50 protein-coding genes are annotated in these 52,084 nt (G+C 71.2%); 23 read left to right on the top strand and 27 right to left on the bottom strand.

The genetic code is table 11. The features are described from left to right. Window positions 1-1,796: type I polyketide synthase (locus tag TR48_RS25985; RefSeq protein ID WP_042371547.1), on the bottom strand; the 1,796-nt coding region annotated here is incomplete at its 3' end. 352 nt (window positions 1,797-2,148) lie between these two features. On the opposite strand from TR48_RS25985, the gene TR48_RS25980 reads away from it, so the two are divergent. Both TR48_RS25980 and TR48_RS25975 read left to right on the top strand, forming a co-directional pair. Next, window positions 2,149-3,267 (top strand): agmatinase family protein, encoded by a 1,119-nt coding sequence (locus TR48_RS25980; RefSeq protein ID WP_236652336.1) that lies wholly within the window; start codon window positions 2,149-2,151, stop codon window positions 3,265-3,267. A 176-nt stretch (window positions 3,268-3,443) separates the two neighbouring features. Further along, window positions 3,444-4,439, top strand: coding sequence for a YdcF family protein (locus TR48_RS25975; protein WP_042371595.1), 996 nt, complete (start codon window positions 3,444-3,446; stop codon window positions 4,437-4,439). A gap of 389 nt (window positions 4,440-4,828) precedes the next feature. Here the strand turns inward: TR48_RS25975 and TR48_RS25970 are convergent, their stop codons facing one another. Beyond that, window positions 4,829-5,188, bottom strand: coding sequence for an ATP-binding protein (locus TR48_RS25970; protein WP_161789910.1), 360 nt, complete (start codon window positions 5,186-5,188; stop codon window positions 4,829-4,831). A gap of 86 nt (window positions 5,189-5,274) precedes the next feature. Then, window positions 5,275-5,655, bottom strand: coding sequence for an STAS domain-containing protein (locus TR48_RS25965; protein WP_052443027.1), 381 nt, complete (start codon window positions 5,653-5,655; stop codon window positions 5,275-5,277). 228 nt (window positions 5,656-5,883) lie between these two features. On the opposite strand from TR48_RS25965, the gene TR48_RS45785 reads away from it, so the two are divergent. The 4 genes from TR48_RS45785 to TR48_RS25945 all read left to right on the top strand — a co-directional run bounded on the left by TR48_RS45785 (window position 5,884) and on the right by TR48_RS25945 (window position 9,527). Next, complete coding sequence (locus TR48_RS45785; RefSeq protein ID WP_042371543.1) at window positions 5,884-6,162, top strand: hypothetical protein; 279 nt, start codon at window positions 5,884-5,886, stop codon at window positions 6,160-6,162. Window positions 6,163-6,238: 76 nt separating this feature from the next. Beyond that, window positions 6,239-7,453 (top strand): PP2C family protein-serine/threonine phosphatase, encoded by a 1,215-nt coding sequence (locus TR48_RS25955; RefSeq protein ID WP_161789909.1) that lies wholly within the window; start codon window positions 6,239-6,241, stop codon window positions 7,451-7,453. 98 nt (window positions 7,454-7,551) lie between these two features. Next, window positions 7,552-9,081: a sensor histidine kinase gene (locus TR48_RS25950; protein WP_236652340.1), complete on the top strand. Its 1,530-nt coding sequence runs from the start codon at window positions 7,552-7,554 to the stop codon at window positions 9,079-9,081. After that, a complete protein-coding gene (locus tag TR48_RS25945) occupies window positions 9,078-9,527 on the top strand; it encodes a response regulator (protein ID WP_042371538.1) in 450 nt (149 codons plus the stop codon). Before TR48_RS25950 ends, TR48_RS25945 begins: the two co-directional genes overlap by 4 nt. A gap of 21 nt (window positions 9,528-9,548) precedes the next feature. Here TR48_RS25945 and glgX read toward each other — a convergent pair whose 3' ends face one another. After that, the gene (glgX, locus tag TR48_RS25940) at window positions 9,549-11,690 is read right to left on the bottom strand and encodes a glycogen debranching protein GlgX (protein WP_042371536.1); all 2,142 of its coding nucleotides are present in this window, start codon (window positions 11,688-11,690) and stop codon (window positions 9,549-9,551) included. Window positions 11,691-11,727: 37 nt separating this feature from the next. On the opposite strand from glgX, the gene TR48_RS25935 reads away from it, so the two are divergent. Further along, a complete protein-coding gene (locus TR48_RS25935) occupies window positions 11,728-12,396 on the top strand; it encodes a MarR family winged helix-turn-helix transcriptional regulator (protein ID WP_236652335.1) in 669 nt (222 codons plus the stop codon). Window positions 12,397-12,522: 126 nt separating this feature from the next. On the opposite strand, the gene TR48_RS25930 is transcribed toward TR48_RS25935, so the two are convergent. The 6 genes from TR48_RS25930 to TR48_RS25905 all read right to left on the bottom strand — a co-directional run bounded on the left by TR48_RS25930 (window position 12,523) and on the right by TR48_RS25905 (window position 18,328). After that, entirely contained in the window at window positions 12,523-14,127 is a 1,605-nt protein-coding gene (locus TR48_RS25930; protein WP_236652334.1) for a PP2C family protein-serine/threonine phosphatase, read from the bottom strand. A 53-nt stretch (window positions 14,128-14,180) separates the two neighbouring features. After that, on the bottom strand, window positions 14,181-15,245 hold the full coding sequence (locus TR48_RS25925; RefSeq protein WP_042371581.1) for an ATP-binding SpoIIE family protein phosphatase: 1,065 nt from the start codon (window positions 15,243-15,245) through the stop codon (window positions 14,181-14,183). Continuing rightward, window positions 15,245-15,637, bottom strand: coding sequence for an anti-sigma regulatory factor (locus TR48_RS25920; RefSeq protein ID WP_236652333.1), 393 nt, complete (start codon window positions 15,635-15,637; stop codon window positions 15,245-15,247). The genes TR48_RS25925 and TR48_RS25920 overlap by 1 nt, the downstream gene beginning before the upstream one ends. Before the next feature lie 43 nt (window positions 15,638-15,680). Next, complete coding sequence (locus tag TR48_RS25915; protein WP_042371532.1) at window positions 15,681-16,115, bottom strand: STAS domain-containing protein; 435 nt, start codon at window positions 16,113-16,115, stop codon at window positions 15,681-15,683. Beyond that, window positions 16,112-17,008 (bottom strand): STAS domain-containing protein, encoded by an 897-nt coding sequence (locus TR48_RS25910; RefSeq protein ID WP_042371530.1) that lies wholly within the window; start codon window positions 17,006-17,008, stop codon window positions 16,112-16,114. Before TR48_RS25910 ends, TR48_RS25915 begins: the two co-directional genes overlap by 4 nt. A 159-nt stretch (window positions 17,009-17,167) precedes the next feature. Beyond that, window positions 17,168-18,328, bottom strand: a complete 1,161-nt coding sequence (locus TR48_RS25905; protein ID WP_042371528.1) for a PP2C family protein-serine/threonine phosphatase — start codon at window positions 18,326-18,328, stop codon at window positions 17,168-17,170. 99 nt (window positions 18,329-18,427) lie between these two features. On the opposite strand from TR48_RS25905, the gene TR48_RS25900 reads away from it, so the two are divergent. Then, window positions 18,428-18,907 carry a MarR family winged helix-turn-helix transcriptional regulator gene (locus TR48_RS25900; protein WP_236652331.1) on the top strand — a complete coding sequence of 160 codons (480 nt, stop codon included), beginning with the start codon at window positions 18,428-18,430 and terminating at the stop codon, window positions 18,905-18,907. A gap of 136 nt (window positions 18,908-19,043) precedes the next feature. On the opposite strand, the gene TR48_RS25895 is transcribed toward TR48_RS25900, so the two are convergent. Together TR48_RS25895 and TR48_RS25890 are read right to left on the bottom strand one after the other, a co-directional pair. Next, window positions 19,044-19,367 (bottom strand): STAS domain-containing protein, encoded by a 324-nt coding sequence (locus TR48_RS25895; RefSeq protein ID WP_042371527.1) that lies wholly within the window; start codon window positions 19,365-19,367, stop codon window positions 19,044-19,046. Beyond that, entirely contained in the window at window positions 19,364-23,593 is a 4,230-nt protein-coding gene (locus TR48_RS25890) for a SpoIIE family protein phosphatase (RefSeq protein ID WP_042371525.1), read from the bottom strand. Before TR48_RS25890 ends, TR48_RS25895 begins: the two co-directional genes overlap by 4 nt. Window positions 23,594-23,913: 320 nt before the next feature. Here TR48_RS25890 and TR48_RS25885 point away from each other — a divergent pair, with 320 nt between their 5' ends. The 3 genes from TR48_RS25885 to TR48_RS25870 all read left to right on the top strand — a co-directional run bounded on the left by TR48_RS25885 (window position 23,914) and on the right by TR48_RS25870 (window position 26,207). Further along, window positions 23,914-24,282: an STAS domain-containing protein gene (locus tag TR48_RS25885; RefSeq protein ID WP_042371523.1), complete on the top strand. Its 369-nt coding sequence runs from the start codon at window positions 23,914-23,916 to the stop codon at window positions 24,280-24,282. An 82-nt stretch (window positions 24,283-24,364) separates the two neighbouring features. Then, the gene (locus tag TR48_RS25880; RefSeq protein ID WP_052443024.1) at window positions 24,365-25,525 is read left to right on the top strand and encodes a glycosyl hydrolase family 18 protein; all 1,161 of its coding nucleotides are present in this window, start codon (window positions 24,365-24,367) and stop codon (window positions 25,523-25,525) included. Between the two features lie 334 nt (window positions 25,526-25,859). After that, window positions 25,860-26,207 (top strand): MmcQ/YjbR family DNA-binding protein, encoded by a 348-nt coding sequence (locus tag TR48_RS25870; RefSeq protein WP_042371520.1) that lies wholly within the window; start codon window positions 25,860-25,862, stop codon window positions 26,205-26,207. Window positions 26,208-26,556: 349 nt separating this feature from the next. Here the strand turns inward: TR48_RS25870 and TR48_RS25865 are convergent, their stop codons facing one another. Beyond that, entirely contained in the window at window positions 26,557-27,714 is a 1,158-nt protein-coding gene (locus tag TR48_RS25865; protein ID WP_052443022.1) for an FG-GAP-like repeat-containing protein, read from the bottom strand. 175 nt (window positions 27,715-27,889) lie between these two features. Beyond that, a complete protein-coding gene (locus TR48_RS25860; protein WP_236652330.1) occupies window positions 27,890-29,008 on the bottom strand; it encodes an NHL repeat-containing protein in 1,119 nt (372 codons plus the stop codon). A gap of 567 nt (window positions 29,009-29,575) precedes the next feature. Here TR48_RS25860 and TR48_RS25855 point away from each other — a divergent pair. Beyond that, window positions 29,576-29,983, top strand: a complete 408-nt coding sequence (locus tag TR48_RS25855) for a nuclear transport factor 2 family protein (protein ID WP_042371517.1) — start codon at window positions 29,576-29,578, stop codon at window positions 29,981-29,983. A 1,347-nt stretch (window positions 29,984-31,330) separates the two neighbouring features. Here the strand turns inward: TR48_RS25855 and TR48_RS25850 are convergent. The 4 genes from TR48_RS25850 to TR48_RS43600 form a co-directional block, all read right to left on the bottom strand. Beyond that, on the bottom strand, window positions 31,331-32,557 hold the full coding sequence (locus tag TR48_RS25850; RefSeq protein WP_042371573.1) for a PP2C family protein-serine/threonine phosphatase: 1,227 nt from the start codon (window positions 32,555-32,557) through the stop codon (window positions 31,331-31,333). A gap of 477 nt (window positions 32,558-33,034) precedes the next feature. After that, the gene (locus TR48_RS39300; protein ID WP_052443020.1) at window positions 33,035-33,283 is read right to left on the bottom strand and encodes a helix-turn-helix domain-containing protein; all 249 of its coding nucleotides are present in this window, start codon (window positions 33,281-33,283) and stop codon (window positions 33,035-33,037) included. Between the two features lie 11 nt (window positions 33,284-33,294). After that, window positions 33,295-33,489: a helix-turn-helix domain-containing protein gene (locus TR48_RS43605; RefSeq protein WP_052443018.1), complete on the bottom strand. Its 195-nt coding sequence runs from the start codon at window positions 33,487-33,489 to the stop codon at window positions 33,295-33,297. After that, window positions 33,483-33,923 (bottom strand): hypothetical protein, encoded by a 441-nt coding sequence (locus TR48_RS43600; protein WP_161789908.1) that lies wholly within the window; start codon window positions 33,921-33,923, stop codon window positions 33,483-33,485. Before TR48_RS43600 ends, TR48_RS43605 begins: the two co-directional genes overlap by 7 nt. 18 nt (window positions 33,924-33,941) lie before the next feature. On the opposite strand from TR48_RS43600, the gene TR48_RS25840 reads away from it, so the two are divergent. The 5 genes from TR48_RS25840 (at window position 33,942) to aspA (ending at window position 39,179) form a co-directional block, all read left to right on the top strand. Continuing rightward, window positions 33,942-34,343 (top strand): integrase core domain-containing protein, encoded by a 402-nt coding sequence (locus TR48_RS25840; protein WP_052443015.1) that lies wholly within the window; start codon window positions 33,942-33,944, stop codon window positions 34,341-34,343. A 124-nt stretch (window positions 34,344-34,467) separates the two neighbouring features. Then, entirely contained in the window at window positions 34,468-35,148 is a 681-nt protein-coding gene (locus TR48_RS25835; RefSeq protein ID WP_042371515.1) for a FadR/GntR family transcriptional regulator, read from the top strand. A 44-nt stretch (window positions 35,149-35,192) separates the two neighbouring features. After that, entirely contained in the window at window positions 35,193-36,620 is a 1,428-nt protein-coding gene (locus TR48_RS25830) for an amino acid permease (RefSeq protein ID WP_236652339.1), read from the top strand. 41 nt (window positions 36,621-36,661) lie between these two features. Beyond that, complete coding sequence (locus TR48_RS25825; protein ID WP_170183563.1) at window positions 36,662-37,666, top strand: asparaginase; 1,005 nt, start codon at window positions 36,662-36,664, stop codon at window positions 37,664-37,666. 106 nt (window positions 37,667-37,772) lie between these two features. After that, window positions 37,773-39,179 carry an aspartate ammonia-lyase gene (gene aspA, locus TR48_RS25820; protein ID WP_042371514.1) on the top strand — a complete coding sequence of 469 codons (1,407 nt, stop codon included), beginning with the start codon at window positions 37,773-37,775 and terminating at the stop codon, window positions 39,177-39,179. Window positions 39,180-39,310: 131 nt separating this feature from the next. On the opposite strand, the gene TR48_RS46655 is transcribed toward aspA, so the two are convergent. Then, a complete protein-coding gene (locus TR48_RS46655; RefSeq protein WP_369405614.1) occupies window positions 39,311-39,658 on the bottom strand; it encodes a transposase in 348 nt (115 codons plus the stop codon). 191 nt (window positions 39,659-39,849) lie between these two features. Between TR48_RS46655 and TR48_RS42310 the strand changes: the two genes are divergently transcribed. Further along, window positions 39,850-39,990: a Tn3 family transposase gene (locus TR48_RS42310; protein WP_174501739.1), complete on the top strand. Its 141-nt coding sequence runs from the start codon at window positions 39,850-39,852 to the stop codon at window positions 39,988-39,990. Window positions 39,991-40,075: 85 nt separating this feature from the next. Further along, window positions 40,076-40,648, top strand: a complete 573-nt coding sequence (locus tag TR48_RS39285; protein WP_052443012.1) for a hypothetical protein — start codon at window positions 40,076-40,078, stop codon at window positions 40,646-40,648. Between the two features lie 65 nt (window positions 40,649-40,713). On the opposite strand, the gene TR48_RS25810 is transcribed toward TR48_RS39285, so the two are convergent. Next, window positions 40,714-41,232: a DUF6193 family natural product biosynthesis protein gene (locus tag TR48_RS25810; RefSeq protein ID WP_152628188.1), complete on the bottom strand. Its 519-nt coding sequence runs from the start codon at window positions 41,230-41,232 to the stop codon at window positions 40,714-40,716. An 862-nt stretch (window positions 41,233-42,094) separates the two neighbouring features. Between TR48_RS25810 and adh the strand changes: the two genes are divergently transcribed. Both adh and TR48_RS25795 read left to right on the top strand, forming a co-directional pair. Continuing rightward, complete coding sequence (gene adh / locus TR48_RS25800; protein WP_042371510.1) at window positions 42,095-43,612, top strand: aldehyde dehydrogenase; 1,518 nt, start codon at window positions 42,095-42,097, stop codon at window positions 43,610-43,612. Continuing rightward, window positions 43,612-44,022 (top strand): DUF779 domain-containing protein, encoded by a 411-nt coding sequence (locus tag TR48_RS25795; protein WP_042371508.1) that lies wholly within the window; start codon window positions 43,612-43,614, stop codon window positions 44,020-44,022. Before adh ends, TR48_RS25795 begins: the two co-directional genes overlap by 1 nt. Before the next feature lie 269 nt (window positions 44,023-44,291). Here TR48_RS25795 and TR48_RS25790 read toward each other — a convergent pair whose 3' ends face one another. Beyond that, complete coding sequence (locus tag TR48_RS25790; RefSeq protein ID WP_042371507.1) at window positions 44,292-44,522, bottom strand: hypothetical protein; 231 nt, start codon at window positions 44,520-44,522, stop codon at window positions 44,292-44,294. Between the two features lie 593 nt (window positions 44,523-45,115). On the opposite strand from TR48_RS25790, the gene TR48_RS45780 reads away from it, so the two are divergent. Continuing rightward, window positions 45,116-45,241 (top strand): winged helix-turn-helix transcriptional regulator, encoded by a 126-nt coding sequence (locus tag TR48_RS45780; RefSeq protein WP_236652329.1) that lies wholly within the window; start codon window positions 45,116-45,118, stop codon window positions 45,239-45,241. Window positions 45,242-45,497: 256 nt separating this feature from the next. On the opposite strand, the gene TR48_RS25780 is transcribed toward TR48_RS45780, so the two are convergent. From TR48_RS25780 to TR48_RS25770, 3 genes are all read right to left on the bottom strand, one after another. Next, window positions 45,498-46,163, bottom strand: coding sequence for a response regulator (locus TR48_RS25780; RefSeq protein WP_042371505.1), 666 nt, complete (start codon window positions 46,161-46,163; stop codon window positions 45,498-45,500). A 20-nt stretch (window positions 46,164-46,183) separates the two neighbouring features. Next, window positions 46,184-47,362, bottom strand: a complete 1,179-nt coding sequence (locus TR48_RS39280) for a sensor histidine kinase (protein ID WP_052443008.1) — start codon at window positions 47,360-47,362, stop codon at window positions 46,184-46,186. 122 nt (window positions 47,363-47,484) lie between these two features. Further along, window positions 47,485-48,231, bottom strand: a complete 747-nt coding sequence (locus TR48_RS25770) for a hypothetical protein (RefSeq protein ID WP_152628186.1) — start codon at window positions 48,229-48,231, stop codon at window positions 47,485-47,487. A gap of 262 nt (window positions 48,232-48,493) precedes the next feature. On the opposite strand from TR48_RS25770, the gene TR48_RS39275 reads away from it, so the two are divergent. Continuing rightward, window positions 48,494-49,012 (top strand): hypothetical protein, encoded by a 519-nt coding sequence (locus TR48_RS39275; protein ID WP_152628185.1) that lies wholly within the window; start codon window positions 48,494-48,496, stop codon window positions 49,010-49,012. A 99-nt stretch (window positions 49,013-49,111) separates the two neighbouring features. On the opposite strand, the gene TR48_RS25760 is transcribed toward TR48_RS39275, so the two are convergent. From TR48_RS25760 to TR48_RS25750, 3 genes are all read right to left on the bottom strand, one after another. Further along, complete coding sequence (locus TR48_RS25760) at window positions 49,112-50,122, bottom strand: L,D-transpeptidase (RefSeq protein ID WP_042371501.1); 1,011 nt, start codon at window positions 50,120-50,122, stop codon at window positions 49,112-49,114. 218 nt (window positions 50,123-50,340) lie between these two features. Further along, window positions 50,341-51,324, bottom strand: a complete 984-nt coding sequence (locus tag TR48_RS25755; RefSeq protein ID WP_084729764.1) for a pyridoxamine 5'-phosphate oxidase family protein — start codon at window positions 51,322-51,324, stop codon at window positions 50,341-50,343. Continuing rightward, a partial coding sequence (locus TR48_RS25750) for a hemerythrin domain-containing protein (protein WP_369405613.1) occupies window positions 51,321-52,084 on the bottom strand: 764 nt, incomplete at its 5' end. The genes TR48_RS25750 and TR48_RS25755, both read right to left, overlap by 4 nt.

Raw genomic sequence — 52,084 nt, 5'->3', positions numbered from 1 at the left:
ACCTCCGCGCACACCGCGTCGAACGCCGCCGCGAACACCGGGAACGCCTCATACAACTCCCGGCCCATCCCGGCACGCTGACTGCCCTGGCCGGTGAACAGGAACGCCGTCCGGCCCTCCACCACCGAGCCGCGGACGACACTCGCGTCCGGCTCCCCCGCCGCCAGGGCAGCGAGCCCGTGCAGGAACTCCTCGCGGTCAGCGGCCACCAGCACGGCCCGGCGCTCCAGCGCGGCACGACCGGTCGCCAACGAGTGGCCCACGTCGAGCGGTTCGAGCCCGGGCTCGCCCTCCAGCCGATCCCTCAGCCGGGACGCCTGGGCGCGCAGCGCGTCCTCGCTGCGCCCGGCCAGCGGCCAGGGCAGCACGGCGGGCGCCGGGATCACCGGCTCGGTAGCGGTCTCCGCGTCCTCGACGACGGGCGGCTGCTCGATGATGGTGTGCGCGTTGGTGCCGCTCATGCCGAACGAGGAGATGCCGACGCGCCGCGGCCGCCCGGTCTCCGGCCAGTCCCGCGCCTCGGTCAGCAGCTCCACCGAGCCCGCCGACCAGTCCACGTTCCGGGTCGGCTCGTCCACGTGCAGCGTCTTCGGCAGCACGCCGTGGCGGATCGCCATCACCGCCTTGATCACACCGCCGACGCCCGCGGCAGCCTGGGTGTGCCCGATGTTGGACTTCAACGAGCCCAGCCACAGCGGGCGTTCACGGTCCTGACCGTAAGTCGCCAGCAGCGCCTGCGCCTCGATCGGGTCGCCGAGCCGGGTGCCCGTGCCGTGCGCCTCGACGGCGTCGACCTCGTCGGGCGTCAGCCGGGCGCTGGCCAGGGCCTGAAGGATGACCCGCTGCTGCGAGGGGCCGTTCGGCGCGGTCAGACCGTTGCTCGCGCCGTCCTGGTTGACCGCGCTGCCGCGCACGATCGCCAGCACCGGGTGACCGTTGCGCCGCGCGTCCGAGAGCCGCTCCACCAGGAGCATGCCCGCGCCCTCGGCCCAGCCGGTGCCGTCGGCGGCGTCAGCGAAGGACTTGCAGCGGCCGTTGGCCGCCAGCCCGCGCTGACGGCTGAAGTCGATGAAGGTGCCCGGGGTGTTCATCACCGTGACACCCCCGGCCAGGGCCAGCGAGCACTCGCCGTTGCGCAGCGCCTGAACCGCGAGGTGGAGCGCCACGAGTGAGGACGAGCAGGCGGTGTCGACCGTCACCGCCGGGCCCTCAAGGCCCAGGCTGTAGGCGATCCGGCCGGAGACGACGCTGGCCGCGTTGCCGGTGCCGAGGTAGCCCTCGACGTCGTCCGTGGAGTTCATCAGCACGGCCAGGTAGTCCTGACCGCTGGTCCCCGCGAAGACGCCGACCCGGCTGCCGTGCACCGACAGCGGATCGATGCCGGCCCGCTCGAACGCCTCCCAGGACGTCTCCAGCAGCAGCCGCTGCTGCGGGTCCATCGCCAGAGCTTCGCGCGGCGAGATGCCGAAGACGGTCGGGTCGAAGTGCGCGAGGTCGTGCAGGAAGCCGCCCTCGCGGGTGTACGAGGTGCCGGGGTGGTCCGGGTCCGGATGGTAGAGGTTCTCCACGTCCCAGCCGCGGTCGGCCGGGAACTCGGACATCGCGTCCTCGCCGGCGGCCACCAGCTGCCACAGCTCCTCGGGCGAGGAGGCCCCGCCCGGGAACCGGCAACTCATCGCGACGATGGCGATGGGTTCCTGGTCCTTGGCCTCCACCTCGCGCAGCCGCAGCCGGGTTTGGTGCAGATCGGCCGTCACCCGCTTGAGATAGCCGCGGAGTGTCTCTTCATTCGCCATTTAACGTGACCTCATTACGGCGTTCCGGCTGCCGACCTGCGGTGGGGCCGCTTGTGATCGAGTCAATATCCGGCGTCACGCTAGGGCGACCCCCGCAGGCCGCCAACCCCTAGCCAACCCCTAGGTGACGTCGGGTGATTCGTCGTGCGGCGAGCGCATCGCCGGTCGCCGCGAATAGGGGTGAACCCAGCTCCGAACAGGGGTCGAAGGGGTCGATCAGGAGGCCGTCCGGGGTTCGGCGGATTTCTCGCGCTGCCTAGGCTGGCACACCAGCAAGGTATGCGAACCAGTCCGTGAACCGGCTGCACGAATCGCATGTGGAATGCGACGCGAGATCCATCGGGGAGATGTGTTGAACGACAAGCCTCAGACGCCCGAGCATCGCCTGGAGATCGACCGGTCGGCGGCTCCCGGCCGGGAGCCGGGGCCGATCGACCTCCGCCGGTACTACGCGCACCCGGCCTACTCGGGCATCGCCACGTTCATGGGTGTCCCGTACTGCCTCAACCAGGAGGACCTGCGGGCCGGGAACGTCGACGTGGCCGTGCTGGGCATCCCGCTGGACGCCTCGGTCGGCCACCGTGGCGCCTCCTACGGCCCCCGCATGATCCGGTCCGACGAGCGCTACGTCTTCAACACGCCCGAGGCGATGATCAACGCCAGCACCCGGATCAACCCGTTCGACGTACTGAAGGTCGTCGACTACGGCGACGCGGCCGTGGACCCCTTCAGCACCGCGAACTCGATCGGCCCGATCCGGGAACTGGTCCGCGAGATCGCCGAGGTGGGGGCCGTGCCGGTGCTGCTCGGCGGCGACCACTCGCTGCTCTGGCCGAGCGTGGGCGCGCTGGCCGACGTCTACGGCCCGGAGAAGATCGGCGTCATCCACTTCGACGCCCACCCGGACTGCCACGACACCATGCTCGGCCATCGGGTGACCCACAGCACCCCGATCCGGCGGATCATCGAGGACGAGAAGATCCCGGCGGGCAACGTGGTCCAGGTCGGGCTGCGCACCGTCACCGGCCCCGACAACCAGCTGTTCAACTGGATGCGCCGCCAGGGCATGAAGTCGCACTTCATGGCGGAGATCGAACAGATCGGCTTCCACGCCGTCCTCGACAAGGCGATCGCCGAGGTGCAGGAGAACGCGGAGTTCGTCTACCTGTCCCTGGACATCGACGTGCTCGACCCGGCGTTCGCCCCCGGCACCGGCACCCCCGAGCCCGGCGGCCTGACCAACCGCGAGCTGTTCCCGGCCTTCCGCCGGATCTGCCACGAGACCAAGGTCATCGGCATGGACGTGGTCGAGGTCGCGCCGCACCTGGACGCCGGCTACTCCACCACGATGAACGCCCGCCGCGCCATCTTCGAGGGCCTCACCGGCTTGGCGATGAACCGCCTGAAGATCACCGGCCCGAACTACCTGAACCCCATCGTCTCCGGCCAGGTCAAGTTCCCCATGGGCTGACGCGCCCCGTTCCGTCTCCCCACCGGCCCACAAGCCCCGGCCGGCAGGCCCCCGCCGCCGGACCGGTCACACCGGACACACCGGCCCCCCGGCGAGAGACCGCCGGGGGGCCGGCGCTTCCACCTGCCTCGAACAGCCCGTTTGCCGTGCATGATCGCGGCAACAGAAGGCTTATGATGCGCACCGTCGAAGCGTCACTCGCGCTGGTCTTCCTCCTCGGGGCCTGTTCGACCCGTCGGCCCCTGTGGCGTTGCACCCTGGTGGCGCTGTGCATGACGTCGACGGGCCTGGTCCTCGTACCGGATCTGGTCGCGCCGCCCGGCCCGGCCAGGGTCGTGGCCTGGACACTGGCCGCGGGGTTCAGCGCAGCCGTCGCCGCTCTCGCGGTGCTGCTGGCCGCGGACGGCCTGCTGGTCCTGCGGAGAGAGGGCCTGGCCCGGCCGCAGGCGGCGACATTCGCGGGAGGGCTCGTCCTCGCGACGGTCGTCGGGCTGGCCGTGCTCATCGCCGTGCGAGGCGGCAGAGCACTCGCCGGGACGACGCTCGCCCTGGGCGTGCCGACCGCCTATCTCACCTCGCTCTTCGTGTGCTTCCTCGTGGTGTCGAAGGCGCGCGGGCGCCTCTGGTCGCGTCACCCCACCGACCACGTCGTGGTGTTGGGAGCGGGGCTGGACGAAGGCGAGGTCACACCGCTGCTCGCCGGTCGGCTGGACCGCGCCGTCGCCGTCTATCGGGCCCTCGTGGCCCGGGGCGCAGACCCGGACTTCATCGTCTCCGGTGGGCAGGGCCCGGACGAGGAGCGTTCAGAGGCTGAGGCGATGTCCCGCTACGTCCTGGCCCGCGGCGTGCCGGGGACACGCGTGCGCCGCGAGAACCACTCCCGCAACACCGACGAGAACCTCACCTACAGCGCCGTGCTGATGAAGCGCGTCGGGACAGGTCCGCGATGTGTGGTCGTGACGAGCGACTTCCATGTGCTGCGCGCGGCGATGGTCATGGAGCGGCTCGGCCTGCGGGGCAGCGTCGTGGGAGCGCGAACCGCGCCCGTGTACTGGCTCACCGCCACCACGCGGGAGTTCGTCGCCGTCATCTGGTACGACCGGCGGGCGTTCCTGGGCTTGAGCACCCTGCTGCTGCTTCCCGGTCTCACCCTGCTGCTGCCGTGGCGGTGATCGGCAACGTGTCGATCAAGAGTTGAGGGGTAGGCGCAGACCGAGCCGGCCCGGCGGGCCGGCACCGAATCCGTGGACAGGGGACCCGATGATCGATCAAGCGGCAGTGCCGATTTCGCCCAAGCCGCCGGAGCCACAAGCGCCGCGTCCGTCGAAGACGCAGAAGGTCCTGCTGACTCCGGACCTTCCGGCCCCGCCCGGCACTCCCGACGGGCCGGATCCGTCGAGTCTCGTCAGCGGCTTGAGCGAGCGGCAGGCGACATCGAGTCTCCCCCATGAGACCCATGAGACGCCGGACTCTCATGAGACGCCGGACTGAGCAACGGTCGGGAAACTGAGCAGCAGCCGGGAGGGGCCGCCGTTCGGGCGGCCGCTCCCGTGGCGCCGCGTCAGCAGTCGAACACCGCCCACACGGTCTTGCCCGATGCGTGGCACGTCGTTCCCCACTGCCGGCTCAGGAGCTCCACCACATGCAGTCCGTAGCCGCCGGGTCGGGCCGGGTCACCCGGCGGAAGGGGCGCGGGCACAGCAGCTTCGCCATCCGTCACGGCCACCGTGAGAACTCGCTCGTCGACCGTGACCGCGATCTCCTGAACACCGGCACCGTGAGCCATCGCGTTCGCGACCAGTTCGGAGACGACCAGCAGGATGTCCTCTGCCCGTTCCCGCCCCTTGGGGTCGATGCCCTCCGGATCCGTCCAGACCCATTCGCGCAGCACGCCGCCCGTGAAGTCACGGGCGCGACCCACGGCCCCGACGACGCCGTGCAGGCCGAGCCGTCGGACCTGCCGGGACGGAGTCCGGATCAGCGCCTCGGACTCGACGCTTGCGCCGCTCATGCTTCCGCCAGGGCGCAGGCGACGTCCGGCTGGGTCTCGAACACGGAAAGGGCACCGGTCAGTTCGAGCAGACGCAGCAGCTGCCGCGTCGGCGCGGCCAGGACCAGCCGTCCGCCGACGTCGCTGACCTGCTGCCGGGCCCTCAAGAGGACGTTGAGCCCGGAGGAGTCGCAAAAGCCCAGCCGTGAGCAGTCGAGGACGATTCTGGTCACCCCCGCGTCCATGAGCGAACCCGTGGCGAGCGCGACTTCGGGCGCGGTGTCGGGATCGAGCTCGCCTGCCAGCAGGACGTACCCCGCCTCCTCCGCCGTGCGAACCGCGACGGTCAGCCGATCCGCCTCGGGAGGGGCGGCCGGCGTGTTCTCCGGTTCGGACATGCTTGCACGCTCCAGCGCATCGGTGGTCGGCTTTCGGCAGAGGCTATCGTTGCCACACCTGTCCCCGGCCGCCGCCCCTGAAGGGGCCGCCATCGGCACAGGCCGCGTCGAGCCCGCGCGGAGGGACGGCACATCATCTCGGTGAATCGGGGTACACGGCGAAGGACGCCTGATGAAGCCGGACCCCGCCGCACCAGCGGCGGGGTCCTACGCGCCGAAGGAGCCCTGATGCCCCGCACCGAAACCGCACCCGCCGCCGCGCGCACCCTGGCGGTCCGTGAGGACGGCTGCGGCGCGGGCGCGAGCGACGGCGTCCCCGCGCTGGTGACCGCCGGCCGCGAACTGCCGGACGTCACCCGCGCCTCGCCCGTCGACACGGCGACCGCGAAGGACCTGAGCCGCGTGCTGTTCGAGCGGCGCCGACGGGTCGGCGTGTCACAGATGCAGGTCTCGCGACTCCTCGCGGCCGCGCTGGGCAAGCTGCGCGAGCAACTCGCCGCCGACTGAGGCGCCGAGTGCGCGTGGTGGTTTCCCTGATGGTCCCTGCGTCGACGACGCGCAGGACGCGCGGATGTGGAGTCCGGTGACAGTGGTGCAGCGCCGCGTGGCGGGGCAGGCGCAGGCGACTCGGCTGAGGATCGTCCTGGCGGAGGACGATCCGGCCGATGCCCTGTTGGTGGAGGAGTTGCTGGCCGACGGCGATCTGGACGCCTCGCTGACGTGGGTGCGCTCCGCGGCGGACGCGCGCCGGGCGGTGGCCGAAGGCGCGGCCGACTGCCTCGTCCTGGACCTGCACCTGCCGGACCTGGCGGGCATCGGTGCGCTCGCCGAATTCCTGCGCGAGGTCGGGGTCACCGCGGTGGTGGTGATGACCGGGCTCGACGACCGCGCGGCGGGTCTCGCGGCGGTCCAGGCGGGCGCCCAGGACTACCTGGTCAAGGGCAAGGTCGAGGGCGAGTGGTTCGCGCGGACCGTGCGCTATGCGGTGCAGCGCAAGCAGGCGGGGCAGGCCGCCGCGGCACTCGCGGCCGCCCGTTGGCGCGCCCAGGAGAACGCGCGACTGGAACGCGGGCTGCTGCCCACCCCGCTCCTGCGCGACGCGGACATCGAGGTGGCGTGCGGCTACCGCCCGAGCCGGGCCGGCGCCCTGCTCGGCGGCGACTTCTACGACGTGATCGAGACGGCGGACGGGGACGTGCACGCGGTCGTGGGCGACGTGTCCGGCCACGGCCCGGACGAGGCGGCACTGGGCGCGGGCCTGCGGGTGGGCTGGCGCACGCTCGTCATGGCCGGCCATCGCGGAGCCGACCTGTTGCGGAAGCTGGAGCAGCTGCTGCTGGCAGAGCGGCGGACGCCCGAGGCGTTCGCGACCCTGGTGATGGCCACCTTCCCCCGCGGGGGCGGGCTGACGATCACCCGCGCCGGGCATCCCGGGGTGCTGCTGCGGTCCGAGCGGAGGGTGCGCCTGGTGGAACCCGAGCACGGGCCGGCTCTGGGCCTGGTTCCCGGCGTCGGGGACTGGCCGCAGCGCCCGGTGGACCACCGGCCGGAGGAAGCGCTGGTGATGTTCACCGACGGCCTGTACGAGACGCGCCTGACCGGCGGCGAGAGGCTCGGCGAGCAGCGGCTGACCCACCTCGCCGACACGCTCGGCGGCCTGCCGGCTCAGGAGTTCGTCGACACGCTCATCGATCTGAGCCGGGCCGAGCAGGCCGCCCATCCGGAGGGCCGAGCGGGCGTCCTGGGATCAGGGGACGACGTGGCCGTGCTGTACCTGCAGCGAAAGGCAGACGTATGACCGGGCCCGCCGCCCCTTCCGCGACAGCACCCGGAGTGCTCACGGGGACGCCCCGAAACTGGAGTGTGCGGAGCTGGTTCCTTGCCATCGTGTCGTCGATGGTCGTGCTGGTGGTCGTCTTCGCGGTGGTCGGCGCGGTCCTGCTGGACCGCACCACGACGGCGTCCGACAACCTGGTCGGCCACCTCGATCCGGCGGCCGCTCAGCTGGCCGGGCTGGAAGCCGCGCTCGTCGACGAGGAGACCGGCGTGCGCGGCTACATCCTCACCGGCAACCCGGAGTTCCTCCAGCCCTACGAACAGGGCGAGCCGATCGAGCGGCAAGCCCTCTCCTCGCTGAGCCGATCGCTCACCGGCCATCCCCGAGCGCTGGCCGACACGGCCGCCATCGAGCACGCCGCGGCAGCGTGGAAGGCCGGCTACGCCCAGCCGTTCATCGACCAGACACACGGCGGACGCCACGTCGGCGACGCACAACTGGCGTCCAGCAAGGCGGCTTTCGACCGGATGCGCACCCTGTTCGTCGGCGCGCAGCACCAGCTCGACGCCGAGCGCGCCTCCGCCACGGCGACGCTTGTCCAGGCCCGGCGGACCCGCGACTGGGCCTTTGCGGCGATGCTCACCGTCTTCCTGCTGAGCGCCGTCGCGCTCACGGTCCTGCTGCACGTGACCGTGCTGCGGCCGCTGCGCGTCCTCCGCGCGGCCGTCCACACCGTCGTCGCAGGCCACTTCGACGAGCCGCTGCCTCTCAGCGGCCCGTCGGACATCCGCGCGCTGGGCAAGGACGTCGACGCGATGCGCGGGCGTCTGGCCGACGCGCTCGACGAGGCGGCGCGCAAGCACGACGCCCTGACCGACCAGGCTGTCGAACTGCAGCGCTCGAACAGCGAGCTGGAGCAGTTCGCCTACGTCGCCTCCCACGACCTGCAGGAGCCGCTGCGCAAGGTCGCCTCCTTCTGCCAGCTCCTCGAGCGACGGTACGGCGACCACCTCGACGACCGCGCCCGCCAGTACATCGACTTCGCCGTCGACGGCGCCAAGCGCATGCAGATCCTCATCAACGACCTGCTCGGCTTCTCCCGGGTGGGACGGGTCAACGACGCCCGCATTCCGGTCGACCTCGGAGCCAGCGCCCGGAAGGCCCTGGGCGACCTGCAGGCGGCCGTGGACGACAGCCACGCCCGCATCGACCTGCCCGCCCACCTGCCCACCGTCACCGGCGACCCGACCCTCGTGGGCATGCTCTGGCAGAACCTCTTCGGCAACGCCATCAAGTTCCGTCAGCCCGACCAGGCTCCTTCGATCGTCGTCGAAGCCGCGCCGCATCCCGAGGAACGCGACGTCGTGCTGATCAGCGTCACCGACAACGGCATCGGCATCCCCTCGCAGTTCGCCGAGAAGGTCTTCGTCATCTTCCAGCGCCTGCACGGCCGCGACGCCTACCAGGGCACCGGCATCGGGCTGGCTCTGTGCAAGAAGATCGTCGAGTACCACGGCGGCCGCATCTGGGTCGACACCGCACACACCGGCGGCACCCGCATCTGCTTCACGCTCCCGACCCAGCCGTCGGATCCGCTGCCGCCGTCGACCGCCCTGCCCGCACCCGAACGCGAAGGAAGCCCCTCGTGACTCAGCCGACCGCCGCCACGCCCATCGACGTCCTCCTCGTCGAGGACGACCCGGGCGACGAACTGATGACCCGCGAGGCCTTCGAGGACAACAAGATCCGCAACAACCTCCACGTCGTGCGCGACGGCGAGGAGGCCCTCGACTTCCTGTACCGCCGCGGCGCCCACACCGACGCGGTCCGCCCCGACCTGATCCTGCTCGACCTCAACCTGCCCAAGTACGACGGCCGCGAGGTCCTGCAGACCATCAAGTCCGACCCCGAACTCGCCCATATCCCCATCGTGGTGCTGACGACCTCGGCAGCCGAGGAGGACGTGCTGCGCAGCTACAAGCTCCACGCGAACGCCTACGTCACCAAGCCCGTGGGCCTGGACGAGTTCATGCAGGCCGTACGCCAGATCGACGAGTTCTTCGTCACGGTGGTCAAGCTCCCCCGTCTGACCTGACCTGACCCGGCCCCGGCGGGGTCACGCCTCGGCGCCGCGCAGCACCAGCAGGGCACGTCCCTCCACCTCGACCGACGCGCCGGCCTTGATCAACGGCCGGAACTCGGTGTACGGAATGGCCGTGTCGACCTCGACGGCCCACCACGGGTCGACGTCCTTGGGGACCGTGAAGCGCAGCGGCTCCCAGTGCGCGTTGAACAGCATCAGGAACGAGTCGTCGACGACCGGCAGGCCGCGCAGGTCGGGTTCGGTGATGGCCTTGCCGTTGAGATGGACCATCAGTGACTTCGCGAAGCCGGTCCGCCAGTCGGTGTCGGACATCTCCTTCCCGCCCGGCGTGTACCAGGCGATGTCCTTGAGTCCGTCACGGCTGCCCCGCGGAGCCCTTCCCTTGAAGAAGCGACGGCGGCGGAAGACCGGATGCTCGCGGCGGAGCCGGATCAGCCTGCTGGTGTAGTCGAGGAGTTCGCTTCCGTTCTCGGCTATCGACGGCCAGTCGATCCAGGTGAGCTCGTTGTCCTGACAGTAGGCGTTGTTGTTGCCGCGCTGGGTGCGGCCGAGTTCGTCGCCGTGGAGCAGCATCGGCACGCCCTGGGAGAGCATCAGCGTGGCGAGCATGTTGCGCTGCTGTCGTGCCCGGAGCTCCAGGACCTTGCGGTCGTGGCTGGGCCCCTCGGCGCCGCAGTTCCAGGAGCGGTTGTGGTTCTCGCCGTCCCGGTTGTTCTCGCCGTTGGCCTCGTTGTGTTTGTCGTTGTAGGAGACCAGGTCCCTCAGGGTGAAGCCGTCGTGCGCCGTGACGAAGTTGACCGACGCGTGCGGCCGTCGGCCGTCGTCCTGGTAGAGGTCGGCGGAGCCGGTGAGCCGGGAGGCGAACTCGCCCAGTGTGCCGCCCTCGCCGCGCCAGAAGTCGCGGACGCAGTCGCGGTACCTGCCGTTCCACTCGGTCCAAAGCGGTGGGAAGTTGCCCACCTGGTAGCCCCCGTCGCCGAGATCCCAGGGCTCGGCGATCAGCTTGACCTGCGAGACGACCGGGTCCTGCTGCACCAGGTCGAAGAAGGAGGAGAGCCGGTCGACCTCGTGGAACTGGCGGGCCAGAGTGGCGGCCAGGTCGAAGCGGAACCCGTCGACGTGCATCTCGGTCACCCAGTAGCGCAGCGAGTCCATGATCAGCTGAAGGGTGTGCGGATGGTCCATCCGCAGGCTGTTGCCGGTGCCTGTGGTGTCCCAGTAGTAGCGGGGATTGTCGGGGGCCAGCCGGTAGTAGGCGGCGTTGTCGAGCCCCCTGAACGACAGCGTGGGGCCGAGCTGGTTGCCCTCGGCGGTGTGGTTGTACACCACGTCGAGGATGACTTCTATCCCGGCCTCGTGCAGCGCCTTCACCATCGCCTTGAACTCCTGCACCTGCTCGCCCCGTTGCCCGGAGGCCGCGTAGGCGTTGTGCGGCGCGAAGAACCCGATGGTGTTGTAGCCCCAGTAGTTCGACAGGCCCTTCTCCACCAGGACGTGGTCTGGGAAGAACTGATGGACGGGCATCAGTTCGACGGCCGTGATCCCGAGCTTGGTGAGGTAGTCGACGATCGCCGGGTGGGCCAGGCCGGCGTACGTGCCGCGCAGTGCCTCGGGGACGGCCGGATGGGTGCGCGTCATCCCCTTCACATGGGCCTCGTAGATCACTGACTCGTTGTACGGGGTCTGCGGGGGGTGATCGTTGCCCCAGTCGAAGTACGGATTGACGACGACCGAACGGGCCGCGTACGCGGCGGAGTCGAGGTCGTTGCGCCGGCCGCGGTTGGCGAACTGGTAGCCGTACAGGGCCTCGTGCCAGTCGACGCCGCCCTCGATCGCCTTCGCGTAAGGATCCAGGAGCAGCTTGGCGGGGTTGCAGCGCACCCCCTGCCCGGGACGGTGCGGACCGTGCACGCGGAATCCGTACCGCTGCCCCGGGCTGACGTCGGGCAGATGGATGTGGTGAACGAACCCGTCCACCTCCTTCAGCAGGACCCGCTCCTCGCTGCCGTCCTCGTCGAACAGGCACAGTTCCACCTTCTCGGCCGCTCCGGAGAACACCGCGAAGTTGGTGCCCGCCCCGTCGAACGTCGCCCCCAACGGCCACGCCCGCCCCGGTCGACGGCTCGTGTCCGCACTCTCCCGCCAGATCTGCACCCCGGCCTCCCCGCACTGATGGTCATCTCATGACGGCATGCCTCTTCACGCCTGCCCTCACCACCACGGGCGCAACCGTGCGGCGCTCCGTGCGCTCACCGGCCCCCTGGTCGAGCCGTCGGCAGATCCGCGGTTGCGCGCCGTGCGCCGGGGTATGCGCTCGCGAGAGTTCCTGGTGACGGCTATCGCGACGAGTGTGCAAACGGACGAGAACTGGCTTCATCCTCTGTCATTGGAGGGCCCCGACGCGGCGGCCGCCGATGAGGTGTCGCAGGCCGTGGCGAGGCTCGTGACCCTGTGGAGTTCGGCTCTGGGCAAGGTCGCGCCGCAACTGTCCGGCTACCAGTTCCGCGCCCTGGAGGCGGTCCATCGGGAGCCGGGAGTGAACGTGACGGGGCTCGCCGAAACGCTGCGCGTGGGCGCGCCCGCGTGCAGCAGGCTGTGCGGGAGGCTGGAGACGGCCGGTCTGCTCGAGCGGCGTACTCACCCCGGCAATCGCCGGGAAGTGGTCCTGGGTGTCACCCCGGAGGGGCGTCGCGTGGTCCGGGCGGTCACCGCGCGACGTCATCATGATCTGGCCGCCTCGCTGGCGCGTATGGCGCCGGGAGATCGGGAAGCCCTGGTGGGCGGCCTGCGGGCGCTGCACGCCAACGACGTCGGCCACCCTGGCGACGGCGGGCCGGGCAAAGCCGAGGCCGACGCATGAGCGAGGCCGACGCATGAGCGACGCCGACGCGTGAGCGAGGCCGACGCGTGAGCGACGCCGACGCGTGAGCGACGCCGCCGAACCGGATCGAAGTCAGTAGGGGCAGCGGAGGCCGGAGCGTCCGAGCTACGGGAGCTGGGGCGCGTGGCAGAGCAGCAGGCAGACGTCGTCCTCGCCCTCGTGGTCGGCCAGCATCGGGGTGAGCAGCAGGTCGGCGGCGTCCTCGAGGCCGTCGGACAGCCCGGAGACGTCGAGGGCCGCCAGGGCGCGGCCGAGGCGGTCGATGCCGAGGTCGATTCCCTCGGCGCGCCGTTCGACCAGGCCGTCGGTGTAGAGCAGGAACGTGGAGCCGGGTGGGAACGGCGCCGTGTACTCCTCGAACGGGCGCTGAAGGGGCAGGCCGAGCATGGGCCCGGACTTCTCCTCCAGCAGGCGGACGTGGTCGCCCGGGCCGAGCAGGAGCGGTGGGGGGTGCCCGGCGGCGGCCCAGGTGACGGTCGGCTCGCCCGGCTGGATCCGCGCGACGACAGCGGTGGCGTAGAGCTCCTGGTCGAGGTGGTGAATGAACGCGTGGAGCTTCGCGAGCAAGGTGCCCGGGCCGTCCCCGGCGACGGCGTAAGCGCGCAGCGCGGTGCGCAGTTGCCCCATCATCACCGCGGCGCGCAGCCCGTGGCCGGTGACGTCGCCGACCACGAGGGTGACGCTGCCGTCGGGCAGGGTGAAGGCGTCGTACCAGTCGCCGCCGATGTTGAGACCGCGGGTGGCGGGGAGGTAGCGGGCCGCGAGACGAACGGCCCGGGTGTCCGGGAGATCGGTCAGCAAGGCGCGTTGCAGGGTCTCGGCGGTGTCGCGGTGGCGCTCGTAGCGCAGGGCGTTGTCGAGTGCGACGGCTGTGCGGTGGGCCAGCTCGCGGAGCATGGTGATGTCGTCCGCGGCGAAGGCCTCGCCCACGGGGACCAGGCTCAGCACACCGATGGTGGTGCGTCGGGCCGTCAGCGGCAGCCTCAGCGGGGCCGGTTCCCGACCCGTCACCGCGTCAGGCCCGGTGACCGCGGCCCGGTTGCGCCGCCCGCCGAGGAGTTCTCCGTCGTCGGGCAGCCACACCTCGGCAGCGCGGGCGTACGCGGGGACCAGCAGGTCCTGCAGTGAGGTGATGATGGCGTCGTGGCTGAGCGAGGCCGCGAGTGCGGCGCTGGTGTCGGTCAGGAAGACCAGACGGCGCCGCGCTTCCTCGGCCTGAGCCCGGGCGGCGCGCTCCGCGCTCAACAGGCGACGCTGTTCCCTGGCGGCCGTGTCGAGTTCGGCGTGGAGGGCGAGGACGCCCTGGTTGGTGTGGTGCAGTTCCTCGCGGTGCGATCGGATCAGCTCCGACTGTTCGTCGAGGTGGGCGAGGAGCTCCGCGACGTCCCGCTCCGCGCCGACGAGCGCCGCGTCGAGGTCGCCGGCGGCGGTGCCCGTGGCGGCCGCGAGCAGCCCCGCCTGCGGGTCGCGGCAGGGGACCGTGCGCTCCCATGCGAGCCGGTCCGCCGACGGTGCGGCGCAGCGGACGGTCAGCCGCTGTTCGCTCCTGGTCGTGCCGCTGCCACTCGGCCCGGGGTGCACGCTCACCTGGTGGACGGCGGTCTGATCGAGGGCGCCGCCCAGGTGGGCGGTCATCTCGGTGAGCAGCCGCAGGCGCTCCGGGGTGGGAGTGCCGGCTGCCGCAAGCGCGTGCGAGAGCGCGGCTCGCACGGGTGCCAGGTCCTGCGACGACACGACGGGCCACGTCGCGTGCGCGGCCGGCCTCATGCCCCGCCTCCGCGGAAGTCGGTCACGACCGTCACGGTGGTGTCGTCACGCGCGGGAAGGGCGGCGCTGCTGGCGTCCCTCAGGATCACGGACGCGAGCACCGCGGGGTCGTGGTGGTGCAGGACCGGATCGTGCGGCGGCTCCCACCGGCTGGGCAGCCCGTCACTGTGCAGGACCAGGACGCTGCCGGGGCGCCAGCCGGCCTGGCGCAGCGGCACCCGCGCGGGGCGATGTGCTCCGGCGATGCCCGGGTGGCTGATGAGGTGCTCCCAGCTGTCGGTGTGGCCGATACGCGCGCCGATGTTGCCGATCCCGGCGAAGAGCAGCGTCTCGGTGCGGAGATCGATGCTGGCCACGGCCACGGCCGCGCCGCGCGTGCCGCGCAGCTCGGCGTCGAGGCGGTCCAGGATTCCCACCGGATCATGTTCGGGCCGGCTGCGCAGGGACGTGACGGCACTGTGGGCGGCAGCTGCCGCGGCCGGACCGTGGCCCAGGCCGTCGGCCAGCAGCACCACGAACCGGTCCTGACGGACGACGCTGGTCCAGGCGTCGCCGGAGCTCCGCGCCGCACCGAGGGCCACGCGGATCCCCCCGACGCGCACCGGCGCGTCGACGGACGCCGCCGGGGGGCGACGATCGCCCTTGACCGTCAGCCGGGCCACGGCCACCGTGCCCCGGCCGAGTGTGCTGTGCACGTGGAAGGCGTCCGCGAGGCGGCGGCAGGTGCCCAGGCCGGCCCCGAGGGAAGCGGTCGTGGAGTATCCGTCGCGCAGTGCCCGCGCCACATCCGGCATGCCCGGACCGTGGTCGACGGCGACGATCTGCACCACCGGCTCGTCGTGGTGCGGCTGCCCGGCCGGTCCGCAGGCGACCTCGTCGATGAGGATCCGCCCGCCGCCCGCGTGCTTGAGGAGGTTGGTGGCCAGTTCCGTGGCCACCAGGGCAGCGGCGGCCACGCGGTCGGGCCCGAGCCCGGCCTGCTGGGCCGCGGTCTCGGCGGCCACCCGCGCGTCGTGAACGCGGGTGGTGTCCTGCACCGGGATCTCCCACAGCTCCGGCATCAGAGGGCCTGCCGGGTGGGCGGCACGCCGCCGTGCCACATGAGGACCGTGATGGTCGTCCCACGTCCGGGTTGGCTCTCCAGGCGGAACTCGTGAACCAGCCGGCGCGCTCCCCCCAGGCCCAGGCCCAGGCCTCCGCCGGACGTGTAGCCGTCGGACATGGCCTGGTCGACGTCCGCGATCCCGGGCCCGCAGTCGGCGAAGACCAGACGCACCGCGGTGTGGACGCCGTCGTGCAGCACGGTGGCCTCCATGTGGCCGCCGCCCCCGTGCACCAGGGTGTTGCGGGCGAGCTCACTGGCCGCGGTGACCAGCTTGGTCTGCTGCACCAGTGAGAACTGCACCTCGGTGGCCAGTCGCCTGACCTCCTGGCGGATCCACATCAGATCCATGTCGGAGCGGATCGGCAGGCAGGTTGGCGATCCACGGTGCGTGTCAGGACCGGTCGTAGTCATACGCGCCTCGCTCACCGTGTTCGCGCGCGGCCGGTGCGGGGTGTTCGCGGAGCATGCGCAGTGCGCTCTGGACGTCCAGTGCCGTGCGCAGCCCGGTGAGGGTCAGTCCCAGTTCCACCAGGGTGATCGCGACGGTGGGGCGCATGCCGGCCACGACCGTCCGCGCGGCGAGCAGCTCGGCCCCGGCGGCGATCTCCGCGAGCACCCGGCCGAGGAAGGAGTCGACCACCTCGACGGAGGAGATGTCGATGACCACCCCCGTCGCCGGGCTGTCCGCGATGTGCTGGAGGACGTCGTACTGGAGCCGCTCCGCGTTCTCGTCCCGCAGGTCGCCCTGGATGGCCACCAGCAGCACGTCGTCCAGCCGCAGGACCGGGACGTGCGCCTGGGGCAGCCACCCGGGCTGCTCCGTCATCGGGCGACCACCCCTTGATGCGAAGTCGGCCCGAATCCCACCCCCAGCCCGCGCAGCGCGAAGGCGAGGGCGTCGGCGAGCGTCGCGCGGGTGACCACCCCGCCCAGATCGAGGCCGAGTTGCACGATGGTCTGGGCGATCGCGGGACGGACCCCGGAGACCACGCACTCCGCACCCATCAGGCGCGCGGCGGCGACGGTCTTCATCAGGTGCTGCGCCACCAGCGAGTCCACGGTGGGCACCCCGGTGATGTCCAGGATCGCGTACTGGGCCTGCTGCGCGACGATCGCCTCCAGCAGGCTCTCCATCACCACCTGGCTCCGGGCGCTGTCCAGGGTGCCGATCAGCGGCACGGCGACGACCCCGTCCCACAGCTTGATCACCGGCGTCGCGACCTCCAGCAGCTGCTGTCGCTGACGGTTGATCAACTCGGCGCCGTCGCTGAGCGCGGTCTCCATCACGACCAGCCGCAGCGTGCCCATCAGCATCGTCAGCGCCAGCAGCGCGCCGTGGACCACGGCCGCCGGTTCCTGCTCGAACTCCGCCGTCAGGTGCTCGACGGCGGACGAGCGGAGCGCGGCGACCTCCCCGGCGATCTGCGCCGGGCTCAGGCCCGTACGGGCCCGGGAGGCGGACATCCGCGCCAACTGCTCGCGCACCACGAAGAACCCGGGAGCGTCCACGTCCTCCACGCGCCCGGCCTCCGCCACCTCCGCCAGCGCGTCGAGCACGGCCTTGCAGGCCTCCACCGCCTCGTCCCTCGAGACGGTGAAGACCGTACGGAACAGCGGGGTGTCGGCCCAGCGCTGGGCGATCTGTTCACGGCGGTGACGTAGTGCCTGCCCCACCTGGCCCGCCGACGACCACTCGTCGCCGATCTGCTGCTCGGACACGCGCACTGACCTTTCGCCTACGGATGACCGGACACTCGATGCCGTTTCGATGCCATCGAGCATCTGTTGTCGTTCGGCAATTTTACTCGGAGCGGGACAGGCCCGACAGCCCGGAGCGGGTGTGGTACGTCTCAGGATTCACGAACGTTATGACGTCCGTCACCGGCCGTACCAGTCCAGACAGACCACCAGGGCGTCGTCGTCCGGCATCGGCCGGCCCCGGTACACGGTCAGCTCCCGCAGCACCGCCCGCGGCACCTCCGCGGCCGGCAGCAGGCGCGTGGCCAGCATCGCCTGCGCCAGGGCCTTCTCCCCGTACCGCTCCCCCAGGGGAGACGCGACCTCGTACACCCCGTCGCTGACGAAGAGCAGCCGATCCCCCCGCTCGACGTGGAACTCCTGCGGGATGTAGTCGGTCTCCTCGAACATGCCCAGCGGCAGCTGCGCGTCCAGGTCGACCATCTCCACCGCGCCCTTCGCCCGCATGCGGAGCATCCGCGGCGATCCCGCATCCACCACCTTCACCCGCCCGCTGGCCAGGTCGAAGTCGAGCAGCAGCACCGAGAGGTACAGGCTGCCCCGGTGCTGAGCGAAGATCGCCTGGTCTGCCAGCGCGGCCTGGTCCTCGATGGAGATCCCGGCGCGGCGGGCGTTGCGCAGCGCGTTGATGCCCAGGTTGGTCAGCAGCGAGGCCTCGATTCCCTCGCCCATGCCGTTGGTGACGTACAGCATCAGCCGGTCGGCGGTGGCCGACCAGTCGAAGTTGTCCCCGTAGATCGCGTACGCGGGCTCCAGCCCCGCGCCGATCTCGTACTCCCGCCGCGCGCACGAGCGGCCGGGCAGCAGCTGCCACTGCATCTCCGCCGCCAAGGTCAGCCGGCTCTTGCGCCTGGCCTGCAGGTAGAGGTCCGTGTCGCGTTCCGCGACGAGCACCTCGTGGCCCAGCACCTCGGCGATCTCCTGAAGCTCCTCGACCGTCTCCGGCACGAGGCCCTCTCCCGCGAAGGACAGGGTCAACACGCCGAGGCGGTCGCCGCGCACCGTCACCGGCAGGTGCACCCTCGGTCCTTCCGCCTTCTCCTCGACGAACGGCTCCTGGGAGCCGAAGGCCCGGCCGGGCGCGGTGTTGTGCACGGAGATCGGCTCGTCGGTGTGCGGGAGCACGGACACCGGCTGCAGGACGCTCATCCCGTAGTCGGCCATGTACAGAGCGACGGAGGAGGCGGCGTACCTTCCGGCCAGCTCTTCGCGGAGCACATCCAGCAACTGGTGGGGGGCAGCCCGGCGCAGCGCGCGCTCTACCGCGTGGAACCTGTTCACGATGATGCCGTCCGCCTGTTCTCCTCGAGGCCGCGAGAGGACCCGTCCGCAGTGCGGGTGCAGGCTGACATCCCCGGCCAAGCCTGCCAAAGTGTCACTGTGGATCCCTCCGAGCTCGAGCAGCAGCCGCGCACCGATGCAGCGCGCATCGCTTCGGATGCCGTCGAACTGCTCGAAGTTCTGTGGGGGCGGGCTCTGGCCGGGCCGGTGTCCTCGTCGCAGTTGCGTGCCATGTTCATTCTCGAACACAACGACGGAATCAACCTGCGGACGCTGGCAGGGACGATGGATTCCACCCCTCCGTCCGTCAGCCGCCTGTGCGACCGACTCGAGGCGATGGGCATGATCGAACGCACCCCGAGCCCCGCCAGCCGACGGGAGGTGCGGCTGCACCTCAGCAAGTCCGGCCACGCCGTGCTCGGCGAGCTGCGGACCCGTCGCGTGCAGGAGCTGCAGAGCGTCCTGGCCCGCATGCCCTCCGGCAAACGCCAGGCACTCGTACGCGGCCTGGAGGCCTTTCGCGACGCCGCGTACGACGAGCTGCACGGCGAGACGAACGGCGACGCGCGTACCGCGTGAGAACTTCCGGGCGAGCAGGCTCGCGCTGTGCGTGACATCGCGCACCCACCTCCCAGCAGCCGCTCCAGCACCCGGGACAAGATTGTTGCCTCACGGCTACTATTGTCAAACGGCAACTGTCCGTTCCCCGGTTCGTTCAAGAGTCGCCCGCGTCCTCGGCGTCCAGCCCGTGCACGCTGGTCAGGTCGGTGAGTCCGCAGATGGTCAGCACCGGAGCGAGCAACGGGGTGGCGAGGACCTCGATGTCGGAGGCGTGGGTGAGCAGGACGGTCAGTCCCGCGCTGTCGAGGTAGCCGACGCCCCTGAGGTCGACGAGCACCGGGCGACTGTCCTGTCCGATGACCGCGCCGAGCGCGGCCGCCAGCTCGGCGCTGTTGCTCATGTCGATCTCACCCGTAGCGGCCAGGACGGGGCTGCCGTCGCCACGGGTGTCGGCGGTGAGGGTCAGGGGCGTGGTCATCGGGCGATCCTGGCGTGCATCTCGACGGTGGTGCCAGTAGGTCCTGGCGCGATGGTGACGTCCTGCATCATCGCGCGCATCAGGGTCAGTCCGCGCCCGCGATCGGCGTTCGCGTGGGACCCGGGCGGCTTCCAGCGACCGGTGTCGGCGACAGTCACCCGCACGCGGTCGCTCACGGCTTCGGCGTGCAGGCGGACGGTCTGCCCGGGGAGGTCGCGGTGGCCGTGTTCGATGGCGTTCGCGCACGCCTCGCCCGCGGCCACGAGCACGCTCTGCACCAGGCGGGGCGGCAGGTCGCACCGGCTCAGCCAGTCGCGCAAGGCCCCACGGACCCGGGCAAGCTGCCCGGCCTCGGCCGGGAAGGCCAGGTCCAGCGAGGTGGGATGGCGGTAGAGCAGCAGCGCCACGTCGTCGTCGTACCCCTCGGCCGGGGCGAGCCGGGCCATCACCTGGTCGGCCACGCCCTCCAGGTCGGCGTCCCAGCCGTCCCGGACGGCCTCACCCGCCTGGACGATGCCGTCGGTCAGGCGGCGACGACGGCGTTCGACGAGCCCGTCGGTGTACAGCAGCAGGGTCGCCCGGCCCGGTACCGTGTGCTCGGCCGAGGGCCGGACGGCGCCGACGCGGACCGCGAGCGGTGTGGCGCGGCCCTCCTCCAGCAGGCGGACGGTCCCGTCGGGGTGGACCAGGATGCCGGGCGGATGACCCGCGCTGGAGTAGACCAACTGTCCGGTGCCGGGGTCCAGGACCCCGCAGAAGACCGTGGTGCACAGCGCACCGGGCACGCCCGCGGCGAAGTGGTCCAGCGCCGCGAGCGCCTGCTCGGGGCGAGGGTCCTGGAGCAGCAGAGCGCGGCACGCGCTGCGGAGCTGTCCCATGACGGTGGCGGCGCTCAGGCCGCGCCCGACGCAGTCCCCCACGACGATGCCGATCCGCCCGTCGGGCAAGGGGATCGTGTCGTACCAGTCGCCGCCGACCTCCAGCGGCCGGGCGGCGGGCTCGTAACGCACCGCGAATCCGCCCGGCAGCCGGGAAGGGCCGAGGATCGCGCGCTGCAGGGCGAGGGCCGTCTCCCGCTGCTCGTCGATCTGGTGCGCACGGGCCAGCCCCTGGACGAGATGGCCGGCCAGGAGGGAGAGCAGGAGGTGGTCCTGGTCGGTGAAGGGCCGACGGCCGGCCAGATCGAGCCAGAGCACCATCGGGCCGTGAGGGTGCTCCAGGCGCACGCCGGCACCGCCGCTCCCGTCGGAGGGAGTGAGCGGTGGTCCGTCCCTCAACGCCGTGACGGCCGACCGTTGCTCGTCGCTCAGACGCTCCCAGGCCGCGTCCGGGTCGGTGGCGATCACGGTCGGACCGGCAGCGCCGAAGACGGCGGCGACCACCCGGTCCGCGTGCCATACGGCACGCAGTTCCTCCAGGGCTCCGTCGAGGGCCTCGCCCAGGCTGTCGGCCCGCGACAGGCGCAGACTCATGGCGGCCACCGCGGTCTCGCGCTGCGCGGTGTAGTGCTCGGCCGTCACGTCGCGCAGGGTGCCGACCGTGACGCTGCGTCCGCTGTCGGGGTCGCCGACCTGGCTGAAGGTCGCCGTCAGCCACAGCCTGCGCCCGTCGCGGTGGGTTGCCGGAGCCGTGCAGGCGCCCCGCTCCTGGGAGCGGGCGAAGGCGGCGGCCTGCGCCGTCGCGCGGTGCGCCTCCGGGTCGGTCTCCACGTCGGGCCACCACGGACGGTCGCGGTAGGGCAGACCCTCCGGACCGTAGCCGAGCAGGTCCGTGAACGCGTTGTTGATCTCGACGACTGCGCCGTCCTCGTCACAGACGAAGAACGCCTCCTGCAGCGAGTCCACCAGGGCCGTTCGCCACCGGGCGTGGGCGGTGCGCAGCCTGGCCAACCGCACGTTCGCGCGGACCCTCGCCAGGAGCTCGGCGGCGGAGAACGGTTTGACCAGGTAGTCGTCCGCGCCCGCCTCCAGGCCCTCGATCGAGGCCTCCGGTCCGGCGCGCGCCGACAGCAGGACGACGGGGATGCCCTCCGTACGCGGGTCCGCCCGCAGCGCTTCCACGAGACGGAGGCCGTCGAGTCGGGGCATCATCACGTCGCTGACCACCAGGTCGGGACGCTCGGCCCGGGCCGCGTCCAACGCGGTCTGTCCGTCGGGGACCTGACGCACGGCGTAGCCCGCGGCCCGGAGCAGGCGGGTGAGGTAGCCGCGCATGTCCGCGTTGTCGTCCGCGACCAGCAGGTTCCCCGCGGGCGCCGGCTGGTCGCTTCGGTCCGATCGAGGCGGCGGAGCGACGACGACCGGGGCCGACACGGGTGGGACCGGCGCGGGTAGGGCCGGCGCGGGTGGGGCCGGCGCGGGTAGGGCCGGCGCGGGTGGGGCCACGACGCCTTCCGCGTCCTCGCGCACGGGGTCCGCCAGCCAGCGCAAGGCCTCCTCCGCGTAGGGCTCCGCGGCGAGGGGCGGGGTGGCCTCGCGACTGTGGTGCACGACTGCGTCGGCGGGGAGGTGCGCGGAGCCGAAGGGCAGCCGGACGGTGAACGCGGTGCCCTCGCCTTCCCGGCTCTCCGCGGCGATGGTGCCGCCATGCAGCCCGACGAGCTCCTTGACCAGGGCCAGCCCGATGCCGCTGCCCTCGTGGGAACGTGAACGGGCGGATTCGATGCGGTGGAACCGCTCGAACAACCGCGGCATCTCGTGCTCCGGCACGCCGATGCCGGTGTCGGAGACCGTGACCTCGGCCTGCCCTCCGCGAGACCCCGCGGCGACTCGGATGGTGCCGTCGAAGGTGAACTTCAGCGCGTTGCTCAGCAGGTTCAGCACCACCCGTTCCCACATCGCCCGGTCCACGTACACGGGTTGCGGGAGGGGCGGGCAGTCGACCTCGAACGCGAGCCCCGCCTTCTCCGTCGCGGACCGGAAGACGCTCGCGAGCTCAGCGGTGGTCGCCGCCAAGTCCACCGGCTCGTAGTGGGCCTGCATGCGTCCGGCCTCGATGCGGGAGAAGTCCAGCAGGGAGTTGACCAGCTTCCCCAGTCTCGCCCCGTTGCGGCGAACCACCTCCAGCTCCTGCCGGACCCGTGGATCGCTCTCAGCGGACAGCAACTCCTGCACAGGGCCCATGATCAGGGTGAGAGGCGTGCGGAACTCGTGGCTGACGTTGGTGTAGAACGCGGTCTTGGCCCGATCCAGCTCGGCCAGCTCCTCCGTCCGCCGCTGCTGCGCGTGGTAACCGCGGGCCGCGCCGATCCCGCCGGCGATGTGTCCGGCCACCAGTTCCACGAACCCCCGGTACCCGTCGTCCAGGGGCCGGTAGCGGTTCAACGCAGCCACCAGGAACCCGTAGGGCGCACCGCCCTGCCGCAACAGCGGCACCACCAGTGCCTGTGTGGGCGGCGCCGCCCACACTCCTGACGGCAGCCGCGTGAACGGCGGTCCGTCCAACGCCACCAGCGCCTCCTCGCCCCTGGCCGACGTCGCGGCCGGCCACAACGCACCCGCGTCGGCGAGCGCCAGCGTCGCAGGGGCCACCGGGTGCCCGGCCGGGACGCCAGTCGCCGCCGCCAGGCGGGCGTGTCCGTGGCCACCGTGGTCGCCGTGACCGTCGCCGTGGTCGTCGTCGCCCTCGAACAGGTAGGTGAGGGTGAAGGGCAGATCCTCCGGGTTGCGCTGGAGCTGCCGCCCGGCGAAGGCCAACTGCTCCGGCTCGGTCCGAAGCACGCCCGGCTCCGAGCCCAGGTCCCGCAGGATCGCCATGCGGCGTTCCCCGATGACTCGTTCGGTCTCCTCGCTGACCACGCAGAGCATGCCCACCACGGCGCCGGCGTCGTCGCGCAGCGGACTGTAGGAGAACGTGTGATAGGTCTCCTCCGGGTAGCCCGACCGCTCCAGGAACAGGAGAAGCGCTTCGTCCCAGGTCGCCTCCCCCGTGCTCAGGACGTTCTCCACCCGGGAGCTGACGTCCTTCCAGACCTCCGCCCAGACCTCGCTCGCGGGCCGCCCCAGCGCCCACGGGTACTTCTGACCCAGCGTGTGGCGGCGGTAGGCGGCGTTGCAGAAGAACGTCAGCTCGGGCCCCCAGGCCATCCACATGGAGAACCGGGACGACAGCAGGATGCTGACCGCGGTCCGCAGACTCTGCGGCCAGTGCTGCGGCGGGCCGAGCGGCGTGCCCTCCCAGTCCACCCCGGCCAGGTCCCGGCCGATCTCCGCGTCGGCCGAGAACACGTCCGCCGTGTCCGCAAACGGGGCACGGCCGCTGTGCGGTCCCGTCGGTCCGCTCCCGGCTGCACCACTCATGCGTCGTCAGTCCCTCCCTGGCGGGCGCGGAACCAGGCCGCCCGCACACACCGGCTCGTCGAAGAATACGGTGTCGGACTGGGCACAGCAGCGCCGGATACAGTGGGCGGACCGAAGTCACACCGGTGCCGGACGCCCTCCTGGGGCACACGCAGACTGTGCGACCGAGACTCGTCAAAGCCCGGGGAGGCGCAGCACCTGCTTCGTTGGCCCGCCCCAGCCAACCGTCCGACATCCCCAGGAGCACCGTGACCGACCACGTCCTCGCTGTGACCACGCAGGCCCACCCGACCGGCGCCGCCGTGGTCACGGTGGAAGGTGAACTCGAGTACAGCACCGCCGCGAATCTGCGCCAAGCCATCGAAGCAGCACCGTTCACGACCGCCGGCGTGGTTCTCGACCTCACCGCCCTCACCTACTGCGACTCCACCGGCCTCACCGCCCTGCTCGCCGCCCAACGGCGCGCCCAGGCCGCGGCCGCGCCCCTCGCCCTGGCCGGCATGAGCGAGGACCTTCAGCACGTCTTCTCCATCGTCGGCCTCGACCAGATCTTCACGCTGCACGCCGACGTGGATCAGGCGATCGCGGCGTTCCGGGACGCCCGCGCCCGGGAGTAGTGCTGCTCTGTGCCCCGCCCGGCAGCAGGCGGGGCCGCGACTCGTTCAGGGGCGGTGGAATGCGGCGTGGCAAGATCGCCACATGTTCGACCTGCGCCGGAAGGCTCCCCTGTCCTCGATCCGACCGCGCGGCGCCCGCCTCCCGCAGGGCGCCGCGTCGGCCACCGTGTGCGCGCTGGTCCTGGGGCTGACCGCCTGCGGCAGCGTCGACCGGCCGCACGGCCCGGCTGCCGACGCGAGTCCGGGTCAGGCGGCGGCGACGAGCGTGGCCCTGCAGGCCTGGGTGTACCCGGGCTCAACGGGGGAACCCACCTGCCAGGCACCCGCCGAATACCGCGACGGACGACTGGAGAACGGCGTCCTCAAGCCGGAGTACTGGCAGGTCGGCAAGGACGGCGACCTCGCCCTGCAGAGCGCCGCGGACCTGCCCTGCAACGGGTTCAGCGCCGCCAACGCGGCCGACGTCAAAGCACACTCGGCAGCCCAGTACGTCACCGTCTCGGCCATGGACCGAGCCACCGTCGCCGCGCTGGTCGACGACGCGGGGCGCCGCTCGAACGCCGTCGCGAAGCTCGTCGGGTTCACCCGACGCATCGGCTTCACCGGCGTGGACATCGACTTCGAGGACTTCTGGAACTGGTCCCAGGACGATGAGCACGGCTACGAGGCGTTCGTCTCCGAGCTCGCGGGCTCTCTGCATGCCGCAGGCCTGCGCCTGCAGCTCGACGGGCCGATGGAGCTCGCCGACGGGGACTCGCCGTTCGACTACGCCGCTCTGGTCCGGGCGGGAGCCGACCAGCTGGTCGTCATGGACTACGGCCGCATGTTCAACACCCCGAGGGGCAGCACGTGCTGGGCAATCTCGCCGAACGACTGGGTCCGCGGCGGCGTCACCTACATCCGGTCCAAGGTGAAGGACCCCGACAAGCTGGTGATCGGCCTGGCCTCCTACGGCTTCAGTGCACCGGACCCCTGCGACCCCGGAAATATCAAGGACAGCGTCCCGCTGGCGGACACCCGGGACCAACCCGGCTACAGCGACGCCCCGGCCACCGTGGCCGCACGCCGGGACGCAGGCTCGGGCGAGATCCGCTGGACCGACAAGGGCACCCTCTACGACTACACCGACCAGGCGGGCCTGGACGCCAAACTCGTCGTCCTGAAGGCCCTCGGGGTCACCAACGTGTCTGTCTGGGTGCTCGGCGGGAACCCATGGTTCTCCCACGCGGCGCTGGCCGGGTGACCACCGCCCGCCTCCCGATGCCTCTGACGTAGGTGCTGCTCGCCCGGAAGCTGTGCGGCACCACCCAGGTCAGCGCCGGCGGCGCCGTCAGCCACTGGAACACCGTCGGCAACAGCAACCCCGTCGCTGCGAGCGCCGTCGGCGACCCGACCGACCTGTTCACCGCCCACGAAGCCGCGGGACGCGGCGTCTGCATGCGGCCCCGACGTCCTTCTCGGCCAGCTGACCGTTCCCCTGGCTCAGGCATCTTCTGACCCGGCCACCGATCCGAGACTTCGGCCCGAGCGGGTGGCTGATGCCGGCCCGGCCGCCCCGCGCGTCTAGGGTGGCGACCATGGTCGACGCCGATGATGTCCGCCGTATCGCCTTGTCCCTCCCGGAGACCGTGGAAAAGGAGGCGTGGAACATGCCCACGTTCCGGGTCGCCGGAAAGATGTTCGTCACGGTCCCCGACGACCAGACGTCCTTCGCCGTTCGGTGTCCGAAACACGATCGGGCGGAGCTGATCGCCGCGGAGCCGCGGAAGTTCTGGGTACCGCCGCACGAGGCGTCTTCCGCATGGGTGCGTGTGCGGCTCGGCGCCCTGGAAGGCAGCGCCGAGCTGTACGACATTCTGGTGGACTCCTGGAAGCAGGCCGCACCCGAACGGCTCCTGGAGAGCTTCCGCCCGGAAAGCCGGTGACTGGAGGTCAAACCTCCGGGGGTGTGGAGCTGGAGGTCACGCCTCCGGATGTGTGGAGGAGGAGATTGCCGCTCACGCTTGACGCGGCTATCGCGCGGACGCCGAGCGCGGCCAGGCCGAGGGCGATCGGCCGCGCCCCATCTGCAGCGATAGCGGACCCCAGGTGGCGGCCTTCAGCGCGGCACGAGTGAGTTGCCGGTGGCGGCGGTGCAGGTCAGCCCGATACTGCTGTCGCCGTTGGTCGGCGAGGTGCCGCCGAGCTGGGACGTTTCGCTACGCGCCGAGGCCCTGCGCATCCTTGATCGGGATGCGCAGGGCCGGACGGCGACCAGAAGACGGGGCTGGGTGGTTAGAAGCCGGCCCAGAGGCCGTTGCCGGGGAGCATCTGGGTGCCGCCGCTGGCGTGGCCGGTGCCGTCGCCGGGGTAGAACTTCAGGTTGTTGTTGGCGTCGATGCCCGCGATACCGAGGTGCCCGGTACCGGTGAAGTCACCGGCCATGACGGCGTGGAAGCCCGCCCACAGCCCGGTGCTGCCGAGCATGTCGGTACCACCGCCGACGTGCCCTGCGCCGTCCCCGGGGTAGAACTTCAGGTTGTTGTTGGCGTCGATCCCGGCGATACCGAGGTGCCCAGTACCGGTGAAGTCACCAGCGGTGATGGCCTTGAAGCCCGCCCACAGGCCGCTGGTGCCCGGCATCATGTTGGTGCCGCCGGTCAGATGGCCCGCGCCGTCACCGGTGTACAGCATCAGGTTGTTGTTGGCGTCGATACCCGCGACATCGGTCTTGCCGTCACTGTTGAAGTCACCAGAGGCGACCGCCTTGAAGTTCGCCCACAACCCGGTGGTGCCGAGCATCGCGGTCCCCGGGCCGCTGACCGAACCGGCCCCGTTGCCCGGATAGAACTGCATGTTGCTGTTCGCGTCGATACCGACCAGGTCCAGCTTCCCGTCACCATTGAAGTCACCCGCCGCCACCCGCGCCGGACGCGACGAAGCCGGCGTCTCGTACGGGGTAGGCGGGCCGCCGACCACCCAGCCGTTGGTGAAGGCCTGGTCGAGCGGGGTGTAGAAGGCCTGGGCCAGCTGGCTGTAGCCGGCGTCGTTGGGGTGCAGGCCGTCGGCGAACTGCGCTGAGGTCAGAGCGGGCGCGTCGACGAAGGTGAAGTGCTTGCCCGCCTGTACCTCACTGGGCGCCCAGGCGCGCAGTTGGTTGTTGTAGTCCGTGATGAGGGCCTGCAGAGCCGGGTTGGCCGGGATGCCCGCGGTGGTCGGGATCAGTCCCTGCATCATGACCGTGACGTTGGGCTGGTCGGTGAAGATCCGGTCAATGAGGGTCTCGGCCCGGGTGGCCGCAGCTGCGTGGTCGTTGTCGTTGTTGTTGAGATCGTTGATGCCGATGTGCAGCAGCACGGCGTCGGGGTGGTTGGCCGCCAGGTAGCCGTCGATGTTGTCGAGGATGCCCTGGATCTCGTAGCCGCTGTGGCCCTCGTTCGCATTGTCGGTCATGGTGCCGCTGAACTGGGTTCCGACGAAGTTCAGGGTGTACCGGGTCTGCTGGTTGGCCAGCTGCAGCTCGTCGACCTGGCTGACTGGCCGCTGCCCCGGTCCGTGAAGGTGGGCCGCCCGGCCCGGACGCCGCCGGTCCGGGCCGAGGCGGGATGCTGGGGAGCGTCGTGCAGGTTCAGGGGCGTTCGAGCACGTTGAGCGTGTTGGTGGCGTCGTCGACGAAGTAGACCTTGTGGTGTTCCCGGTCGACGGCGAGGCCGAACAGGGCCCCGGCGCCGGCGGGGCTGCCGCTGCTGTCGAGCGTGCGGACGGCGAGCTGCCGACCGTTGGCGGCGGTATCGACGAGGTTGCCGTCGCCGCTGTTGACGGTGAGGATCTCGTCGCCGGGTGCGATCGCGAGTCCGAGCGGGCCGTTCAGCGCCCCGCCGGAGGTGACGACCCGTCCGGTTCCCGCACTGTCGTGGCGGGTGGAGGCGTCGCGGATGGCGGTGACGCGGTTGCCGAGGGTGTCGGCGACGTAGAGCGTGTCGTCGCGGCCGAGGCCGACACCGGTCGGTCCGATCACGAGCGCGTTCGGGTCGGTGCGCTGGGCGAAGCCGGAGCCGATCCGCGTGGTGGACATGAGCGTCGGCGGACGGTTCTCGCCCCGGGTGCAGAGCGTCACCCGCAGCACGGTGCCCCTGCGGACGATCTTCCCGTTGGCCCGGACGGTGCCGTTGAGGACGTTGGTGACGAACAGGTCGGTCGTGTCGCCGTGCGTGGCGGCCGTCATGTCCCAGGGGCCGTTGATGCCGTGACCGGCGATGGTCTCCCGGACCTTGCCGTGGTTGTCGAGGACGAGCAGGCAGCCGGCCTGGGCGGTGGCGGCGGTGCCGTCGGTGGTGGGCAGGCTGCCGACGACGACCCAGCCACCGGGTAGGACCGAGAGCGCCGTAGTCAGCCCGATGCCGCCGGGGCAGGACCCCGGAACCTGGGCGGGGTCGATCTGGGCGAACTGGGTGACCTTGCCGCGCGGGCTCACCTCGACCAGCGTCGTTCCGGTGCCCTGCTGGTTGGCGCTGTTGTTGAAGTTGCTGACCAGGATGTCGCCGCGGTGCAGCTTCCCGTCGGAGTGCTGGACGAGCACGGTGCCGTAGGGGTTCACGTCGCCGTTGGCCGGGACGGTCGAGGCGATGGTGCGGACGGTGTTGAGCGGGCCCACGAACGGCCCGTGGGCCGTGGCGGGTGCGGCAAACGCGGCCGTGGCCGCCAGTCCGGTGAAGGTGGTCAGGCAGGCGAGTAGTCCAGTTTTCACGAGCGTCCTTCCGTGATGTCCTCCGGCCCGAAAATCGGGCAAACCGACCGCCACGCTAGGCAGCGAAGCCGCCGTGATCGCGCGGACACGCGCTGTGGCGTCCGGGAGACCAGCCGGATGGAACAGAGGCATGCAGTACGGCTTCGCCCCGCAGACGCCTTCCCTGCGGGGAGCGTGCCGGTTGACTGGTCCGGCGTCAGTTGCTTTGCCCTGTCGGGCGGCGGGAGCGCCTTCCGGCGGCCGGGCTCGCGGACTGGTCGGAGATGGTGGCGGCGGCTGGCGGATGCTCAAAGCGGACCGTCGATGCGCCGCAGTAGCCGGCGAGTGCGCTGCTGGTGGATCGGCCGCGACCACCGCCTGACCGGACTGTGCCAGACAGTATTTCGACCCGGTCGGGCACACTTCGCGGAGCCAGATCGGTCCTGGGTCCGCTGATTGGGCGCACGGGAGGGCTGTTCGAGTGGCGGCCCGGCCGACACCGGTGGACCGTCACCCCGGGCGTGAGTCCGGCGCATACCGTGAGCGCGCGAGGCAATCGTTGCCAGGTCGAGACATCGAAGGCGGGCCATGAGCGCGGACAGCAACATCGCCACCATTAAATCGATCTACGAGGCGTTCGGGCGCGGCGACGTGCAGGCCATCTTGGACGGGCTCAGCGACGACGTGGACTGGGCCGCGGAGGCCGCGTCCGAAGGTGGCGCGCCGTGGTACGGCGTACGCACCGGAAAGGACGAGGTGCGTTCCTTCTTCGAGGACTTCGGCTCGTCCATGGAGGTCGACGAGTTCACCCCGGTCACGTTCGCGGCGAACGACACCGAGGTCATGACGGTGGTTCGACTGAAAGCCCATCACCGAGCCAACGGCAGGCGTGTGGCCATGGACCTGCACCACTGGTTCACCTTCCGCGACGGCCTGATCGTCCACTACCGAGGAACCGAGGACACCGCCCAGGTGGCGCCGCTCTTCCGCGACTGAAGGCGCACACTTGCCGCGGCCCGCCCCCCGCCCGGAAGGATCGGCCCGGACCCGCGGAGCACGAACACCGCCGGATCGTCCCTGCACGTGGTGCGCGGCCGCCCGTCGGCAGACGAGCTCGCGGCCGTGTGCGGTGCTGGGCCTGCTGCTCGCGCAGACCATACGGCGGGCGCCACCACCGAGCCATTCCTCCGCAGGTGCACACCCGGACCCCGCCTGGGCCCTTGCCGAGGACAAAGACGGCGTGAGCGCCAGGAAGTCGTCCCATGACGCCGAGTGCGAGGTGTACCGGATCCACACGGCCGATGCTGTCGTGGGCTCGCTGTACGGCGCAACGCCCGTGTACCCGCGACACCCGGGCCCACGTCGAGGAGACGCTCGGGCTACCCCGGCCGGAGCCACGACTGCCTGCGCCGGACCCGTGAGACCAAGGAGCGGCTCCTATGAGCGACGAGCGAGTCGAAGCGAGGCCGGCGCTTCCGGCGCTGCGCAGGCGGGAACGGCCCGAGCCGGGGCAGCGGACGTGGATGGCGCCGGCATCGTCGTACTTCGGCGCCTGCACCGGAACCAACAGCTGCACGGCCGGGGCGTCCTGCCCCGTCGGCGTGGTCGTCACGCTCGGCTGCGGCCCGTACGGCTGCGACTGTGCGTGCCACGACGGGGGCGCGCGAGGAGACAGCCGTCGGCATACCTGAGCCGTGGCCACCCATCCCGTGGCGGGACGAGATCCAGCGGACAGCCGTGCGGAAGGGTCCCTGATGGTCAGTCAGGCCCGGGGAGGAAGAGCAGTTCCACGAGCGGCCGGGAGGGGCGGTGGAGCTTCGGGGACTCGGTGCGGGGGGCCACCACAGCGTACGGCCGGACCACGACGGTTCCGCGTCGTCGGCTGGGGTGACGGCGAAGGAGAACTGGATGACCTCGGTGTCGTCGGGGAGGAGGCATGAGGTGGTCGCGGCCAGGTCCGCGTCCCAACCCGTCAGGCCCAGTCGCGTGGCGCAGAGCCAGTGGAGGGTGCAACGCGTGAAGGAGCTGCCCGGCATGGATACGGTCCATTCCCGGCAGGGCCTGGAGTAGCTCCCGTCCCATGGGCCTGGCTACGCCGAGAGGCACGGCCGTTCGGGCAGAGGGATACCGGGGATTTTCTCGCCATTTGATGATGTACGTGCAAACTCCGTGTAACGTACTGATCGATCCCCGTAATCACGGCTGCTCCGAGGGGAAGAGGAGCGGTCGTTGCCTTGCCCTGGGAGCGGGGCGGCTTCCGGGACCGTCGCGGTCTGTGGGGGACCGCCCAGCGGTCCCGGAAGCCACTGCTGTGCGTCTGCGGCTGTGCCGGTGCCCGGCGGCTCAGAGTTGGAGGACGACTAGGGCCGTGTCGTCGGTGACGCCGACGCGGGGCAGCATGTCCCGCAGCACTGCGTCGGCCAGATTCTCGGGATCCGCGCCTTGGTGGCGGGCGAGGGAGACGGCGAGGCGGTCCAGGCCGGTGGTGATGTCCTGGTGGCGTCGCTCGATGAGCCCGTCGGTGTAGAGGACCAGGGCCTCGCCCGGGACGAACGCCGTGGTCGCCTCGGGGCGGGGGCCGGGGTCGGGGGAAGCGTCCAGCGGCGGGTCCAGGGCCTGGTCGAGCCAGCTCACCGTCCCGTCGACGTGGAGGAGGGCGGGTGGCGGGTGGCCGGCGCTGGAGTAGGTGACGGTGTGCCGGTCGTAGTCGATGAAGCAGGTCACCGCGGTGGCGTTTTCGGCGCCGTCGACAAAGCTCGCGTAGCGGCCGAGCACGTCGAGGGCCTGGGCGGGGCCATCGGCGACCCGCGAGGCGGCGGCGAGCGCGCTGCGCAGCTGGCCCATGACCCCGGCGGCTTCCAGGCCGTGGCCGACCACGTCGCCGACGGAGACGCCCACGCGGTCGCCACCGGTGAGGTCGGTGATGTCGTACCAGTCGCCGCACACGTTGAGCGCCCCGGTCGCGGGCCTGTAGCGCACGGCTGCGCGGTGCTGGCGCAATGGCCGGTGGTGCGGGAGCATCGCGCGCTGCAGGACCAGCGCGACCTCGCGTTCGCGGGCGTGGGCCTGGCGCAGCCGCTCGTTGACCTGCTGCAGTTCGCGGGCGCGGGTGTAGAGCTCGGCCTCCAGCACCCGCTGCCGGTCCTGCTCCGGCAGTTCGCGGGCCCGGATCAGCTCGGTGATTTCCTCCACCCTGTGCACCACCAGCACCACATGCCCGGCGCCGTCCAGGACGGGGGCGTTGACCGGGCTCCAGTACCTCTCCTCCCACTCACCGGGGCGCTCCACCGACTGCACGTCGTAGCGCTGCAGTGCCATGCTGTCGCGCTCCCCCGTCGCGAGCACCCGCCGCAGCGACGCCTCCAGGTTCCGGGCGCCTCCGGCCGGGTTGTCGGGGCTGTCGGGGAAGACGTCGAACAGGAAGCGGCCGAGCAGCCGCTCACGCGGCTGGCCGGAGATACGGACGAAGTCGGCGTTCGCGTCGACGAACACCAGCCGAGGGTCGAGCAGCGCCACCATGCCCGGCAGCGCCTGGAACACCTCGCGGTAGTCGATGCCCGCATCCGTCACCAGCAGCCGCCCCCGCACCCGATCCGTGCCCGACACCGCAGAGGCCGGGCGGCGCCCGCGACGGGCCGCGTCCAGCCGAGACGAACGCTACCCGCGGCCACTGGCCATGCCCGCTGCGCCGCAGGCCGGAGCCGGCCCGGTTCACCCCGGTGGTGTATCCCTGGGACCCTGGACCGGAAGAAGAGGGCTACCACGGCCAGCAGGGAGAGGAGCGCGATGCGCGACGCCTACCGCGACGAGCTCGCCGCGATCACCGGTGGACCTGGAGCCGATGGCCCACCTTGCCGCCCCGCCGGACTGGGACCTGTGGCGCGACAGCGTGATTCCAGGCGACGCCGACCATCCTGGCGAAGAGCTCGCGACGTCGCGGGTTCCGAGCTTCACGCGCGAGGATGCGACGCTGTCGTAGCACGCGCATAGCAAACTCCCTACCCTCCGCCTCGCGGCGCGCCCTGCTCCTCGCGGTGCCCAACGCCGTTATCGGCCCTCGAGGAGCTGGGCGCGCCGGGCGAGCCAGAGTTCGTAGCGGTCGCTGGGGGGACGCAGCAGTGGGCGTTCGAGGAGTTCCTCGATCCGGGTGAGGCGTTTGCGGGCGGCGGTGGTGGAGATGCAGAGCTCGGCGGCGGTCGGGGCGAGGCGCGCGTCATGGCGCATCCAGGTGTCCAGCGTCGGCCCGAGGCCCGACTCGTCGATGGGACGAAGCAGGCCGTGCGCCCAGGCCAGCACGGCGGGGCGGGTCAGTAGGTCGTCGAGCAGGGCAGGGGGCTGGACGGCGAGACGGCGTCCGACGTTTCCGCACCCTGCGCCTCGGCGCGCAGGGCCAGGGCCAGGGCCAGTAGAGCCTGGTCGGGGAGACGGTCCAGGTCGAGCGCGAGCAGGGCCTCGACCTGGCGCAGGCGTGCGGAGACGGTGTTGCGGTGGATCTTTAGCAACTCGGCCCCCTTTGCGGAGAAGGCGAGCAGGAGGCGGCTGTGACGGCCAGCTCGGCACTGTCCGGGTCCTGCGGGCGCCGGGGCAGGTGGCAGTGGAGGGGGGCCAGCAGTTGCCGGGCCCAGTGTCGCAGTTCCGGGCCGATGACCAGGACCGGATCGGGGCGGTGCGCGAAGGTCGCCCAGCGGCCGACGCGGCTCCGCGCGGTGACCAGGGCCCGGAAGGCCTGCTCGTAGCCGGTGGCCGTGTCGCGTAGCGGAACGCTGTCGCTGACGCCTACCAGGCAGTCGCCCAACGCTCCGGCCAGCGTCGAGGCGAGGGCACAGGAGGATGTCTCGACGGGCTCGGCGGGGGCGAGAACCAGCACGTGGTCGTGGTAGACGGGGCAGGGGACGACCCAGGCTCCGGGTGCCAGCGCACGAGCTGGGTCACGCAAGGGGCAGGGAACCTGGTCATGGACCTGGAGGACGCCGGAGCCACCGTCAGATACCTGATCCGGGACCGGGACGCCAAGTACCCAGCCCTGTTCGACCCAATCCTGGCCGACGCCGGCATCCAGGTCGTGCTCACCGGCTTCCGGATGCCGCGCATGAACTCCGTCATGGAGCGCTGGGCGCAGACCTGCCGCCACGAATTCCTGGACCGGACTCTGATCCCGAACGAGAGCCACCTACGCCGGGCGCTGAGCGAGTTCGAGCAGCATCACAACGCCCACCGGCCCCATCAAGCCATGAACCAAGCGGCACCACTACGCGCCGTCCCCGAGCCGCTCGATGCCGGGCAGATCACCCGCCTGGACATACGCCGGAGAGACCGCCTCGGCGGCGTCATCCACGAGTACCGACATGCCGCCTGAGCCACGCGGATAAGGTTGTCGGCCGTCGCAGTCTTGACAGCCCCGTGCGGCAACGCCCAGGATCACTCCCGTGAACCTGTCAGACAGCCAGACAGGTGATGGAGCACCGCGGCGCGTCAGCGCGATGGAAGCGGTCTTCGGTCACCTTCGCCGCGCCATCGAGCGCGGTGACTACGCCGTGGGCGACAAGCTCCCCTCCGAGGCGGAACTGTGCCGCACACTCGAGGTCAGCCGACCCGTGCTGCGGGAGGCCCTGCGGGCCCTGCAGGCCATGGGGCTGACCGTGTCCAAGACGGGCAAGGGGACGTTCGTTCTGGCGAACACCGTCGAGGACCCCACCTTCGGCGACTACGCGGCCCGCGACCTGGTTGAGGTGCGCCAACACGTCGAGCTCCCGGTCGCCGGGTACGCGGCGCTGCGCCGTACCCCGGAGGACCTGGACCGCTTGGCGCACCTGCTGGAGCGGATGGAGCGGGAGACCGACACCACCGCGTGGGTCGCCATGGACAGCCTCTTCCACCTGGCCGTGGCAGAGGCCGCCCAGAACCCCGTCTTCCGTCGGGTGATCGAGGAGATCCGCGACGCTCTGGCCCGCCAGTCGTACTTCCTCACCGAGTTGGGCGGCCGTCGGCGTGAGCAGTCCAACCGGGAGCACCGGGCGATCGTCGAGGCACTGGTCGACGGCAGCGAGCACGACGCCGTGGCGGCCATGGCCCACCACCTCGAACGCGTCGACACGACCCTCACCGACATCGTGCGCCCCGGGCGCGCGAAGACCCCCACGGAAGGCGGATCTGAGGCGTGAGCGACCTCATCGGCGACCAAGTGGCTCCGAAGCCCGACCGGCACATCCGTACCGGCGAATCACACCCTTCGGCGGATCATGTCGACATCGGCGACGTGGGCTACAGCAAGGCCCTCAAGTCCCGGCATGTCAACATGATCGCCATCGGCGGCGCGATAGGCACCGGTCTGTTCCTCGGCGCCGGCGGGCGCCTGGCCCAGGCGGGCCCCTCCCTGTTCATCGCGTACGGGGTCTGTGGCGTCTTCGCGTTCCTGGTCGTCCGCGCTCTCGGCGAACTTGTGCTATACCGGCCCTCGTCCGGCGCGTTCGTGTCGTACGCCCGGGAGTTCCTGGGTGAGAAGGGCGCGTACACCGCAGGCTGGATGTACTTCCTCAACTGGGCCACCACCGGCATCGCCGACATCACCGCGGTAGCCACCTACACCCACTACTGGGCCATGTTCTCGGCTGTACCGCAGTGGGTGATCGCCCTGGTCGCTCTGGCCGTCGTCGTCTCGGTGAACCTGATCTCGGTGAGGTTCTTCGGCGAGTTGGAGTTCTGGTTCGCGATCGTCAAGGTCGGCGCGCTGGTCGCGTTCATGGGCGTCGGCATCCTCCTGCTGGTCACCCGTCACCCGGTCGACGGCGCCACCCCCGGCCCGGGCCTGATCACCGCCCACGGCGGGATCTTCCCCAACGGCCTGATGCCGATGCTGCTGATCATCCAGGGGGTGGTGTTCGCCTACGCCTCGGTCGAGCTGGTCGGCGTCGCGGCCGGGGAGACCGAGAACCCCGAGCAGATCATGCCGAAGGCGATCAACTCGATCATGTGGCGGGTCGGCCTCTTCTACGTCGGCTCGGTCGTCCTGCTGTCGATGCTGCTCCCGTGGAACCACTACCACGCTGGCGAGAGCCCCTTCGTGACCGTGCTGTCCCACCTGGGTCTCCCAGCGGCCGGAAGCGTGATGAACCTGGTCGTGCTGACCGCCGCCATGTCCTCGCTCAACTCCGGCCTGTACTCCACCGGCCGTATCCTCCGCTCGATGGCCGTCAACGGCTCCGCGCCCCGGTTCACTGCCCGCATGAGCAGCCGTCAGGTGCCGTACGGCGGAATCCTGCTGACGAGCGGCATGTGCGTCCTCGGCGTGGGCCTGAACTTCGTGGTCCCGGCGAGCGCGTTCGAGATCGTGCTCAACTTCGCGGCGATCGGCATCCTCACGACCTGGGGCATGATCATGATCTGCCACCTGCTCTTCTGGAGGAAGACCCGCCAGGGCGAGCTCACCCGGCCCGGCTACCGGCTGCCGGGCTCCCCCTGGACCGAGCTCGTGACCCTGGCCTTCCTCGCCACCGTCCTGGTCCTCATGTACACCGACGGCGGCGCCGGACGCACCACCGTGGTGTGTGTGCCGCTGATCGCCGCGGCGCTGGTCGCCGGCTGGTACGTGGTCCGCGCCCGCGTGACGCGGACGTCCGCCGGAAGCGACGCGTGAACCGCACACCGATCCATGTCCACTCATCCCGTCAGGCCGTGATGCACAGCTCCTTCCCCACCCTCCTGGCGGACGCGCCGGCGGTCCGCGAGCCGCGGCACGCCCCCGTCGCCCACCTCGTGCGCGGCGGCGTCATCGAGGGCGTCCACTACGGCTCCGTGGTCGTCCTCGGCGCCGACGGCCAGGTCGAGTTCCAACTCGGCGACATCGAAGCCGCTTTCTACCCGCGCTCGGCGCTCAAGCCCGTCCAGGCCGTCGCCATGGTGCGGTCCGGGCTGCCGCTGGACGGCGACCTGCTGGCGCTGGCCGCCGCCAGCCACTCCGGCGAGGAGCGCCACCTCGCCGGGACCTGCCGGATCCTGCAACTGGCGGGCCTGGCGGAGCGCGACCTGCGCAACGTGGAGGACCTGCCGTACGACCCGGCCGTGCGCGACACCTGGATACGCGAGGGTCGTCGGCCCTCGCGGCTCGCGCAGAACTGCTCCGGCAAGCACGCGGCCATGCTCGTCACCTGCGAGCTCAACGGCTGGCCCCGGAGCGACTACCTCGACCCCGCACACCCGCTCCAGCGGGCCGTCGCGGCGACCGTCGAGGACCTCACGGGGCAGCGCGTCGCGCGGGTCACGGTCGACGGCTGCGGCGCACCACTGTTCGCGGTCTCGCTCCACGGCCTCGCCCGCGCCGCTGCCCGTCTCACTACCGCCGCGCCCGGGACGCCCGAGGCACGGGTCGCGGATGCGATGCGTTCCCACCCCGAGATGGCCTCCGGCTCCGGCCGGGACGTGGCCGCGCTCATGCGGGCCGTTTCCGGGCTGCTTGCCAAGGACGGCTTCGAGGGCGTCCAGGTCGCTGCACTGCCGGACGGCCGGGCGGTCGCCGTGAAGATCGCCGACGGGGCGAACCGGGCGCGCATCCCGGTCGCCGCCGCGGCTCTCGCGCGGGCCGGGGTCTCCCTCGAGCTGCCTGCCGGGTTGGCGGGCGAGCCATTGCTCGGCGGCGGGCGGCCGGTCGGGCGCGTCCAGCCGGTGGACGCACTCTCCCGCTGACCCGCGCCGAGGCCACGGCGCGGCCCCTTGGCCCGCTCGCCGCCGAACCACTCCTGCTCACCAGCTTGCCGTCTCGACTTCTTCGAGGAAGAGGATCCGCCTTCCCATGACCGCCCCCCGCAGCGAGCACGACCTGCTCGGCGACCGCGACGTGCCCGCAGAGGCCTACTGGGGCGTGCACACCCTGCGCGCTACCGAGAACTTCCCCATCACGGGCACGCCCATCTCCACGTATCCGCACCTGATCGACGCCCTGGCCGCCGTCAAGGAGGCCGCCGCCCTCGCCAATCAGGAACTGGGCCTGCTGGAACCCGCCAAGGCGGCCGCGATCGTCGCCGCGTGCCAGGAGATCCGCGCGGGCGCGTTGCACGACCAGTTCGTCGTCGACGTCATCCAGGGCGGCGCCGGCACCTCGACCAACATGAACGCCAACGAGGTCGTCGCCAACCGGGCGCTGGAACTGCTCGGCCACACCAAGGGGCAGTACCAGCACCTGCACCCCAACGAACACGTCAACCTGAGCCAGTCCACCAACGACGTCTACCCCACCGCTGTCCGGATCGCCACCGTCTTCGCGACGCGGGGCCTGCTGGAGGCGATGGCCGAGTTGCAGGACGCGTTCGCCCGCAAGGCCGTCGAGTTCCGCGACGTGTTGAAGATGGGCCGGACCCAGCTCCAGGACGCGGTGCCGATGACGCTCGGTCAGGAGTTCTCCACGTTCGCCGTGATGCTCGACGAGGACCGAAGCCGGCTCGCGGAGGCCGTCCAGTTGATCCACGAGATCAACCTCGGCGCGACCGCGATCGGCACCGGGCTGAACGCACCCGTCGGCTACGCGGAAGCCGCCCGCCGCCACCTCGCCGAGGTCACCGGACTGCCTCTGGTCACCGCGGCCAACCTGGTCGAGGCCACCCAGGACTGCGGCGCGTTCGTCCAGATGTCCGGCGTGCTCAAGCGCATCGCCGTCAAACTCTCCAAGAGCTGCAACGACTTGCGGCTGCTGTCCTCCGGCCCGCGCGCCGGCCTCGGCGAGATCAACCTGCCTCCGGTGCAAGCCGGTTCGAGCATCATGCCCGGGAAGGTCAACCCCGTCATCCCCGAGGTCGTCAACCAGGTCGCCTTCGAGGTGATCGGCAACGACGTCGCCATCACCATGGCCGCCGAGGCCGGCCAGCTCCAGCTGAACGCGTTCGAGCCGATCATCCTGCACTCCCTGTCGGAGTCCGTCACCCACCTGCGCGCCGCCTGCCTCACCCTCGCCGAACGGTGCGTGGCCGGCATCACCGCCAACACCGACGTGCTGCGCGCGACCGTCGAGAACTCCATCGGCCTGGTCACCGCACTCAATCCGCACATCGGCTACGTGGCCGCCACCGACATCGCCAAAGAGGCCCTCATCAGCGGCCGCGGCGTGGCCGAACTCGTCCTGGAGAAGGGACTCCTCCCGCTCGACAAGCTCTCGGCCCTGCTCCGGCCCGAGGTCATCGCGGGCACCGGCACGCCACTGGGCTGACATCGCGCCGCTGTGGGACTCTGTCGCCCGATTCACGGGTGGCGTGTGCGGGGTTTCTTCCTGCGTGGTGGGGGTTTCGAGGTCGAGATCGGCGAAGTGGGTGCGGCATGTGGTGCCTGCGGGGTGTCCGGTCAGGTGGGCTTCGATGCGGTGCAGGTTGAGGGCGGCGGCGCTGAAGACGTGGGCGAGAGACCGGGCTTGGCCTGGCCTCGGTAGCGGCTGCGGCGGATGCCGGTGGTGCGGACGGCTTGGGAGATGGTGCCCTCGACGCCGGCACGCTTGTTGGAGCGCCTCTTCCAGGCGTCGGTCTCCTGCTCGGTGCTCTGGTGCTGGAGGAGTTCGTGCTCGTCTCGGGGGTGCAGGGTCAGACGGCGGGTGAAGCCGCTGGTGCATGAGGTGCGGACCTTGCAGGTACGGCAGTCCCACTCGGGAAGATGACCACGGTCCGCGGGTGACCGTGTATCCGGCTGCTGCCCCAGTAGCGGCTCTTGGCTCCCTTGGGGCAGGCCGCGTACTGCTGGTCCCAGTGGATCTCAAAGTCGGTCAGGGCGAAACCCTCTCCGGCTCGGCTCTGCCGGTCACTGGCCGTGGGAAGCGGCCCGACCAGGTCAATGCCCTGGGCGCGAGTGGTCAAAATGATCGCGGCGGAGGTGTAGCCGGCGTCGATCAGGTGCTCACCCGGCTTCGCCCCGCGCTCCCCGGTTACGTCAACACGCTCCTGCTCCAAGAGGTCCTGGCCGAGCCCAAGTGGGCGAACAAGCTCACCGAGGCAGACCGGCGCGGCCTCTCACCGCTCTCCTGGACCCACTGAACCCCTATGGCAGGTTCGCACCTTGATCCATTCGTTCCCTGCCTGTTCAATCGGCTCAAGTCTCAGCTGTCCCGGAGGGGCGACTATGCCGTTCAACACCGAAGCCGATGCCGGATTGGCCGAACGGGACGAGTGGTCCTATTCGCCAGCTGCCGGGGTCGGGCCGCTCCGGTTCGGCATGACCGTCGACGAAGTGGTCGAGGCGGCAGAGACGCTCGGCCAGTCGAGCATCAGCGACTGTCCACCGGGCCCCGCGATCTTCTCGCCGACGTGGAAGATCGAGGTCCACCGTCGCGGCAGGGCTCCTTCTGCGCCTGCCGTCACGGCCTACGTGAGTCAAGCAGCGGGACTGTTCTGCGTGGCCGCCGACGCCGTGCACGGTCCCCAAGTCGCGTACGCCGGATTCGCGCTGGTCGGCAGACACCTGTCCGAGCTGGAGCGCGACGCCATCGCGTATGCCGAATCAGTGGACGGGCACGTCCGCTACACACCTGAGGGCTACGCAGGACCGGACGATTCCGGGGTCGTGATGCGCGGGCAACGATTTGGACAGGCACTTCTATCGCGCCCGTTGTTCATGGTGACGCGCGACGGCGCGAATACCGAATGGGACTCGCTGCCGCACGAGGAGCACCGCAACGGCCAGTTCCACGCCTGACGCCGGCCGGTGCCGCTCGTGGCTCCCGTTATGGCGCCGGATGTCATAGAGCTATCCGGTCCGCGTCAGCGGCCGGTCTGCTGATGGGCGACGGCCGGGCCGAGCCCTGCGGGGAGGTTGCCGACGACGAGGGACACGGCGGTGTCCGCGGTGCGTGCGAACCCGAGGACCTCGGCACTACGGCGGCGGCGGACGCGGAACCACCCGTCATGCAGCGGGTCTACCGACGGCACCTGGATTGACCAGGGGTAGCTCGTAAAGCTGCTGAAGTTCAGGTTGTAGTGGCTGGTGAAAGGGTAGAGCTGCCGCAGTCTCGGCTCAGCTCCGGCCGCCTCGATCAGGGACACGATGCCCGGGTAGGCAGTGCCCGGTTTCAAGATCTCGTGCCGCGTGTGATGCCACCGCCAGACGAGCAGCAGTTGCTGCCAGCGTGCCTCCACGGTCGCCGCAGGTCCAAGCTCGCGGGCCGCCGCGAGATCGGGAAGTTGCGGCCTCGGTGGCATGCTCGGGGTCTCGCCGGGGCCGTCGGGGCTCATCGTCACGGTGTCCCTTCCCCTTCCATCAACGCTCTTATCGATCGTCACACCGAGCTCGAACGTGTCCCAGGAGCGGCGCGGGGCGGGTCTCCGCGAGGTGGACGTCAATGTATCGGGTGAGCGTCAGAGCGTCCTGAGGACTGTCTGCCTGAAAGGTGACGCGACGAAGCAGGCTGACCCCGTTGAGCACAATGCCCGCGCGCGCGAGGACAAACAGAAGGGCGAGGAAGGCTGACCGGGCATTGCTCGCTGTGGACCGTGGCCCAGGCCTCGGAGCCCTCGCACGAGATGGAGGGACACCAGGGGCGTCAGCAGGCCGATTCCGCAGTTACCTCGTGTCAGGTGAACGGGTCGTGGAGGTGCGATCCACCTGGCTGGTCACCACCCGCCGTCCGGCAACGGCGCACGCTATCCGCGCGATGCTGGGCGGTGAGGCGCCGACCCGACCCGGGGACGAAGGCACTCCGCCTGGCCGCCGCACCAGGACTCGGAATCTTCGAGTACCGCAGCACCGGCTGGGCGCTCCTGACGCATCGCGAGTTCAACCTGCACACCCTGATGGGTCGCTGGCCCAATCCGAACCGTTCCTCTGCTCGCTCGGGATCGAGCCGGCCGAATACACGACCAAACTCGGCCAGGATGTCAGCTTCCCAAGGGTGCGCCTGCGGGCCATCGAACCATCCAGGCCCACGCCCAACGCGTGATCCCGCCCCGACGCCGACCGCCGTTCACGCTCGCATCCACTCAGCCGACGTCCGGAACGCGCTGCCGACCCGACTGACTATCGGGACCGGTCCGCTCCTCCCGCCCGGCGCGGCGGGACGCCGGCCGTGCGCGGCGCCAACCTTTCGCCAACCTTGGGCGGCGAGAGTGTCCGGGAACCCACCCGACGCTCGATGAGGAGCTTGACATGGTCTACGCCCAGCCCGGGACCGAGGGCAGCATCTTCGGCTTCAAGCCCCGCTACGACAACTTCATCGGCGGCGACTGGGCCGCCCCCGCCGACGGGCGCTACTTCGACAACCCCAGCCCCGTCACCGGCGAGACCTTCTGCCAGGTCGCCCGCTCCACCGCACCCGACATCGAACGGGCACTGGACGCCGCCCACCGCGCCGCCGACGCCTGGGGCAGGACCTCACCCACCGAGCGCGCCAACACCCTCAACTGGATCGCGGACCGCATCGAACAGCACCTCGAGGTCCTCGCCCTCACCGAGACCTGGGAGAACGGCAAGCCCGTCCGCGAGACCCTCGCCGCCGACCTCCCGCTGACGGTGGACCACTTCCGCTACTTCGCGGGCATGGTGCGAGCCCAGGAAGGCAGCATCTCGCAGATCGACGAGGACACCGTCGCCTACCACTTCCACGAGCCCCTCGGCGTCGTCGGCCAGATCATCCCCTGGAACTTCCCCATCCTCATGGCCGCCTGGAAGCTCGCACCCGCGCTGGCCGCAGGCAACTGCGTCGTCATCAAGCCCGCCGAGCAGACCCCCGTCAGCATCCTCGTCGTCATGGAGCTCATCGCCGACCTGCTGCCGCCCGGCGTCGTCAACATCGTCAACGGCTACGGCGTCGAAGCCGGCAAGCCCCTCGCGTCCAGCCCCCGCGTCGCCAAGGTCGCCTTCACCGGCGAGACCACCACCGGACGCCTGATCATGCAGTACGCCTCCGAGAACATCATCCCCGTCACCCTCGAACTCGGCGGCAAAAGCCCCAACATCTTCCTGTCCGACGTCACCGCCCACGACGACGACTACCTCGAGAAGGCCGTCGAAGGCTTCGTCATGTTCGCCCTCAACCAGGGCGAGGTCTGCACCTGCCCCTCCCGCGCCCTGGTCCACTCCTCCATCTACGACGAGTTCATGGACCGCTGCATCGCCCGCACCCAAGCCATCGTCGGCGGCGACCCCCTCGACCCCGCCACCATGATCGGCGCCCAGGCCAGCAACGACCAGTACGAGAAGATCCTCTCCTACATCGACATCGGCACCAAGGAAGGCGCCCAGGTCCTCACCGGCGGCGGCCCCCGCAAGGTCACCGGCCTCGAAGGCGGCTACTACATCGAACCGACGATCTTCAAGGGCCGCAACGACATGCGGATCTTCCAGGAGGAGATCTTCGGCCCCGTCGTCTCCGTCACCACCTTCGACACCGAGGACGAGGCCCTGCGCCTCGCCAACGACACCCTCTACGGCCTCGGCGCCGGCGTCTGGACCCGCGACGGCAACACTGCCTACCGCTTCGGACGCGCCATCAAGGCAGGCCGCGTCTGGACCAATTCATACCATTTGTACCCTGCTCACGCGGCGTTCGGCGGTTACAAGAAGTCCGGCATCGGACGCGAGAACCACAAGATGATGCTCGACCACTACCAGCAGACCAAGAACCTGCTGGTGAGCTACTCCGACAAGAAGCTCGGCTTCTTCTGATGGGCCCCGCCCCGCGCGTCGCGCGGGTGGAGCTGACCGAGCCGGCCGCCGCGCTCCTGCGGCGGCTGGCAGGTCTGCACGGCCCGCTGATGTTCCACCAGTCCGGCGGCTGCTGCGACGGCAGCGCGCCCATGTGCTACCCGCGCGGCGAGTTCCGCGTCGGCGCGAGGGACGTGCTCCTGGGGATCCTCGACGAGGACACGCCGTTCTGGATGAGCGCCGACCAGTTCGCCTACTGGCAGCACACCCACCTCACCGTCGACGTCGTCCCCGGCCGCGGCAGCGGCTTCTCCGTCGAAGCCCCGGAAGGCGTCCGCTTCCTCATCCGCTCCCGCCTCCTCACGGACGCGGAACTCGCCCGCATCGACGCCGAACCACCGCCCCCGACCGGAGCCGACCAGGAGCCGTGAACCTGCCGAACGGGCCCGGCTGAACGGCCTGAACAGTCTCGGACCCGTCCCCGCCGCAAGCCACGGTGGGAGCCGACAGGCCTCCGCCAAAGGCCGGGTCGCCGCGGCCGCGTCGACGGTGTGTCCGCACAGGGAGCGCCAGCGGCCGACCTCGACGATGTGCCACAGCCCGGAGGGCTGGCAGTCTTCCGGGGTGACGTCCTGCTCCGGCAGTTCTAGCTGATGACGGGGCCTCCTTCCCCTGGTGGGTTCCGCCTCGGGTAGTCCGGTCAGGCCGGCAGCTTCAGGTCGTTGAAGGCCCGCGCCCAGCACTCCGGGCAGCGCTCTGCCGCGCGGACGTTGTCTGCCTCCTGGATGGGGCGCACGCTCGTCGCGGGTGGCAGCCGGCGCGTGCACAAGGCGAAGACCGCCCCGACCCGGGCGACATGCCAGCGCTGCCCGCACGGGATCACGGCATCGTCCGCATGAAGATCTTCTGCGCGCAGCAGGTAGCGGACCACGGCAGCCTCCCGGATCGTCTGCGGCGCCCCGGGACGGAGCGACGGATGTGCCCGGGGCGCCTGCCGCCGAGGCGGACCCCGCGCGGGATCTGCCACGGCACCAGGCGTATCACCACTACCGCCCAGGTCAAACAGGAGGCCCCGATGCCACGGCTACGGCATCGGGGGCCTCGTGCGGGTCGGGCCGCTAGGTCAGCGGTGGACGCTCATAAGGTGGTCTGGGCTGTGCAGCCACTCGAAGGGCGGTGCCTGCGTCGCGTTCGGTCCAGTGATGGCTTCCACGTTCGCACTCAGGTGCCAGGTGCCCACGTGCACGTTCCTGCCCACCGTGACCTTGAACCGGATCTCGTACCAGCGTTGAAGTACGGACTCACCGGACGCACCAGGCCAGCCCCGGTAAGCCCGACGCCCGCAGCTCGACTTGCTTCCCGGCCTGGGCGTGGGTGTCCCAGCCGCACGGGTAGCCGCCGTACTCGGTACCGACGATCACGCCGTCGGCCCTCCGGACGCGTCCCGCGTGCGCACCGGGACCGCACCCCGGGCGATGGCCGTCCTGCGCAACCTCGCCATCAGCGCACTCCGGCACGCAGCGGATGCTGACGCAGAGGCCCAAGCAGTTGCAGCGGGACGGCCTGCTCACCCGGGCCGCCTACGCCGGGCTCCCCCTGCGCGTGGAGTACGCCCTCGCCCCCTCTGCCGCGGTCTGCACGAGATCGTGAGGCAGCTGATCTCCTGGGCCGCCGACCACCACGGCGAGATCCGGGAGCACCGCGACGCAGCCACCCGCCCGCAGCTCTGAAGCCGGTCTTCGCCCCACAGGGCGATGACCGTAGTGTTGTCGCGGCCCGTCTTCCGAGCTCTGACGCTCTCGGCAGAACGGCACCGCTCCCATCGGTGACGGATGCCGGCGATGCGCTGCCGGTCTTCGCACGGCCCGGCGGAGCTGCCGATTGCCGAGCCTGTGCCGGATGCGGGTCAGTCCAGGTGGTGGCGGCGGGCGTAGTGGGCGGCGGCGACGCGGTCGCGGGAGCCGGTCTTGGTGAAGATCCGGTTGACGTGGGTCTTGACGGTGTTGTGGCTGAGGAACAGAGCGGCGGCGATCTCCTGGTTGCTCAGCCCGCGGGCCAGCAGGGTGAGGATCTCGGCCTCGCGCGGTGTGAGGGCGTCCGGCCGCTCCTGCGGCGGCTCCGGCGACGGCTGCTGCCCGTCACCGGTGACGACGACCGGCCGCTGCGCGGCGGCCAGGAGCGTGGCCTGGACCCTCGGGTCCAGGACGGTCAGGCCGGTGACGGCGCTGTGCAGGGTGCGCACGATGTGGGCCTTGTCGGCGTCCTTGGTCAGGTAGGCACGGGCGCCGGCCCGCAGCGTCTCGAGGACCAGGTCGTCGTCGGCGTAGGTGGTCAGCACGACGACGGCCACCTGGGGGAAGCGTTCGGTCAGCCGACGGGTGGCCTCGGTTCCGTCCAGCACCGGCATGTGGAGGTCGAGCAGGATCGCGTCGGGCAGGTGTGCGGCGACCTGGTCGAGCGCCTGGCTGCCGTTCGCGGCCGTGGCCACGACCTCGATCCCCTCGACCAGGTCGAGCATGACCGCGAGCGCTTCGCGGATGCCGGCCTGGTCGTCGGCGACCACGATCCTCATCGGTGTCGTCTCTGGGGGGTTCACGGGGCGGTCCGCGCCGTCACGGTCCAGGTGCCCGCGGTGGCTTCGGCGGTCAGGGTGCCGCCGATGAGCAGCAGGCGCTCGCGCATCCCGGTCAGACCGTAGCCCCCGTTGACGGTCGCCAGGCGCGGCCTGGGGGCACCGGTACCGTCGGTGCCGGCGGCGCTGCCGAGCGGGTTGGTGACGGTCAGGGTCACGTGGTCGTCCTCGTAGTCCAGGGCCAGCCGCACGGGCTGGCCGGCGGCGTGTTTGGCGGCGTTGGTCAGGCACTCCTGGGCCGTGCGCACCAGGCACAGCGTGGTCTCCGGACTGGGTGCGGACGGCGTGCCCGCCACCGTTACCGTGGCCGGTGAGCGGTGGCGGTCCCAGTGCTCCTCGGCAAGGCGCTCCAGCGTCTGGGGCAGCGGCGGGGTGTCGGTCCGCAGGGCCTGGACGGCGCGGCGGGTCTCCACCAGGCCCTCGGCGCTCAGACGCTGCGCTGTGTCGAGGAGACCGGCCGCGCGCTGCGTCTGCTCGTGCTCCAGCAGGGTGCGCGCGGTCTGGATCTGAATGCTCAGCGCGCCCAGCGAGTGGGCCAGGACGTCGTGGATCTCGCGGGCGATGCGGGCGCGCTCGTCGAGGACAGCATTGCGCTGCTGCTGCACACGCAACTCCTCTGCCTGGGCGAGGCGTTCGGCGTTCTGCGCGGCGACCAGGCGGTAGGCCCGGCGGCTGCCGCCGATCAGCAGGGCGACCAGCAGTCCGAGCGGAAAACCCAGCACGATTCCGGTCCCCGCACCGGTGACCAGCGCCCCCGCCTCGATGGCGGCTACCGCGCTGCAGGTGACCGCCGGTCCGGCGGCCAGGCGCGGCTCGCTGCCGGCGCGCGACACGGTCATCATCGGGATCGCCAGCAGGGCTCCGGCCTGCGGGAAGGAACTGGCGAACCCTCCGGCTGCACCCATCACTGCCAGCACCACGACCAATCGCGTGGACGCGGCCGGCAGGCGGGCCGGGTCGGCGAGGCCATGGCGGGCTTCCTGGCGCCACCACCAGACCATGCCCAGCGCGCTGAGAGTGACAGCGGTGATGACGACGGCCCGTTCGCCGCCGCCCAGGGAGGCGGTGCGCCCGAAGGTCTCGAAGCCGGCGAAGAGGAGTGCACCGACTCGCAGCGCCCACAGGACTGTGCCCAGCACGCCCCCAAGATAGCGGGTCCGCTGCGGGAAGGGGAGGCCAGTGGAGCGGCGCTTCGGGACCTGCCACGGGACCGTTTGCGGAAGCGGAGAATGACGCCTCGTCATGGCCCCGGTCCGGTCGTTCACCGACGCCGCGCCCGGCCGGAGCGGTCCCGGCCGGAGCGGTCGCGACCGCGGCCAGCCCTGCGTGCATTCCGGCCGCGTGAGTCCTGCTCCGGGGCCGGCGATGCAGGCCGCGGCTGCGGTATCCCGGGGGCGTCCTGCTGGGCCCGGGGCGTCACGGAGCCGTCGAACCCAGATCCGCTCCGGTCGTCCAACGGAGGCCGGGCGGGCAGGAGACGGGACGCCAAGCGCGACCCGGACATGCCGCCACGGCCGAAGACCGAGCCGTCGCGCTCAGGGGCGAAGGGAACCGAGCCCCTGAGCGCGCGCGGGGCGATCACCACCGCCTGCCCGACGCGGTTGAGTCCCAGCAGCGCCAGCACCGGCGCGGTCGACGCCGCCACCTGCGCGTGCACCGAGTGGGCCACCACCGTCATCGCCAGCCGCGAGGCGATCAGCGCCGCCCACCACCACAGGCCGCGCACGGGCATCCGCCCCCACAGGGCCCCGCCGCGCGATTCGAGCCGCATCGACGCGCCCTGCCCAACCCCCACCCCCAGCGCGAGCACCGCGCCCACCGCCAGGCAGCCGAGGTCCGCCGCGCCCAGGCGGCCAGGGCGCGTGCCCAACGGCCAGAATCCGACCACCGCCACCACCAGCGGCAACACCACCACCCGCTTGCCCCGCAACGCTTCCCCACGAACCTGGCGCACTATCACGTACATCACGATCGCCAGTGCCAGAAGCACTTCCAGTATTCCGTTCACCGGGCACCACCCTCGCAGGGCCAGAAGCGGGGGCCGCTCCCCCGCCGCGCTCGACCACCACGCTAGGAACCGCGGTGCGGCCACGGCGTCACCCGTAGGGTGACGCCCGGGGTGAAACCGGCCCGCGCGCGTAGTACCGGGGACCACCGCCGCGCGGCACCGGGTCACCCGTCAAGTCACCTCGTGCGGCGACGCTTTGACCCCAGGTCGGGCCGGAGTCTGAGGGTGTCCTCGAAGCGACCGACCGGAAGGCGTGAACACGATGTCCCCCCTGGCCCAGGCAATGATCATCAATGGCGCGGTGCTGCTGGCAGTCCTGGAGGCCGACCTCGGCCCGCACCGCAAGATCGGCGCCTTCCGTATCCTGCGACCGCTGCTGACCGCCGGAGTCCTGGTGCCGCTGTTCATCAAGGACCTCACCACCCGGGGCACCGGCCTGGCCCTGGAGATCGCGCTGACCGCCGTCGGTCTTCTGTGCGGTGCGGCCGCCGCGAGCCTGACCCGCGTATACCGCAGCCCCCGTACAGGTCGGCCCGTCAGCCGCGCCGGTTTCGGCTACGCCGCGCTGTGGACCGTCGTCACCGGCGCCCGTGCCCTCTTCTCCTACGGCTCCGCGCACTGGTTCGGCCCGCAGCTGGCCGCCTGGATGACCACACACCAGGTCACCTCCGACGCACTGACCGACGCCCTGCTGCTGATGGCCCTGTCCATGATGCTCACCCGCACCCTCAGCCTCGCCGCCCGCGCCCACACCGCCCACGAGCAGGTACCGGCCGCTTGACCCGGCTTGCACCGTCGGCAGCCGCCGCTACCCGGTCGAAAACGGCCGACGCCGAACCACCGCCACCGACCGGAGCCGACCAGGAGCCGTGAACGCGCGTCAGTCGGAGGCGCCGGCCGTGGTGGTCTCCGGGCCGTTCGCGCTGCCCGCGAGCCACTGCTGCCATGTGAGGTCGAAGGACGCGTAGCCGTTGTCCGCCCGCGCGGCGCCGCGCGGGGATCCGGTGATGGTGACCGGGTCCCCGACGTGGACGTAGTTGTAGAACCAGGTCGCGTCGGCAAGCGACAAATGGACGCAGCCGTGCGATCCGACGCTGTGGCCCGGGTGCTTGTCACCGTCGGAGTAGTGGACGTAGGTGCCGGACCCGGTCAGGTGGACGTCCCAGGGCAGGGTCACGTCGTAGAAGTCGGGGTTTCCCGGGTCGCAGGTGATGTGGACGCTGCAGGAGGTCATGTGCACCTCGGGCTGCTTGTCCATCACGGCCATCGTGCCGTCCCAGGACGGGAACGAGGGGCTGCCCGCGTCGATGGGCAGGGTCTTGACGACCGTGCCGTCGCGCTTGACCACCATGGTGTGTCCGGGGGCGCTGACGGTGGTCTCGATGTCGGGACCGATGGTGAAGCTGTGCGTGTAGGCGCGGGTGCCGTACCGGCCGTTGCCGTCGCTGACGCCCTCCAGGTCCGCGTGGACGGTGACCTTGGTGCCGGGTGTCCAGTACGCCTGCGGACGCCAGTCGACGCGGCCGCCCCCGAACCAGTGCCAGGCTCCGGTGACCGGCGCCGAGGTGGTGACCTTGAGGTGCTGCTCGACCGTCCTGCGCGCGGAGGCCGCGACCGGCTTGGTGAACTCGATCGAGATCGGCATGGCGACGCCGACCGTGCTGCCGTCGGCCGGAGTGACGGTGTTCAGCTGCAACGGCGGCCCGGACGGGTGCGTCGGTGAGGGAGCCGCGCTCCCGACCGTAGCCGTGCCGGCACTCGCACTCGCTCCGGCCTGCGGGCCCGACGCCGCGCCCGCCCCGGGGGACGCGCTCCTCCCGCAGCCGCTCGCCCCGGCCACCACCGCGCTCGTCAGCAGCGCTATGCCGATGCAGCCCTTGATCCGCCCCACGTGCCCGCTCCCACACCATCAGTTCGACCCGCTCGGTTTCCCGCAGCCCGGACGTGGTCGTGGTCCAGGGCTGCGGTGCACCACCTTGCCGCCGATCTCGTCGCCCGCGGCGCGTTCACCGCCCCTGACGGAACGGTGGAACGTTCCACCCCATCTGACCTGCGACGACGTGGGAAGAGCGGAATGCCCTCGTGGAACGAAACGTGGGACGGGGCGCGTCAGAGCTCGGGTCGCGAGGTGGTGATGTCGCCGGATCCGGGGGCGCCGCCCGGACGCCGCGAGGGCGCAGCGAGGGACCGGAACTCATCCCAGTGCACGCGGGGGCGCTCAAGGCCGCGCCGGTCGAAGTAGCGCCGGGTCGCGCCGCGTACCTGACGCAGGACGCGCAGGGCGTCGCCGGGGCTGCCGGTGCCTATGGGCTCGACGACGCGCTGGGGTGCGAGCGCCCAGCCGTCGCCGGTGGCGCGCAGCACGCCGCGGACCACCGCGTTGTGCATGCCGTTCAGTCGCTCGTCGTGCCGGTGGACCAGCAGCGACGCCGGGCCGGGCACCGCCGGGCAGTCGTCGGGGAGCCGCAGCGTGAAGCCGTCGCCCGCGGGGGCCGGTGCGGGGCGGGTGCGCGCGAGCACCGGAGCGCCGGTGGAGTCGCGGGCGGCGAGCACGGCCGTCGGATACTGGGCGAGCTGTTCCGCTCCCACCAGCCCGGCCGCCGCGGTCCCTCGGGGCGGCTTGAACGTCGGCGGCAGGGGCGACCGCACGGCGGCCTGCTCGGGCGTCACCGTGATGAGCAGACGCAGGTAGTACCAGTCCATCAGCGACCGAACCGGTCGGCGGACGTAGGCGCGGCTGTGCGGCTGCCGCTCGAACAGCGTGCGCCAGTACTCCTCTGCGCCCCGGGGGCTGCCGGTGACGTCGTCGGAGCAGACGGCCCGGCCGGTCACGACGATCTGCGGCGGGGCGTCGTGACCGCTGCCGGTCGGCTCGGAGAACAGCAGGGCCACCCGCCCGTCGCGACGGACGTTGAGCGCTTTCTGCGCGAACGCGACCGAGGTGGTCACCAGCAGCGTGCCGTCCTCGCGTCGTCGCGCCGCCGTCGGCCACGCGATCGGGGTTCCGTCACGGCCGAGAGTCGCGAACTCGCAGGTGCGGTAGGCGTCCAGGACGTCCAGGACGTCGGCGGACAGGGAGTCGAGGGCGGTCACGGCGTGTGCTCCCCGTCCGCCGCGCCCGCCGGGTCCAGCGCCCCGCGCAGCGCGCGACAGCGGGCGGCGTACTGACGGCGGCCGACAGCCCGCCACAGCAGGCGCCCGACGGCCGGGACCTGGCCGAGGAAGAAGGCGGCCTCGGTCTCGGTGGCCTCCTCCAGGATCGCGCCGAGGGCGAGCATGCGCTTGTTGCGCGGGATGTGCTCCATGCCCCGTCGGCCGACCAGCGCCCATTCCGCGACGGTCAGGTGCTCCTCCACCAGGGGGAGCACCAGGTGCTCCTCGTCGGCGAGATGGTCGAGCAGCGCGGCCCGGTGCTCGTCCAGGGCGTCGGCGAGGCTGTCCCGGGCGGGACGGTCCGCCGCGCGCTCCCACACCGGCAGCCGGCCGGTGACCGCGTCCAGCCCGGCGTCGATGCGCTCGTGCTGCTCCTCCATCCGCGCGACCAGATCGTCGCGGTCGGCCCGGGCGCGCAACAGGGGCCAGATGAGCTCGTCCTCGGTCCGGTGGTGGACGTGCAGGCCGTCCAGGTACTCGCGCACGTACGCCGCCAGACGTCCCGCGCGGGCGGCGTCGCCCTCGGGCACGGCGCGGACCAGCCGCGGCAGCAGGGCCGACTCCCGGCGGAAGACCCGGTGGACGATCACCATCTCGTGGGTGAAGGGACGTCCCGGGACGGGGGTCTGACCAGTCGTGTTACTCGGGGTCACGCGGGCTTGCTCCATGGGTCGGGCCCAGGCGGCCTGCCCGGGCTCGG

The sequence above is a fragment of the Streptacidiphilus neutrinimicus genome (assembly GCF_000787815.1).
Taxonomy (GTDB): domain Bacteria; phylum Actinomycetota; class Actinomycetes; order Streptomycetales; family Streptomycetaceae; genus Streptacidiphilus; species Streptacidiphilus neutrinimicus.
This window is presented reverse-complemented; position numbering and strand designations above follow the sequence as displayed.

Bases quoted from the DNA above. Each gene is read 5' to 3' on its own strand.
- TR48_RS25915 (WP_042371532.1), bottom strand. From the start codon at position 16,115: ATGACGGAGCAGCCCGGGTGGCTGCCCCAGGCGCACGTCCCGGTCCTG.
- TR48_RS45780 (WP_236652329.1), top strand. From the start codon at position 45,116: ATGCTGACGCAGAGGCCCAAGCAGTTGCAGCGGGACGGCCTGCTCACC.
- TR48_RS25855 (WP_042371517.1), top strand. From the start codon at position 29,576: ATGAGCGCGGACAGCAACATCGCCACCATTAAATCGATCTACGAGGCG.
- TR48_RS25975 (WP_042371595.1), top strand. From the start codon at position 3,444: ATGCGCACCGTCGAAGCGTCACTCGCGCTGGTCTTCCTCCTCGGGGCC.
- TR48_RS25935 (WP_236652335.1), top strand. From the start codon at position 11,728: ATGCCTCTTCACGCCTGCCCTCACCACCACGGGCGCAACCGTGCGGCG.
- TR48_RS25870 (WP_042371520.1), top strand. From the start codon at position 25,860: ATGGTCGACGCCGATGATGTCCGCCGTATCGCCTTGTCCCTCCCGGAG.
- TR48_RS25920 (WP_236652333.1), bottom strand. From the start codon at position 15,637: ATGGATCTGATGTGGATCCGCCAGGAGGTCAGGCGACTGGCCACCGAG.
- TR48_RS25865 (WP_052443022.1), bottom strand. From the start codon at position 27,714: ATGACCGACAATGCGAACGAGGGCCACAGCGGCTACGAGATCCAGGGC.
- TR48_RS25965 (WP_052443027.1), bottom strand. From the start codon at position 5,655: ATGTCCGAACCGGAGAACACGCCGGCCGCCCCTCCCGAGGCGGATCGG.
- TR48_RS25840 (WP_052443015.1), top strand. From the start codon at position 33,942: ATGGACCTGGAGGACGCCGGAGCCACCGTCAGATACCTGATCCGGGAC.
- TR48_RS39275 (WP_152628185.1), top strand. From the start codon at position 48,494: ATGTCCCCCCTGGCCCAGGCAATGATCATCAATGGCGCGGTGCTGCTG.
- TR48_RS25795 (WP_042371508.1), top strand. From the start codon at position 43,612: ATGGGCCCCGCCCCGCGCGTCGCGCGGGTGGAGCTGACCGAGCCGGCC.
- TR48_RS25895 (WP_042371527.1), bottom strand. From the start codon at position 19,367: ATGACCACGCCCCTGACCCTCACCGCCGACACCCGTGGCGACGGCAGC.
- TR48_RS25925 (WP_042371581.1), bottom strand. From the start codon at position 15,245: ATGCCGGAGCTGTGGGAGATCCCGGTGCAGGACACCACCCGCGTTCAC.
- TR48_RS25825 (WP_170183563.1), top strand. From the start codon at position 36,662: ATGCACAGCTCCTTCCCCACCCTCCTGGCGGACGCGCCGGCGGTCCGC.
- adh (WP_042371510.1), top strand. From the start codon at position 42,095: ATGGTCTACGCCCAGCCCGGGACCGAGGGCAGCATCTTCGGCTTCAAG.
- TR48_RS25780 (WP_042371505.1), bottom strand. From the start codon at position 46,163: ATGAGGATCGTGGTCGCCGACGACCAGGCCGGCATCCGCGAAGCGCTC.
- TR48_RS39285 (WP_052443012.1), top strand. From the start codon at position 40,076: ATGCCGTTCAACACCGAAGCCGATGCCGGATTGGCCGAACGGGACGAG.
- TR48_RS25835 (WP_042371515.1), top strand. From the start codon at position 34,468: ATGGAAGCGGTCTTCGGTCACCTTCGCCGCGCCATCGAGCGCGGTGAC.
- TR48_RS25950 (WP_236652340.1), top strand. From the start codon at position 7,552: ATGGTCGTGCTGGTGGTCGTCTTCGCGGTGGTCGGCGCGGTCCTGCTG.
- TR48_RS45785 (WP_042371543.1), top strand. From the start codon at position 5,884: ATGCCCCGCACCGAAACCGCACCCGCCGCCGCGCGCACCCTGGCGGTC.
- TR48_RS25880 (WP_052443024.1), top strand. From the start codon at position 24,365: ATGTTCGACCTGCGCCGGAAGGCTCCCCTGTCCTCGATCCGACCGCGC.
- aspA (WP_042371514.1), top strand. From the start codon at position 37,773: ATGACCGCCCCCCGCAGCGAGCACGACCTGCTCGGCGACCGCGACGTG.